Origin of the sequence: Streptomyces sp. GESEQ-35 (assembly GCF_017948485.1) — a bacterium.
Lineage (GTDB): Bacteria > Actinomycetota > Actinomycetes > Streptomycetales > Streptomycetaceae > Streptomyces.
The window spans coordinates 1-56,530 of record NZ_JAFFSX010000015.1 but is presented as its reverse complement, the minus strand read 5'-3'; the positions used below and the strand labels follow the sequence as shown (position 1 = coordinate 56,530).

Genomic DNA, 56,530 nt, shown 5'->3' with positions numbered 1-56,530 from the left:
TACAGGGATATGTGGGCAAGCGCGCCGAGACGGACCCGCTGGCCGAGCACAAGGCGCTGATGGAGGAGACCGAGTACGTCATCCAGGCCGACAAGTCCGGCTTCAAGTACGCCTGGGCCTCCGAGCACCACTTCCTGGAGGAGTACTCGCACCTCTCCGCCAACGATGTGTTCCTGGGGTACCTGGCCCACGCGACGGACCGCATCCACCTCGGCTCCGGGATCTTCAACCCGCTCGCCCAGGTCAACCACCCCGTGAAGGTCGCCGAGAAGGTCGCCATGCTCGACCATCTCTCCCAGAACCGCTTCGAGTTCGGCAGCGGCCGGGGCGCCGGATCGCACGAGATCCTCGGCTTCCTCCCCGGCATCACCGACATGAACTACACGAAGGAGATCTGGGAGGAGACGATCGCCGAGTTCCCGAAGATGTGGATGCAGGACGAGTACGCCGGCTTCCAGGGCAAGCACTGGCAGCTGCCGCCGCGGAAGATCCTGCCGAAGCCATACGGGAAGTCGCACCCCGCGATGTGGTACGCCGCCGGGTCGCCGCCGTCGTACGCCATGGCGGCGCGCAAGGGGCTCGGTGTGCTCGGGTTCAGCATCCAGAAGGTCTCCGACATGGAGTGGGTGCTGGAGCAGTACAAGACGGCGATCGTGGACGCGGAACCCGTCGGGGATTTCGTGAACGACAACGTGATGGTGACGACGACGGCGATCTGCGCGCCCACGCACGCCGAGGCGATCGACATCGCCGTCCATGGTGGGCTGCACTATCTGCCGTCCCTGGTGTTCCGGTACCACGACACGTTTCCCCGGCCCGAGGGGTTCCCGGTGTGGCCGGAGACGCTTCCCGAGTACACCGCGGAGTTCGTCGAGGTCCTCATCGAGGAGGAGCTGCTGATCTGCGGGGATCCGGACGAGGTGCTCACGCAGTGCAAGCGGTGGGAGCAGGCGGGGGCGGATCAGTTGTCGTTCGGGCTGCCGGTCGGGATGCCGAAGGAGAAGACGTTGCAGACGATTCGGCTGATCGGGGAGCACGTGGTTCCGAAGATCGATACGGATCCTGTTCATCGGACGTCCCGGTTCCGGGCTGCCGCGTAATCGCCGTTGCGGGGTGCGGGTGTGTGGGGGCTGGTCGCGCAGTTCCCCGCGCCCCTTTGGGGCGCGTCACCCTCGCCGGAGTTGAGAAGGAGGCTCCATGCTCGATCACGTCATCAAAGGCGCGACCGTCGTCGATGGGACGGGCGCCCCTGCTTACACCGCCGACGTCGGCATCCGGGACGGCCGTATCGCCGCCGTCGGGACGATCACCGAAGAAGCCCGTAGCCGCGAGGACGCCACCGGGCTCGTTCTCGCCCCCGGGTTCGTCGACCCCCACACCCACTACGACGCCCAGCTGTTCTGGGACCCGTATGCCACCCCGTCCCTGAACCACGGGGTGACCACGGTCGCGGCCGGGAACTGTGGGTTCACGCTGGCGCCGCTCCACCCCGACCGGCCCGAGGACGCCGACTACACGCGGCGGATGATGTCCAAGGTCGAGGGCATGTCCTTGGTCGCGCTGGAGGAGGGGGCGCCTTGGAGTTGGAGTTCCTTCGGGGACTACCTCGATGCTCTCGAAGGACGTACCGCCGTCAACGCCGGTTTCATGGTGGGGCATTGTGCGCTGCGGCGCTACGTGATGGGGCCGGATGCGGTGGGCGGGCAGCCGACGGATGACCAACTCGCCGCCATGCTCAGGCTGTTCCACGACGCGATGGACGCCGGCGCCTGGGGTTTCTCCACGACCCAGTCGTCCACGCACTCCGACGGGGACGGACAGCCCGTCGCCTCCCGGCATGCGCACCCCGCCGAACTGCTGGCCCTCTCCCAGGCGGTCGGTGAGCACGAGGGCACGCAGATCGAGGCGATCGTCGCCGGCTGCCTGGACCAGTTCAGCGACGCGGAGATCGATCTCTTCGTGGAGATGAGCGCGGCGGCGGGACGGCCGTTGAACTGGAACGTCCTGACCATCGACTCCGCCGTCCCCGAGCGGGTGCCGAGGCAGCTCGGCGCGAGTGAACGGGCGCGGAAGGCGGGCGGCCGGGTGGTGGCCCTCACCATGCCGATCCTCACGCCGATGAACATGTCCCTCGGTACTTTCTGCGCGCTGAACCTCATCCCCGGGTGGGGGCCGGTGCTGGGGCTGCCCGTGCCGGAACGGATCGCACGGCTCCGCGACCCCGACGTCCGGGCCGAGCTGCTCCGGCGGGCGACCAGCAAGGAGGCGGGCGTCTTCCGGCGGCTGACGAACTTCGGGCGGTACGTCATCGGCGACACGTACAGCGAGGCGAACCGCGGGCTCGGCGGGCGGGTCGTGGAGGACATCGCGGCGGAACGCGGCCAGGAACCCTTCCAGTGCCTGGTGGAGATCTGCGCGGCCGACGACCTGCGTACGGTCCTGTGGCCCATGCCGAGCGACAACGACCCGGCGTCCTGGGCGCTGCGCGCCGAAGCCTGGCAGCACGAGGACGTGATGCTCGGCGGGTCGGACGCGGGGGCGCATCTGGACCGCATGTGCGGAGCGCCGTACACGACCCGCTTCATCGGGGACTGTCTGCGCGGCCGGAAGCTGGTCGGCCTGGAGCAGGCGGTGAAGATGCTGACCGACGACCCGGCGCGGCTGTTCGGGCTGCGGGAGCGGGGCCGGGTGGCGGAGGGCTTCCATGCGGACCTGGTCCTCTTCGACCCGGAACGGATCGACGCCGGCACGGCCACCCTGGTGCACGACCTGCCTGGTGACAGTCCGCGGCTGGACTCCAAGGCGCTCGGCATCCGGGCCGTCTGGGTCAACGGCGTCGCCGCGATCCGCGACGACGTGGTGACGGGGGCGGTGCCGGGGAAGGTGCTGCGGTCCGGGCGGGACACGAGCACGGTGAGCACCAAGTGACCGATGGGCAGAGGCTGTTCATCGGCGGTCGCTGGGTCGAGCCGGACGGCGGTCACTATGAAGTGATCGACCCGGCGACCGAGGAAACCGTCGGGTGGGCCCCAGAGGCCTCGCGGGATCAGGTGCACGCGGCCGCCGCCGCGGCCCGCGAGGCCTTCGGCCCGTGGTCGCGTACGACGCCGGAGGAGCGGGCAGCGGTGCTCGGCCGCGCCGCGGACGTCATCCGCGGCCGCCTGGAGCCGTACGCCCGCCTCGCCCAGGCGGAGACCGGCGCGACGACCGGGACGGCGTACGGCATGCAGGTCGGCGTGGGCGCGGCCCGTTTCCGGCGGTACGCGAAGGTCGAGCCGGCCGAGTGGGCGATCCCGCCGCAGGTCATCGAGGCGGGCCCGATGGGGCGGGCGGGTGTGATGGGAGCCCTTGCCGTACGCCAGCCCGTCGGCGTCGTCACCTGCATCACCTCCTACAACAATCCCTGGGCCAACCCGGCCGGAAAGATCGCCCCCGCGCTGGCCATGGGCAACACGGTCGTCGTGAAACCGGCCCCGCAGGACCCGCTGTCGGTGTTCCGGATGGCGGAGGCGCTGGAGGCGGCGGGGGCACCGGCGGGCGTGCTGAACGTGGTCTGCGGCCGGTCGGTTGACGTGGGCGAGGCCGCGGTCTCGTCCCCCGACGTCGACATGGTGAGCTTCACCGGCTCCACCGCCGTGGGACAACGCATCGCCGAGGTGTGCGGGCGCGACATGAAGCGCCAGCTGATGGAGCTGGGCGGGAAGGGCGCGGCGGTCGTCTTCGACGACGCGGACGTCGGTTCGGCGGTGGCGGGGATCGGGACCACCTTCTCCTTCTACAGCGGGCAGATCTGCACGGCACCGACGCGGGTGCTGGCGCAGCGCGGGGTGTACGACCGGCTGGTCGAGCAACTCGCGGTGTACGCGGGCCGATTGAAGGTGGGCGACCCGAGGGAGCCGGGAACGGTGGTCGGTCCGGTGATCTCGGCGGAACACCGGGAGCGGGTGGAGTCGTACGTAGAGCTGGGCCGGAAGGAGGGCGCGACGGTACTGACCGGCGGCGAACGCCCGCCCCACGACCAGGGCTTCTACGTCTCCCCGGCCCTCCTGGCCGACTGCACCTCTTCGATGCGCGTGACCCGGGAGGAGATCTTCGGCCCGGTGGTGTGCGTCATCCCCTTCGAGGAGGAGGAAGAGGGCATCGCTCTGGCCAACGACAGCGACTACGGCCTGATCGACTATGTCTGGTCCGGGGACGTGGCCCGCGCCTTCCGGGTGGCGCGACAACTGCGCGCCGGCGGGGTGGGTGTGAACACCGTCGGGCGGAACATGGAGGCCCCGTTCGGGGGGTTCAAGAAGAGCGGTGTCGGCCGGGACGTCGGCTCGTACGCGCTGCACGCGTACAGCGAGGTGCAGGCGATCGTGTGGCCGGGGTGAAGCGGGACGGTTGACCGGTCGGTCGCTGGTGCCGGCCGCCACCGCTGGGTCACAGTCGGCCCATGGAATTAATGGTGCAGGTCAAGGACGGCGAGGTCTGGGCCGAGGACACGGGGGGTGACGGACTGCCGGTCGTGTTGCTGCACCCGGGAATCGGGGACGCACGGATCTGGGATCCGGTGCTGCCGTTCCTGGGGAAGGGCCCTCGCGTCATCCGCTACGACGCCCGCGGCTTCGGCAGATCACCGAAGCCGACCGCCTCCTACACGCAGGCCGAGGATCTGCGGGTGGTGCTGGACCACTTCGACGTACGGCGGGCTGTCCTGGTCGGTTCGAGCATGGGCGGCGCAACGGCGATCAGCGGGGCGCTGAACGAGCCGGCGCGGGTGGCGGGACTGGTGCTGCTGTGTCCGGGCGTGACGGGCTACCCGGACCTGGAGGTGCCCGAAGTGACGGCGAAGATCGCCGAGTTGGCGACGGCCGGGGACATGGACGGCCTGGTCGCCCTGGCCCTCGACATCTGGGGCAGGTCGGGCACCGCCCCCGACACCCGGGCCGAGGCGGCGCTCCGGGCGGCGATCCCGGCCTGGTTCACGACCTACGCCCACCAGGTGGACGACCCGCCGGCCTTCCCACGCCTCGCCGAACTCTCCGTCCCGTGCACACTGGCCGTGGGCGACGACGACCAGCCCGAGGTCATCCGGTGCAACGAGGCCATCTCCGCCGCGATCCCCGACTGCACCCTCGTACGCCTCCCGGACTGCGACCACTTCCCGACGCTGCGGGCGCCGGAGACGGTGGCGAGGTTGGTGGGGGAGGCGCGGGGAGCGGTGGGCACGGTCGTCGGCCATGACTGATGACTGGCGGAGGGACCGGATCGGCAGCGCGCTCCGGGGCGGGAATCGATCGGCGCGGAACCGGACCTCCTGGCACCCTGACGTGCCCGGGTCGCCGACGCGCAGGTCACCGTTCCGGCCCCTCCGCATCCAGATCCACCCGCACCGTGAGCAGCGCCGCCCCCACCACCCGTACCGCCGCACTGTTCATCCGGGGCAGACTCCGCAGCCGGGCCACCGCATCGTCGTCGGGCAGGAGATGAGCGGTCCCGTCGTGCCAGCGGCCGCGGATCCGGACCCGCACCCTGGGGTTCGCCTTGATGTTGCGGACGTACTGCGACCGCTCCCCGAACTCCGAGACCAGCCAGAAGGAGTCGCCGACGCGGCGGCCGCCGACGGGGGTGCGGCGGGGGAGGCCGGAGGTGCGGCCCGTGGTTTCCAGGAGGGTGTGGGTCGGCAGGCTGCGCGTCAGGCGGTTGAGGTGGCGTTGGACGGCCGTGACGGCCCGGTATTTGCGTTCGGAGTGACGGGGCATTGTTTCCGGATCTCCTGGTCGCGTCGGTGACGGGACTCCATCATGTCTGTCAGGAGAAGGGCGGCAGGGTGGAGGGTGGTGATGGGGCCGTGCGCGTCGTGACCTGGAATCTGTGGTGGCGGTTCGGGCCTTGGGAGGAGCGGCAGAAGGCGATTCTCAGCGTGTTGCGTGAACTGCGCCCCGATGTCGTCGGGTTGCAGGAGGTCTGGTCGGCAGGCCCGGAGAACCTTGCCGAGTGGCTGGCCGGGGAGCTCGGTATGCACTGGGCGTGGGGTCCCTCGCCCGCGCCCGAACGCTGGCAGCGCAGGATCGGGGACGCGACGGTCGGGATCGGCAACGCCGTGCTCAGCCGGTGGCCGGTCGCCGACCGCGCGGTACTGCCGCTGCCGGCCCCCACGGACGTGGCCGACGGCCGCCTGGCCCTGTACGCCCGCCTGGCCACACCTTCCTACGACATCCCCTTCTTCACCACCCACCTCACCTCCGTCACCCACGCCTCGGCCGTCCGCTGCCGCCAGGTCAGGGCGCTGGCCGAGTTCGCAGCGGAGCGTCGCGGCGGCACACCCTTCCCGCCCGTCGTCACCGGCGACTTCAATGCCTGGCCCGACTCCGACGAGATCCGCCTCTTCGGCGGCCACCGCACCGCCCCCGCCGTCCCCGGCCAGGTCTTCTACGACGCCTGGGAGTACGCCGACCCGGCTGCCCCCGCCTTCACCTGGGACTCGGCGAACCCTTACGCCGCCGCCGGCCTGGGCCCGAGTGCCCGCATCGACTACGTCCACGTGGGGCCTCCCGGTCCCGGCGGACTCGGCCATGTGCGCGGTGTGCGGCGCGCGGGCGACGGGCCCGTGGACGGTGTCTGGCCCTCCGACCATGCGGCGGTCGTGGCGGACCTCAACGCCGGGTGACGTGCGGGGTGTTCCCTTCCTGACGCTCGTGCCGGCGGAACCGTTTCGCCGGGCGCCGTGTCCTCCTTCGCGGAGGGTGGTTCCACGCCGCGGAACCACCTGTGAAGGGGGCTGGCCATGGGGCAGGTACGCGAGGGGGCACGGTTAGGGGCTTGGGCCGTCGTCGGGGTCATCGGCCTGGCGGTGCTGTACGCGATCGGGGCGTTCGCCTTCGGCGGCGCGGGGTGGATCACCGCCCCGTTCCGTGGTGAGGCGGAGAGGCGCGAGAACACCGTCGGCTCGGGCGAGTTCCGTCAGTCCACCTACGAGGAGTTCTTCGATCTGTGCGAGGCCGTGCAGAACGCCGAAGGGACGATCCAGGTGCTCCAGGAAGAGCGGAAGGCCGCTTCGGAGACTCGCACGACGCAGATCGACCAGTCGATCACCGCGCTGAAGGCCACGCGGATCGAGTCGGTCAACGACTACAACTCGAAGGCCGCCCAGGAGCACCGCGCGCCCTTCCGTGACAAGGATCTGCCGTACCGGCTGGATGCCACCGCCGAGCGCACGACGTGCACCAACTGATCCCCATCTCATCCCGGGAAGAGGGCAGCACCGCATGAAGAAGTTCGTACGCATGGCCCTGGCCACCGTCGTCGCACTCGTCGTGGGCCTTGCCCTGACGTCATGCACCGACTCCAGCCAGGACAAGGAGAACAAGACCAAGCAGGACAACTACGACCACCTCGTGGCCCAGCAGCCGGCCGGCCGCATGGAGTACTCGCCGACCCGCGAAGCGATCAACCAGTGGATCAAGACGTGGGGGAAGCGGGGCAAACTCTCGTACGTCTACATCCAGAACGCCAACGGCAAGTACGGGTACTTCATCATGAAGGGCCTGCCGGTGCCGCGCTGCAAGATGCTCACTCCGACGGAGAAGGTGGAGTCGACCAACAACGGCGTCGCGGTTCTCTCACAGCCCGGCATGGACGGCACGTACACGTCGGGCTCCACCTGCAACGCCTACTACGGTTTCGACGCCACGACGGGCGCGTACATGGAGTTCACGGTCGGCACGAACCAGTCGTTCTTCCTGTTCGACAAGCCCATGACGATGCCGGAGTACGCCAGCGCCAAGCAGTTGGGGCCGACCTCGGTGAAGGACGTCGACTAGGACAGGCCCTAGCAGCCTTGAGCGGGCGGGGGCCGGTGAGTGACAGCGGTGCGTCGTCGCGTCTGCAACCAGGTGTCGACGACGGCCGCCAGCTCATCGCGGTCGGTGAAGACATGTCCGTGCATACCGGTGGCCTCCGCGGCGCGGACGTTCTCCTCGCGGTCGTCGACGAAGAGGAAGTCGGCCGGGGCGGCCCGCATGGCGACGACGCAGTGCTGGAAGGCCGCTGGGGCAGGCTTCGCCGCGTTGATCTTCCCGGAGAAGGCGACGTGGTCCAGATCGTGCAGCCAGGGCTGCGCGGCGAGGAAGGCGTCCGCGTGGTCCGAGGGGATGTTGGACAGCAGGGCGACCTCGGCGACATCGCGGAGGGACCGGGCGTAGGCGACCATCCGGTTGTCGACGCGTGACCAACTGTCGATATCGGTGAGGCGCAGTTCCTCGATCGTGTCGGCGTCGACGGGCAGGGACAGCCATCGCAGTACGGCGGTCCAGTACTCGGGCGCGGACTGCCGGCCGGCGTCGTAGGGCGGGCGGCAGGCCCAGTAGGCCGTGGTGAAGGCGTCGGTGGGTGCGTGGCAGCGGGCGGCCATCCTGCCCAGGGCGCCCGGGCGTTGGTGGCGGGCGATGACCCCGAAGAGGTCGAACAGCACGATGCTGCGGTCGGTGGGCATGGTGAGGGTTCCTCCGGGTTCTGGCGGCCGAGGGGAAGCCTGTGCGGCACGGAGTGAGCCGCGCCGCACAGGCGGTCAGAGGGTGCCGTGTGCCATCTCGCGCGTGCGGTCGGATCCGGTGCGCAGGATCCTGGCGGCCACGGCGGTGATCGCGCACAGCACGGTCAGCAGTACGAAGGTGTGGTTCAAGGGGACGAGGTGGGTCAGCCAGCCGATGACAGCGGGGCCGGCGAGCATGCCGACGTAGCCGAGCCCGGCGACGCGCGAGACGTTGGCCCCCGCCGCGGAGGGGTCGGCGTGCCCGGCCGCGCTGAACAACTGCGGGACGCAGCCGGACAGCCCCAGACCGAACAGCGCCCAGCCCGCGAACGCGGTCCAGACCCATGGGGAGAAGGCCACGATCGTGATGCCGACGGCGGCCGTGGCCGCGCCGTGGCGCAGGACCGCCATCGCCCCGAACCGGGCCACGAGGCGGTCGGCGAGCAGCCGGCCGATGGTCATGGTCGCTGCGAAGGTGCCGTACGCGAAGGCGGCGGTGCTCGCGGACGCACCGAAGATGTCCTTCAGGTGCAGGGCGCTCCAGTCGTTGGCGGCTCCCTCGCACAGCATGACCATGAGGGCCAGGGCGGCGAGGACCCAGATACGTCCGCCGGCGCTGCGTCGCTTGGTGGTCGGCGCTTGCCCGGCCTCCTCTACGGAGTCGGCGTCGGCGTCGGCGGCGGGTTCCTTCGGCAGCAGGGCGCGGGCCGACACCAGGGCGATCACGATGCCCAGGGCTCCCACCGCTGCCATGCCCGCGGCCGGACTCAGATCGGCGTTCGCCGTGGCCGCTGCGACGAGCGCGGCAAGGACGCCGCCGACCGAGAACGTGGCGTGGAAGGCGGACATGACGGGACGGCCGTACGCCTTCTCCACGTGCACGGCGTGGGCGTTCATGCTCACGTCCAGGCAGCCGTTGCAGAAACCGAAGGCCAGCAGGGCGCCTGCCAGCGTCCACGGGTCCCGGGGAAGGCCGGGCAGCACCAGGGCCGCGCTGCACAGCACTCCGGCGGCGGGAACGACAACGCGCGCTCCGAGACGGTCGGTCATCCGCCCGGCCACCTGCATGCCGATGAAAGCCCCCAGCCCCAGCAGCACCAGCAGTCCCCCGAGCGTCGCGTGGCTGATGCCGACGCGCTCCTCGACAGCTGGGATGTGCACCACCCAGGTGCCCATCGTGGTGCCGCAGAGGACGAAGTAGACGTAGGTCGCCACGCGTGCGGCTCGAAGCGAATGATCCATGTCAGCCACGCTAACGAACATGATGAGCGTTTGAAAACTGTCGTTTCGCACACATTGCATGTTCGTTTGGTGGGGTGTTCAATCACGGTATGAGCAACGCAGACCGGCACGGGATGATCGCGCAGGCCGTCAGGGAGTCGGGAAGGAGCACGGTCCAGGAACTCGCCCAACTGACCGGCGCCTCCGAAATGACCATCCGGCGCGACCTCGACGCACTGGCCGCGCAAGGCGTACTCGAACGTGTCCGCGGTGGAGCGCGCACCCTGCTGCTCAGGGGTGAGGAGCCGCCCTTCGCGCTGCGTGCGCACGAGGCCGTCGAGGCCAAGCGCCGCATCGCTGCCGAGGTGTCCTCGCTCGTCGCCGACGGCGAGACCGTTCTCCTCGACAGCGGCACCACCTGCCTGGAGATCGCCCATCTGCTGCGCCGTCGGCCGGTCACGGTGATGCCCCTGTCCCTGCAAGCCATCCAGGTATTCGGCGAGGGCCCGGGCCGCGCCACGCTGATGGTGCCCGGCGGGCAGCCCCGGGCCGCCGAGGGTGCCCTCACCGGCCCGCTCACCCTCGCGTCCCTGGCGGCACTGCGCTTCGACACCGCGATCATGGGCTGCTGCGGTCTGAGCGCTGCCGAGGGCCTGACCGCCTACGACCTCGACGACGCGGCCGTGAAGAAGGCCGGCATCGCCTCCGCCCGCCGCATCGTCGTCGCAGCCGACGGCAGCAAACTCGGCCACACCGCCTACGCCCACGTCGGCCCGTCCACACTCCTGCACACCCTCGTCACCGACACCACGGCATCCCCCGACGAAGTCACCGCCCTCGAAGCCACCGGCACCGTCGTCAAGGCCGCCTGACAAGACCGTGCGTGGTCCGCAGGTGCTGGAATGAGGCGTCCCGTCTTGACAGCCCCTCCGTCCACCACGTCACCCTGATGAAGTGACCGCACCAGCAAGGCGGACCCTCCTCCTGGCCGCCGCAGCGGCTGGACTCGGGCTCGTCGGCTGCACCTCGGACGAGGGCGGCAAGCAGCCCGAGGCCTCGCCCGGCGCGCGTTCAAGGAGTCCCGCCCCGTCGCCGTCTCCCACCCCCACCCGGTCCCCGCTCCCCTCCGCCTCCCCCTGGCCCCTCGTCCGCACCGAGGTCGAGCCCCAGGCCAAGCGGTCCGCCGTGCGGCTGCTCGAAGCCCTCGGTACCTGGCCGGCGGGGCAGGACGGAACCGGGGCCGCCAGGCAGCGGGCGGAAGCCCAAGGGGTGTCCGCCGCGGCCGCGCCCGGCCTTGTCGCCCAGGCCCGCCCCCTCCTCGACGCCGGTACCGAGGCCACCGCCCGGATCATCGCCGCGCAGTACGGCGGGCTGCTGGCCACCCGGGCCAGTGTTCTCGTCGCCGTACGCCAGTGGGGCCGCGGGGCGGACGGAGGTGTCGAGGCGGGCGGGGCCACCGTCGACGTACGGCTGAATCGGTTGCCCGGAGGGTGGGTGGTCGGCGAGTTGTACCCCTCCCGTCCCGCGCCGCCGCTCGCCCGGCCGGGCACGCTCATCGAGCAGGTCGTCAGCCACGACCGCATCCATCTCCCGCCCGCCGCCGAAGCCGACGTACGGGCCGGGCAGCTACGGCCCAAGCCACTGCGGGCGTTGCTCGCGCTCGCGGAGACGTACGAGATCGATGTGAGCGTCGTGCACACCGGGCATCCGCGGAACGTCTTCGGGACGAACCGGCTCAGCGATCACACGCGGATGCGTGCCTTCGACGTGTGGGCGGTCGACGGACGGGCGGTGATCGATCCCGAGACTCCCGACTCGCTCGTCGACGGGTTCATGCGGGCCGCGGCGCGGGCCGGCGCGTACAACATCGGCGGGCCACGGCTGCTCGGGGGCGGGGGGTTCTTCTCCGATCGCGTCCATCGGGATCATCTGCACATCGCCTTCGACAGCGACACCTAGGCCGTTGCTCATCACTGCCGAAATTCCCTAGCGGGAACGCCTGCGCCGCCGCAGCGGTGCCGTTACCCACATCGTCAGTCCGAACAGGGAAAGGAACAACGCCCCTCCGATGACGGTAGGGACGGCCGCGATGAGGCCAAAGCCCAGCAGCAGCTCCGCCCACGTAGGTTCCTCTCCCATCGTGCTCCCACCCTGCGCCATGGACGTCACGACGCCAGGAGGGATCGATCGGTTCCACTACGCGCTCGCCCCCCACACATCCGCCAGGATCTCGCGCGCCTCCCCGCTCCCGGCCCCCAGGAAATACGGCACATGGTCGTCTCCGATCCGCACCGGCAGCAGCCTCGCCGCCATCGCCCGCGCGCCCCAGAACACCAACTCCAGCACCACGCCCTGCCGTACCTGGCGTGAGAAGTCCATGTCGAAGACGAAGTTGCCGAGGGAGTGCGCGACGAGCCGGTCCCGGTAGAGCTCCATGCCCTGGACCCAGTGCGGATGTGAGGCGATCACCGCGTCCGCGCCCGCGTCGACGAGCCGCCGGGCGACGGTGTGCTGTTCCTCCACCGGGCGGTGCGTGTACTGCTGCCCCCAGTGCGGGCAGACGACCACCACGTCCACCTGCCCCCGCACCTCCCGAACCGACGCCTCCAGCGCCGCCATGTCGGACGCGTTCAGCGGGCCCGTCCGCGGTGGCATCCGTACCTGCACCGCACCCGGCGTCGTCCGTCCCGCCGCCGGTGTCTCGCCGATCGCGTTGAAGGCGAGGATCCCGAAGCGCACGCCCCGCGCCCGTACGATCGCCGGTTCCCGCGCCGCCGCCAGGTTCTCGCCCGCTCCGGTCGTCGCGAAACCCGCCTCGCGCACCGCCCGTACGGTCCGGCGCAGCGCCTCCGGACCGAAGTCGCCGAGGTGGTTGTTGGCCAGTGTGAGGACGTCGAAGCCCGCCCCGCGCAGGGCCCCGAGCACGGCAGGGTCGGCGGCGAAGGAGTCGCCGCCCTGGGTGGGCGGCCCGGCGCGGGACAGGGTGCACTCCAGGTTCCCGACGGTCAGATCGGCCGCCGCCAGCCGACCCGCCGTCCGCCGGAACGGCAACCCGGGATCCCCGGCCCGCGCGATCCCCTCACCGACCCGCCTGCCGAGCATGATGTCGCCGGCCCAGAGAGTGGTGACGACCGTGTCCGGTCCCTTGTCCGAGGCGACGGTCACCGGATAGCTGCCGGGCTCCGTCACCGGGTCCCGGCCGTCGACCGGTAGCGCGGCCACGCCCGGGTCCAGCGCGTCCGCCCGTACGAGGGCGATGGCGTCCGGGTCGTCTCGTACGGCCATGACCGCGTCCCGGTCGGACCCCGATGCCCCGCGTACGACCCGTGCGCGCCCGCCTGTCCCGCCCAGCTGCTCCCAGGTCACCCGCCCGCCGTCCTGTACGTCCGTCAGCAGCCCCCGGTCGGCGGCCAGTCCGAGCGCCCGGGTGGGATGCACCGCGAGGACGAGTGGCAGCCGCGTCGGCATACGACTCGTACGGGCGGGGCTGGGACTGGGGCTCGGGCTCGGTGACGAACGGGAAGCGCACCCGGCCAGAACGGTCGCCGCGGCCGTCAGTGCCAGGGCCTCCCGCCGGGACCGGGCCCTGGCCGGGTCTCGGGAGGACATACCGCGATTCTTCGGTACCCGCGACGGCCCGTGAAGGGGGCGGTTCACGTCACATGGGAAGCTTGGAAACGGTGCCTGCTGCGCTTCAGGAAGGTTGCTCACACGGGGCGCTGCTGGTTCTCGATGTAGTGGCGTACGACGGTCAGTGGTGCTCCGCCGCAGCTTCCCGCGAAGTAGGAGCCGGACCAGAAGCGCCCGCCCCACAGAGTCGTCAGGCGCGCTCGCCGCGTCAAGCCCGCCACCGCGAGGTAGGCAGGAATCTCCCACCTTCAGGCGGGAGAGCACTTCAATGCCTGACCTCACGCTCGGTGTTCGTGTGCGGATGCCGACCGTGTTCCGGCGCCGGTCGTTGCGGACGGATCGCTACCGCCGCCCCAGAAAAATGGGATTACTGAACGCCGCCAACGCCCCCGGCAAAAGCCCGATCACCGTCTCGTGCCTCAGCTCCGCACGGACATACGTCGCATACGACGCCGTCGTCCGCCACTCCACACTCCCCACTCCCGACACCGGCAACGGCGCACTCGTGAACAGCACGCCCTGATCGGTGACGAGTCGGACCGTGCAGCGCGGAGCACCGGTGACGTCCACGCGGACGGTCACCGGGCTGTCGCGGTCGACCTCCAACCGCTCGCCGATGCCCGCGTGTTCACCCCGCCCGCCCGACGCGGTGAAGGCCAGCGACACGTGCTGGGACTCGGCGACGTACGACCGCCCCGCCCGGATGCCCGCCTGGATGGACTCCCGGCTCAGGTCGTCGGCCAGCACGACCGTCTGGGGGAGGCCCACGACGTCCGGGTCCCGATGGGCGTCACTGTTGCCCATGGCCGGGATCCAGTCCCGGCCCTCGGAGCGCACCGACGCCACGAGCATGCCGTCCCAGTCCGCCAGCGCGACCTCGTCGTCTGGCGTCCACGGCCCGTTCCACACCTCGACCGCGTCCGCCTCGCCGAACCCGAACTTCCAGTTGCAGCCGATGCAGGTGGCGTGCGGGTGGGCGGGGACGACGAGTCCGCCGGCGCGGCGGATCTGGCGGGCGAACCGGCCGAAACGGTTGTCGCGGGCGCGGTACCGCCAGTCGACGAAAGTGCCGGGGTCCGTGCCGAGCGCGACCAGGTGGCCGTTCCTGGTCGTGACCTCCTCGCCGAGCATGATCAGCAGGTCGTCCCCGGCCTCCTCGGCCCAATGGGCGTGTGCCGAATGCGTGTTGTGCTCGGAGGTGTTGATGAAGTCCAGCCCCGCGGCCCGCGCGAGCGCCGCGATCTCGGCGGGGGTGCGGCGGCCGTCGGAGTACCAGGAGTGGAGGTGGCAGTCGCCCCGGTACCAGGCGCGGCCCCGTCCCTTCGCGCGCGACGGCGGGTACGTCGGCTCGACGACGGCGCCCGGTGCGCCGTAGGTCAGCGTGATCGTGATCTCGTACGGCAGACCCTGCGGCGCCACCGTGTACGGGCCGAGCGCGATGTGCCAGGTGCCGGGGCGGACCGGCCCGGGGATGTATCCGGGCGTGGCGTCGTCCGCGCGGAGGAAGAACTCCGTGCGCGCCCCGCCCGACCAGCCCCGGAAGCCGCGGCCGCCCAGCTCCGTGCCGCGTTCGTCGAAGATGCCGATGTCAAGGGCGTTGCCTTGGGTGCCGGCCGGGACGGAGGGCTTGTCGTAGGTGTACGCGACCTTGATCTCCCGTACACCGGACGGGACTTCGAGCGGCAGATACACGAAGTCGGGCGATCCGGTCGGCAGGGTGCCGCGCACCGTCTTCGTCTCCTGGTTCCGGCCGCCCTCGGCCGAGGCGAAGCTCACGCTTCCCAACCTAGGGCCTGTCCGCCGGATCAGGCCGCAGACGCGGGGTCTGGCACGCACATCTGCCGCGTTGTCGTCACTCGCCATGGCTCCGCCATGACTCCCTCCTCCGCCTTGCAGCTGCACGCACCAGACCCCGCTCACCGGCGTTGAGCCGTCACCGCCACTTTCCTGCGACCTGATCCGCCGGACAGGCCCTGAGCGCGGTGGCCGCTCCCGTCACGAAGAGCGCGCGTCTGCCGATGCCCTGGTCGTCTTCGCACATGGGCGGAACTCTGGCCCTCTGACGTGAACTGCCGTACAAGGAAAGGGGATCCACAGGCATCCGGTGCGGGGACCGGGATAGATGCCGACTGGTCGGTATGGACATCCGAAGCTCGCCACGGTACAGATGGGCCATGCGCCTCTCCGTCACGATCTTTCTCACCGACGAGACGATCACCCCGACCCGGCTCGCCCGAGAGCTGGAGCAGCGGGGCTTCGCCGGGCTGTATCTGCCCGAGCACACGCACATCCCCGTCGAGCGCGTGACGCCGTACCCCGTGGGCGGGGATCTGCCGCCCGAGTACGGCCGTACGCTCGACCCCTTCGTCGCGCTGGGCCAGGCCGCCGCCGTGACGGACCGACTGGGCCTGGGCACCGGCATCACCCTCGTGGCCCAGCACGACCCGATCGACCTGGCGAAGCAGATCGCGACGCTCGACCATCTGTCGGGCGGCCGGTTCACGCTGGGGCTCGGCTTCGGCTGGAACGTGGAGGAGGCCGCCGACCACGGGGTGGAGTGGCGGACGCGTCGCGAGCTGGTCCGGGACCGGATGGCGCTGATGCGGGCGCTGTGGACGGAGGAACCGACCGCGTACGAGGGCGAGTTCGGGAGCGTGCGGCCCAGTTTCGCGTACCCCAAGCCCGCGCAGAAGCCGCGCGGCCCGGTCGTCGGCCCGCGCACGCTGGTCGGCGGGGCGGCCGGTCCGAAGCTGTTCACGCACATCTGCGAGTACGCCGACGGATGGCTGCCGATCGGCGGGCGGGGCCTGTCGGAGTCGATGCCGGTGCTGCGGGCCGCCTGGGCGGAGGCGGGCCGTGACCCGGCGGCGCTCCAGGTCGTGCCGTACGCCGTCTATCCGACCCCGGGCAAGCTGGCGCACTATGCCGACCTTGGCATCGAGGAGGTCGTGGTGCAGTTGCCTCCGGCGGGGGAGGCGGAGGTGTTGAAGGTGCTGGACGAGTACGCGGTGTACATGTGAGTGGGTTGTGTCGTCTCGTCTGCCGTGTCGGGGTTGTGGGCGGCTTCCGGTTCGTCGTGGTTGCTCGCGCCCACGCGGCGGAGCCGCATATCGATACAGCCCCGCGCCCCTTCGGGGCGCTGCCCCTGACGTCTCTGATCAGCCCGATCGTATGCTCGGTGGATGACGACCTCCGCGAGCTCCGGAACCGGCCCCACCGAGAACTCCATGCGTCGCGCCCTCAAACGCGCCCGGGACGGCGTCGCCCTCGACGTCGACGAGGCGGCGGTGCTGCTTCAGGCGCGCGGCGAGGCCCTCGACGACCTCGCCGCGTCCGCCGCCCGGGTGCGGGACGCGGGCCTCGATGCGGCGGGCCGTCCCGGCGTCATCACGTACTCGAAGAGCGTCTTCATCCCCCTCACCCGGCTGTGCCGGGACAAGTGCCACTACTGCACGTTCGTGACCGTGCCGGGCAAGCTGCGCCGGGCCGGACACGGGATGTTCATGTCGCCGGACGAGGTCCTGGACATCGCCCGCAAGGGTGCGGCCCTCGGCTGCAAGGAAGCGCTCATCACCCTCGGCGACAAGCCCGAGGAGCGGTGGCCCGAGGCCCGCGAATGGCTCGACGCCCACGGCTACGACGACACCATCGCGTACGTCCGCGCCATCTCCGTCCGGATCCTGGAGGAGACGGGGCTGCTGCCCCATCTCAACCCGGGGGTCATGTCGTGGACCGACTTCCAGCGGCTGAAGCCGGTGGCGCCGAGCATGGGCATGATGCTGGAGACGACGGCGGTGAGGCTCTGGTCCGAGCCGGGCGGGCCGCACCACGGATCGCCCGACAAGGAGCCCGCCGTACGGCTGCGGGTGCTGGAGGACGCGGGACGGTCGTCGGTCCCCTTCACATCCGGGATCCTGATCGGGATCGGGGAGACCTACGAGGAGCGTGCCGAGTCGCTGTTCGCGCTGCGCCGCGTCGCCCGGTCGTACCACGGCATCCAGGAACTGATCATCCAGAACTTCCGCGCCAAGCCGGACACCGCGATGCGGGGCATGCCGGACGCGGAACTGGACGAGCTGGTCGCGACGGTGGCGGTGGCCCGGCACATCATGGGCCCGTCGGCCTGTCTCCAGGCCCCGCCGAACCTGGTCGACTCCGAGTACGAGCGGCTGATCGGCGCCGGCATCGACGACTGGGGCGGGGTGTCGCCCCTGACCATCGACCACGTCAACCCGGAACGCCCCTGGCCGCAGATCGAGGAGCTCACCGAGCGCTCGCGTGCCGCCGGCTTCGAGCTGCGTGAACGGCTGTGCGTCTACCCGGAGTTCGTGCAGCGCGGCGAGCCCTGGCTGGACCCGCGGCTGCGTCCGCACGTCGGTGCGCTGGCCGACCCGGAGACCGGGCTGGCGCGCGAGGACGCGGTCGTCGAGGGGCATCCCTGGCAGGAGCCGGAGGAGGTGTTCGTCCCCTCCGGCCGTACGGATCTGCACACGTCCATCGACACCGAGGGCCGTACGTCCGACCGCCGCGACGACTTCGACGAGGTGTACGGCGACTGGGGCGCCCTGCGCGAGGCGGCGGCGCCGGGCATGGTGCCGTCCCGGATCGACACGGACGTACGCGCTGCTCTGGCGACGGCGGCCGACGACCCGACGAAGCTGACCGACGAGGAGGCGCTCGCGCTGCTGCACGCGGACGGTCCGGCGCTGGACGCGCTGTGTTCGGTGGCCGACGACGTACGCAAGTCGGTGGTCGGTGACGACGTCACCTACATCGTCACCCGGAACATCAACTTCACCAACGTCTGCTACACGGGCTGCCGTTTCTGCGCCTTCGCCCAGCGTCGCACGGACGCCGACGCCTACACGCTCTCCCTGGACCAGGTGGCCGACCGCGCCCAACAGGCGTGGGACGTGGGGGCGGTGGAGGTGTGCATGCAGGGCGGCATCCACCCGGACCTCCCCGGCACGGCGTACTTCGACATCGCGAAGGCGGTGAAGGCGCGGGTGCCGGGGATGCACGTGCACGCCTTCTCGCCGATGGAGGTCGTCAACGGCGCCACCCGCACCGGCATGTCCATCCGCGAGTGGCTGACGGCGGCGAAGGAGGCGGGCCTCGACTCTGTTCCCGGCACGGCTGCGGAGATCCTCGACGACGAGGTCCGCTGGATCCTGACCAAGGGCAAGCTGCCGACGGCGACCTGGATCGAGGTGATCTCGACGGCGCACGAGGTCGGCATCCGGTCCTCGTCGACGATGATGTACGGCCATGTGGATCAGCCGAGGCACTGGCTGGGCCACCTCCGGACGCTCGCCGGAATCCAGGAACGCACCGGTGGCTTCACGGAGTTCGTCACGCTCCCCTTCATCCACACGAACGCGCCGGTGTACCTGGCGGGTATCGCCAGGCCGGGTCCGTCGATGCGGGACAACAAGGCGGTGACGGCGATGGCCCGTCTGCTGCTGCACCCGCACATCCCCAACATCCAGACGAGCTGGGTGAAGCTGGGGACGGAGGGTGCGGCGGAGATGCTCCGCTCCGGCGCGAACGACCTGGGCGGCACGCTGATGGAGGAGACGATCTCGCGGATGGCGGGCTCGTCGTACGGCTCGTACAAGTCGGTGAAGGACCTGATCGCGGTGGCGGAGGCGGCGGGCCGCCCGGCGAAGCCGCGCACGACGCTGTACGGAGAGGTGCCGGAGGAGCGGCAGCGGGCGGCTGAGGCGTCGGACGGGCATCTGCCCGAGCTGCTGCCGGTGCTGGAGTAAGAGGCAGGAGCCCCGCAGTACGATGATCCGACCCTGTCGGTGAGCTGAGGAGATGCGTGCCGTGCCTGCTCCCAAGGTCTGGGTGGCCGCACTGACGGTGGGAGCGATCGCCGCCGTCACCGTCCTGGCAGTACAGGCCGATAAGGGTCCGCGTCCCACGGCGACGACGGCGCGGCCCAGCGCGTCGGCGAGCGCGTCGCCGAAGCCCTCGGCCTCCGCACCGGCCGCGGTACCGGACGGTTCCGGCACCGGCCGGCGCATCGTCTACTCCCTCGGGCAGCGGCGGGTGTGGCTGGTCGACGAGAGCGACGCGGCGCGCCGCACCTTCGGGGTATGGCCGGGGACGGTCGCCCCCGACCCCGGCACCTACTCCGTCGTCTCCCGCCGCGACGCGACGACCGGCTCGGACGGGGTGGCGATCGAGAACATCGTGTACTTCGCCACCGAGTCCGGCCTCAACATCGCCTTCTCCAACGCCGTGGACGGCTCCTCACCCCCGCCGGCCTCCGGCACCCAGACCGGCGGCATCCGGATGCGCAAGGCCGACGGGTCGGCGGTGTGGACGTTCGGCTCACAGGGGACGACGGTCGTCGTCGTCAGCTAGTCCCTCCAGTCACTCGGGGTCGTCTCTTCCGTCATGCGTCACTCCGACCACTGGGCAGCTGTACGACGAGCAGCACGACCCCGCTGAACAGGAACGCCCGCGTCGCCGCGTCGAGTCCGTTCCAGTCCCCGGACTGCCACATCGCGAACCACTCGCCGCCGATGGCGATGAAGCCGGCGCCGAAGAGCAGCATGACCATGAGCAGACCGTAGGTGGAGAAGCGGCGGGCGCGGGGGTCGTCGCCGCGGAACCAGAGCCAGGTGCCGTAGACGAGCACGAGCGCGGCGACCGTCTCCCAGACGATGATCGCGACGTACGCCGTGTTCTGAAGTCCCTTGCTGGTGACGGCTCTCCACATCAGGTCGTCGTCCTTGAACGTCGTATCCATCGCCAGGACGTGCTGCACGAACTGCTGGTTCGTCCCGAAGTCCGTGATGTTCCCGAAGGCGACGAGCGCTATGTAGAGCGCGACGGTCGCGGTGAGGACGGTGGCGGCGAGGTGGAGAGCGCTTCGTGGGGATGTTTTAGGCATGGTCGTCATCTTCCCGGGGCGGGGCGGATTACTTCCAGCCGACTGGGCCAGAATGGGGGCGGTCGGGCCGGAACGAGGGGACGGGCGGACACATGGCGCAGGCGGAGCCGTCGCTGCAGGAGCTGATCCGGCAGCACACGCAGGCCGGATTCGTGGGGCGGGAGGACGAACGGGCCGCGTTCCTGGGGAACTTCGACATCCCGATCCAGGACGCCCGGCATCGCTTCCGCTTCCATGTGCACGGTCCCGCCGGCGTCGGAAAGACCTTCCTGGTACGGGAGTTGAGGCATCTCGCGCGCGAACGCGGGGCGCTGGCGGCGTACGTCGACGAGGGCGTCGGAAGCGTGCCCGAGGCGCTCGATGTGATGTGCCGTCAGTTCGCGGACCAGGGACGGAGGTTGAAAGGGCTGGAGCGGCGGCTGGCCGCGTATCGCGACCGGCGGCGCGAGGCGGAGGCGGCCGCCCTCGCCGCACTCGCACCGGAACCGGAGACGCCTTCGGTCGGCAGCAGGGCCGCGGTGGAGGTGGGCCTCGGCGTCCTGGAGGCCACCCTGCCGGCCGCCGGTGCCCTTACGCGGGCCATCCCCGCGGAACAGCTCGCTCAGGGCGCGGACCGGCTGCGGGCCGGTCTCAGCGCCCGCTTCCGCAATCAGGACGACGTGGACCTGGTGCTGACACCGGAGAGGGTGCTCACTCCACTCCTGCTGCGCGAACTGCGCGAACTGCGCGACGTTGCCTCCGCCGCCCGGTGGATCGTCCTGTTCTTCGACACATACGAGCGGACGGGGCCGTATCTGGAGCCCTGGCTGCACGAGATGCTCGCGAGTGAGGACGAGGACGGCCGACTGCCCGCCACCCTCGTCGTGGTCACCGCCGGGCAGCGCCCCCTGGACACCGTCCGCCGGAGCATCCCGTACACCGTGTCGGAGCTGCCGCTCGAGCCGTTCACCGAGGCCGAGGCACGGCAACTGCTCGCCGGGCAGGGCGTCGTGGCCGAGCCGGTCGTGGCGGAGGTGCTGCGGCTCACCCACGGGCTGCCGGTGCTCGTGTCGACTCTTGCACGGACCGGTCCCGGCGAGCCGGACGAGGTGCGCGACCGGAGCGCCGACGCGGTGGAACGCTTCCTGAAATCGGAACCGGAGGACCGGGCCCGGGTCGCCCGGAGGTGTGCACTACCCCGCTGGCTCGACGCGGACGTGTTCCGGGTCCTGGTTGATCGCCCGCACGACGAACTGACCGCGTTGTACGAGTGGTTGACGGGCCTGCCGTTCGTCGGTGAGCGCGGGCAGAGGAGGCAGTACCACGATGTCGTCCGGGCGCAGATGCTGCGGCTGGAGCGACGCGATTCCAAGCGCGACTGGGCGGGGCGGCACCGACGGCTGGCCGAGGCATTCGCCGAGTGGCGCACCGACGTCGAAGCCGGTCGGGACACCGAGGAGTTGTGGGCGGACGAGGAGTGGTGGGAGCTGCGCCTGGAGGAGGCGTACCACCTGCTCTGCGCCCGGCCGGCCGTGGCGCTCGCCGAGGCGCTGCGCTTCTTCGTGGTGGCCTGCCGCGAGGACGAGGTCGTCGGCCGCCGCTGGGCGCGGATGATCGAGGAGGCGGGCGAGTCGACGGAGCACCAGGTGCTGCGGGAGCTGGGCCGGGAGCTGGGCGAGGCGCTCACGGACGACGAGACCGGGGTGGCCACGGCGATGGATCTGCTTCTGGCCCGTCCCGGACTGGACCCGGACGGCCGGGCGCTGGCCCACGCCCTGTGCGGCAGGGAGCTGCGGCACACCAAGGAGTACCCGCGAGCCCTGGAGGAGTACGACCGGGCGCTCGAGCTCGATCCGGGACTGGCCCTGGCCCACTACGGCCGTGGCCTCACCCACCAGCTGATGGGCGACTTCCCGGCGGCGCTGACCGCACTAGACCGGGCGGTCGAACTGGCCCCCGACAGCGGGTGGACCTTCGCCGGGCGGGCGGAGACCCTTTGGCTGGTGGGCCGATTCGAGGAAGCCGTCGCCGACTTCGGCCGGGTCGTCGCCCTCGATCCGACGGACTCCGGAGCCCTGGCCTGGCGGGCCGTGTGCCTGGACAGTCTCGGGCAGTACGACGCGGCGCTCGCCGACTTCAACCGGTCGCTGCGCATCGACCCGGACGACCTGTGGACACTGGTGCGCAGGGCTCGCTTGCTCCACTCCAGAGGCGAGGCGGCCGACGCGTTCGCCGAATTCGACCGGTTGGCCGCGCTCGCGCCCGACCGGGCCTGGATCGCGTCGGAACGGGGTGACAACTACCGGCTCGAAGGCCGTTACGAGGACGCCGTCGTCGAGCTGGGCAGGGCGGTCACCCTGGAGCCCGAGTACGCGTCGGCCCTGGCGAGCCGTGGAGCGGCCCTCCACGAGCTGGGCCGGGACGAGGAGGCGCTGGCTGACCTCGACCGTGCGATCGAGCTGCTGCCCGACTACGACTGGGCCTTGCTGATGCGGTCCCGGGCGAAGCAACGACTGGGCGACCGGGCAGGCATGTTCGAGGATCTTGAGCGGGCCGTCGAGGCAGATCCGGACGCCGAGTGGATCGGCATCGAATTGGGCGTGGCGTACCAGCTCGCGGACCGGGACGAGGAGGCACTCGCCCTGTTCTGCGGCCTACTGCAACGCAGCCCGGACGACGGGGAGGCAGTGGCTCGTGTCGGCGGGGCCCACCGCCGACTGGGGGACTACAAGGAGGCTCTCCGGCACCTCGACCGTGCCCTTGCGCTGAGCCCGGACTACGGGTGGGCCCACGCCTCCCGTGCACGGGTCGGCCTGGCGACCGGGCGGATCGACCAGGCGCTGGCCGACATGGACCGGTGCGTGGCCCTGGGGACGGAGGTGGGCTGGGCGCGCCGCACGGCCGTCGAGCTGCTGATGTTGTGCGACCGCTGGGAGGAGGCGTCGACTCGGCTGGCCGACGCGGACCGGCCGGCCACGCCCGACGACCTGGACGATCTGCGCGTCGAGATGCGGCGGAACGCCGGTCAGTGGGCGGAGGCCCGGCGGATCGCCGAGCGGCTGCGCGAGACGGAGCCGATTCCCGGCACCTTCCAACTGGCGTTGACCGTCAGCCGGAGCGAGGGCCTGCAAGCCGCGGAACCACTGTGGCGGGAGTTGACGCGGTTGGTGCAGGAGGACGCCGAACTGGAATCGTGGGAGCGTGTGCAGGGCCGGTGCTTCATCGGCTGCGCCCTCGCCGACTGGTCCGACGCCGACCGCGGCGTGGCGGAGATCCTGGCCACGCACCCCGACTGGAACGACCTGGCGAACCTCGCCGGCATCCTCACCGAAATACTGCACAGCCCCGACTCGGACCAGGCCCGCCTCGCTCCCCGCCTGGCAACGGTCGCCGAGGCCCGCGACGCGATCCAGGCACGCCATGCGCATCGACCCGCCCAAAACTGACCACTCCCGACCACTCCGCTCACATCCCACATACCGATCCGCCCCCTGAACCGACCGTTCCCGGTCGATTACAGTGCTGAGCTGTCGTATGTCCGGGCGGTGCCGTGGGGAGGTCTTGGTGGGTGCGACGACCGGGGCCGTCTGGGGACGTGCCGAGCAGCAGGACTTTCGGAGCCGGGTGCGGGGGACGCTGCTCGGTGCGGCGCTGGGTGATGCGCTGGGTGCGCCCGTCGACGGGCTCTCGACCGAGGAGATCCGGGAGGCGTACGGCGCCGAAGGGCTCGTCGATCTCGCCCATGGGTACGGGAGACGCGGGGCCGTCACTCATCTCACCCAGCTCAGCCTCTTCTCCGTCGACGGGCTGATACGCGCCCAGGTGCGCCGGGACACCGGCGCCTGGCATCCGCCGACCGATCTGCATCGGGCCTATCTGAGATGGGCCGCGACGCAGCGGGACTGGGGACCGGACGAGCGGCGCAAGGACGACGGGTGGCTGGCCCGGGAGGAGTGGCTGTACGCCCGGCGGGATCCGGCGCGCTCCCTGATCGTCGGGTTCGGGGACGACGCCATGGGCACTCTGGACGCTCCCAAGAATCCCGGAGAGACCGGGCCCGAGGCCGCCGCCCGTTCCGGGCCCTTCGGGCTGCTCGTGGGCTGGGAGCCGCAGCTGGTCGTGCAGCTCGCCGTGGAGTGTGCCGCGCAGACGCACGGCCATCCCGCCGCCTATCTGTCCGCCGGCGCGTACGCCGTGATCGTGCACTCCCTGGCCCGCGGCGAGGGCCTCGACGGCGCCGTGCAGCGGGCCCTCGCGCTGCTCTCCGCCCGTCCCGGACACCAGCCCGTCTCCGACTCCCTCCAGCACGCCCTGGGCGCCGTACGACAGGGCATGCCCTCGCCCTCGCGGGTGGAGGAGCTGGCGGGGGACGGGACGGCGGACGGGTTGCTGGCCGCGTCCGTGTACTGCGCGCTGGTCGGGGAGGACGTCCGGCACGGGCTCTGTCTCGCCGTGAACCAGGCCGGGCCCTCGGGGGCGGCCGGCGCGCTCACCGGCGGCCTGCTGGGCGCCCTGCACGGCGAAACGGCCCTCCCCCCGGCCTGGCTGGCCGAGCTGGAGGGCCGTCCCACGATCCTGGAACTGGCCGACGACTTCGCCATGGAGATGACCCAGGGCCCTGCGCTGCATGGCCCGGCCGGCTCGGCCCCGGGCTGGATCACGCGGTACCCGAGGGCCTGACCCCGCGCGCCGAGGTCCCGGCCGGGCTCAGTCCTTCGCCGTCGTACGCACCACGTCGTCCCCCGCCCCCGTCGGAGCCGGTACGGCGGCCGCCGCGTCGTCCCCGTCGGTGTTGATCTTCTCGATGACGGCGAGCCGCTCCGGGGTGTCCTCCGGTTTCACGAAGCCGATGAGGATGTACAGGAACAGTGACACCGCCAGCGGGATCGACACCTGGTACTGGAGCGGGACGCCGCCGTCGACGTTCCAGTGGATCGGGTAGTTGACCAGCCAGAAGGCGAACAGGCCGGCGGCCCAGCTGGTGAGCGCTGCCGTCGGTCCCGAGCGGCGGAACGGGCGCAGCAGGCCCAGCATCATCGGGATCGCGATCGGACCCATGAGACCGGCGACCCACTTGATCACGACGGTGATGATGTCCTTGAAGGCGGGGGAGTTGACCTGTGTCGCCACCGCCATCGACAGACCGAGGAAGACGACGGTGGTGACGCGTGCCGCGACCAGACCGGACCGATCGTTCCAGGCCCGCGCCTGCTTCGACACCACCGGTGCCACGTCCCGGGTGAAGACGGCCGCGATCGCGTTGGCGTCGGAGGAGCACATGGCCATCGTGTGCGAGAAGAAGCCGACGATCACCAGGCCCAACAGGCCGTGCGGGAGGAGCTGTTCGGTCATCAGGCCGTACGAGTCGGACCCGTCCGCCTTCTGCGACTCGACCAGCAGCGGCGACATCCACATGGGGAAGAACAGCACCACCGGCCACACCAGCCACAGCACCGCCGACAGCCGCGCCGACCGCTCGGCCTCGCGCGGGGTGGCCGTGGCCATGTAGCGCTGGGCCTGGTTGAGCATGCCGCCGTTGTACTCGAAGAGCTTGATGAAGAGGAAGGCGAGCAGGAAGACGGTTCCGTACGGTCCGACCAGCGGCTTGTCGTGGCCCTGGAGCGCCGGCTCGTCCCAGGCGCCGAAGAACCCGATGCCCTTGTCGTTGAGTTCCAGGACCACCGCGACGAACATCGCGACACCGGCGAGGAGTTGGATGACGAACTGGCCGAGCTCGGTCAGCGCGTCCGCCCACAGGCCGCCGATGGTGCAGTAGACGGCGGTGATGCAACCGGTGATGAGGATGCCCTGGTTCAGGGACACACCCGTGAACACCGACAGCAGCGTGGCGATCGCGGCCCACTTGGCGCCGACGTCCACGATCTTCAGCAGCATCCCGGACCAGGCCAGCGCCTGCTGGGTCCTGAGGTCGTAGCGGTTCTTCAGGTACTCGAGCGGGGACGCCACATGCAACCGCGACCGCAGCCGGTTGATGCGCGGAGCGAACAGCTTCGACCCGATGGCGATACCGAGGGCGATGGGGAAGGACCACGTCACGAAGGACGTGACGCCGTAGGTGTAGGCGATGCCCGCGTAGCCGGTGAACATCACCGCGCTGTAGCCCGACATGTGGTGCGAGATGCCGGAGAGCCACCAGGGCATCTTCCCGCCGGCCGTGAAGAAGTCGCTGACGTTGTCCACGCGCTTGTGCGACCAGACGCCGATGGCGACCATCACACCGAAGTAGCCGATGAGTACGGCCCAGTCGAGACTGTTCATGAGCCCCCTTCCAGGGTCCGCCATGTGAACGGCCCGCTCATCGTGAGTGCGTTTACGCGGGCACGACAAGCAAGCGTCAGGTCAAGGGACAGTAAAAATGTTCTCCTTGGTGACCTGCGTTCATGGACATGAACCCTGGTAATCGGCTCAGCGCATCAGCTCCCCCGCGTTGACCAGCAAAGACTGCCCTGTGATCGCCCGCGCCCGGTCCGACGCCAGGAAAACCGCCGCGTCCGCCACGTCCCCGTCCGTGGCCAGCTCCGGCAGCGCCATCCGATCCGTCAGCCGTTGCAGTACGTCCGCCTCCGGCACCTTCTCGGTATGCGCGGCGAACTGGACGTACGCCTGCACCGGTGGCCCCCACATCCACCCCGGAAGCACGGTGTTCACCCGGATCCGGGCCGGCCCGAGCTCCCGGGCCAGCGAGTACATCGCGCTCGTCAGCGCCCCCTTGGAGGCCGCGTACGCCGCCTGCCGCACCTGCGAGGGCGCCGCCACCGCCGACTGCGTCCCGATGAACACCACCGAGCCCCCGCGCTCCTTCAGCGCGGGCAGACAGGCGCGCGTCATCCGCAGCGACCCCAGCAGATTCACGTCGATCACCGACTGCCAGGTGGTGAAGTCCGCGTCCTCGACACCGCCGAAGTAGCCGTCCCAGGCGGCCACATGGACCACCGCGTCGATCCCGCCGAACCGCTCCCGCGCGAGCTCCGCCAGCGACTCGCACTGCGCCTCGTCGGTGATGTCGGCCGTCCGGTACGCCGTGTGCGCCCCGTCCGGATCGATCTCCGCGGCGCTCTTGGCGAGGTTCGCCTCCGTCCGCGCCCCCAGCACGGCATTGCCCCCGTCCCGTACGACGGCCGCCGCGACCTGATGCCCGAGCCCGGCCCCGACTCCCGACACCACGACCGTCTTGCCCGCGAGCAGTGCCATCCCGATCCCTCCCGCCTCTTCCGCTCTTTCTGACGGAGCGTCAGAGTATGGGCGACCGCTTGAAAGGGGAACCGCATGAGCGACGACACCCGCAGCGACACGTACGCCGAGCTGGCCGCCGTAGGCCCGTACGGTGTCCATCCGGGCCACGCCCTGATCACCATGGTCGAACCGCACCCGGGCCACGAGTACGCCTACAACCGCTGGTACGAGGACGACCACTACTACGCCGGTGCGATGGCCATGCCCTGGATGTACGCGGGCCGCCGCTGGGTGGCCACCCGGGATCTCCAACTCCTCCGCTACCCCGAGAAGTCGGCGATCGCCCAGCCGGTCACCGCCGGCTGCTACATCTCGACGTACTGGATCACCGACGGCCGCTACGACGACCACATGAAGTGGACCGTCGGCATCAACAAGCGCCTCAACCGCGACGGCCGCGTCTATCAGGACCGTACGCACGTCTTCACGGCGTTCCAGGACCACGAGGCCACGGTGTACCGGGACGGTGCCGCCGGGCCCCGGGACTTCCACGCCCTCGACCACCCCTACGCCGGACTGGTCGTCGAGGTCATCGACGCCGAATCGCCCGAGCAGCGGGCCGAGTTGCTGGAGTGGCTGCGGTCACGGCACCTGCCGAAGCGGGTGGCGGGCTCGCCGTGCGCCATGGTCGTCGTCTTCCGGCCGACTCCGCTGCCCGGCGACCGCATGACGTATGTGAAGCAGGTCGAGGGCGTCGACACCCGGCTGACGTTGCTGTGGTTTCTCGAGGCGGATCCGCGGGACTGCTGGGAGGAGTACTTCGCCGGGCTGGACGCGGCGGTCGGGGAGGCCGGGCTGGGGAGGGTGGAGCTGGTGGCGCCGTTCGTTCCGACCGTGCCGGGGACGGACAAGTACGTGGACCGGCTGAGGTAGCGGGAGGGGCAAAAGCCGAGCCCCCTCGGCAAGGACGGCGGGCTAGTCGAGAGGGCTCTTCCTGTGGTGCTTATGGAGTTGTGAGAGACGGTGCCGCATCAGCCGAGGTCGAAAGTCCCCCGGCCGACCTGAGCCACGAAGACGTTCCACGAGTTCGCCGGGAAGGCGAGCGTGGGGCCCTCGGGGACCTTGGAGTCCCGGACGGCCATGGCCGCGAGAACCGGTGACTTGATTTCGACGCATGCGCCGTTTCCCGTGGAGTACGAGGACTTGGTCCACGTGTCCGTGGCGCCCTGACGAATTGCCATGTTCGCTCCGCATTGCCAGTTGATGAGTTGCTGAGATTGCGCCAATCGGTGTTGCTTGATGGCGTGATCGACGCTACTCGCCAACATCGGCTGATGAAGCGACCATTCACTCGACCGGGTGGCATATTCCAGTGTCGCTTCCATCCTGGCCGGGCGACGGTGTACTGTGCGCCCACTTCTGCCCAGGGCGGGCCCTAGCGGGCGTATTCCTTCGCGATGTCCGCGATGAACTGCCGGGACTGATCCACGTTCAGAGCCTGGGCGCGCAGGTGCTCGTACATCACCGCGTACTTCTGTACGTCGTTCGCCTTCTCCAGGTACAGATCGCTGGTGACGCCCTCGATGTAGACGACGCTGGAGTCCGACGCGTCCGGGAACTCCAGGATCGCGTACTGACCGTTCAGGCCCGGATGCGCCCCCATCTCGAAGGGGATCACCTGCACGGTGACGTGCGGCAGCTGCGACTGCTCGACCAGGTACTCCAACTGCTCGCGCATCAGCGAACGGTTGCCGACCAGCCGGCGCAGCGCGGCCTCGTCCAGGACCGACCACAGGCGCAGCGGGTTGTCCGGGGCGGTGATTCGTTCCTGCCGGCGCAGCCGCACCTGCACACGCTTGTCGACATCGCCGGCCGCCGTCTCGGGCAGCGCACCCGCGATGAGCGCCTCCGCGTACGGCCGGGTCTGAAGCAGTCCGGGGACGACCTGCGGGTCGTACGCCCGAAGGCTCGCCGCGTCCGTCTCCAGGCCGATGTAGACGCTGTACGGGATGTCGCCGAAGGAATGCCACCAGCCCTGCTGGCGGGAGTCCTTGGCCATTTGCATCAGCGAGTCGACGATCCGGTGGTCCTCCACCTCGTAGACCCCGCACAGATCACGGACGTCGCGCTGGCTGATGCTGCGCCGGCCGTTCTCCAGCCGGCTGATCTTCGACTGTGAGACCAGCAGCCGCTCGGCGACCTCTTCGGCTGTCATGCCCTTGAGCTCGCGGAGCCTGCGCAGCTCCTGGCCCAGCCGGCGTCGCCTGACGGTGGGATTGACATTGGACGCCACGGGACGTGCACCTCCGGCTGCGTGCCTTGCTTGCCACTTTGCGTATCTGCTGTTGAGCAGACTGCCACCAAGGTGCTTCGTACCGCTGGGAAACGGTGGATATACGGCGGGTGCGCGCCAGTTCGGACGCGGTGGCGCCGGGTGGCGCGGCACGAAGGCGCCGTTACGCACACGACCGCGCGGGGCGGTGAGACCGCGTCGTCGTCCAGGACGTGCGGCCTCATTGCCCCGCGCGGTCCAGCGGCTCCCGTACCGGTCCGGGGGATGCGGTGCGGCGCTGATGTGCGTGGTGCGGTGGTGCTGCGGTTCGGGTGGTGCTGCTCGTGTCGTGGGACTGCGGCTCAGTGGGCCACGACACGCGTCATGGAACCGCGGTGCGGTTGCATCGGAACGCCGCGGGCGGGTTCCGGTGCGGGCCTGCCACCGGGGGCGGCCTGGCGGCCGGCCGGTGCCGGGCTACGGCGTGGCTGTGCCGCCACACCGTTCTGGACGTCCATCACGGCGTGCGCCACGAGGCCGCCCATCGGGTCGTGCCTGATCAGGTCCCGTAGCCGGGAGCGGGACGAGCGTCCCTCATTGCCCGGATACAGGTGCTTGCCGAGGCCGACCGCGTGCGCCAGTGCGGCGAGCGCCGCGGTCCGCGGGTCCGGCGGTACGCCGGTGCGGATCGCGGAGTCCAGCCGGCTTCTGATCTCCCGGCTGATCTCGGTCTGACTCGCCTGATAGCGAGTCGTCGGAAGCACTCCGCACATCTGGCCCGCCACGGCATGCACCATGCCGCACCGCTCCAGATGCGAGAGGTAGGTCTGGCGCAGCCCAAGACGCGGCCCGCCAATCCAGTGCACTGCCCGTACCGGAGCGCCACGCCTTCGCAGCAACTCCAACGCGCAGTCCAAAGTCGGATCTCCAGTCGGCCGTGGGGACACCACGGCGATACGATCCCCGTCTGGGGCTATCCGTCCGGCCAGCGCCAGCTCTACTAGCTGTGCTCCGGCCAGACCAAGGTCGAGCGACTGCGGCTGTGCAGTGGTACCCGTGGTCGGGTCCAGTGCCAGCAGCAGAAGCTCCTCCGGAAGTGTTCTGCGGCTCCTGCCCATCCATGCCTCCCCGCGTGGATGAATGACAGGGTGACCCCTCTCACATTGGTCTGTCGAGAGTGCGTGACCGGAATGTAGTGGAACCGGCAGGTATGTCGTTCTCGTCTACCGCAGGGGTTAAGCCCCCACACAGGACACTGGTACATGGTTCGGACAGGGGTAGGGATGCGGTGTCCGGGCGACGATTCACGGTTCGGTACGCGTACGGAGGGTTCCGTGCGGCGCATGGAGGAGGCATCGGTGGCGGGCGAGTCCCCCGACAGGTCGAAGCAGCGCGAGTCGTCGGCAGAACCGACGTCGGGGAGCGCGAGTCCGGTTCCCGAAGCCAGGAGCGGGGCCGCGGATCCGCGGCTCGCGGTGGCACGGGAAGCGGGCACCGCGGCTTCGACGTCGTCGTCCGAGGCGCGTGGCGGCGTGGACACGGCGACAAAGATCTTCTCGGTACGGGACCTTCCGAAGGATGTGCGGGAGGTCGAGGGCGAGGTCGAGGCAGGGGCCGGGGCCGGGGGCGGGGGCGACGAGAGCGAGGGCGGCGGCGCCGAGGGTGTCGCCGGTCCGGAGGGCTCTTCGGTCGGTCCGGAGGGCTCTTCCGCCAGTCCGGGGGACTCTTCTGCCGGTTCGGAGGATCCTTCCGCCGGTGACGCGGCGAACGCTGCGGGCGACGCCGGGGACGATGCCGCTGCCGGTGACGGCGGGGGTGCCGTGGGCGACGGCGGGGATGCCGTGGGCTACGGCGCGGACGATGCCGGGGGTGTCGCGGATGCCGCGGATGACGCCGGGGATGCTGCGGGCGATGGCGCGGATGCCGCGAGTGGTGCCGGGGACGCCGCGGACGACGGTGGGAACGACGCGGGTGCCGTGGCGGATGCTGCGGGCGACGCCGAGGACGACGCTGGGAACGCCACGGGTGCCGTGTCGGATGCCGGAGATGCTGCGGGCGACGGCGCGAACGCCGGGGGTGATGACCGGCTGCGGGCGGCTGTGGCGGCTTGGGTGGCCGGGGCGGACGGGGAGCCGTCAGAGACGGATGCGGAGGCCGAGGTCGCTGACGTGGTGGCGTCCGAGGAGGGCGACGCCGGGGACGTGGTGGCGTCCGAGAGCGGCGAGGACGCCGACGGGGGCGTGGTGACGTCCGAGGGCGCAGATGAGGGCGTGGAGGGCGGCGACGAGGCCGCTGGTGAGGCCGAGGCGGCTGCGGGAGGCGACGCCGCTGCGGAGGCCGACGCCGAGCCGGAGACCGAGGGCGACGCCGAGACGGGCGCCGACGCCGAACCGGAGACTGAGGGTGACGCCGAGGTCGACGCCGAGCCGGAGGTCGAGGGTGACGCCGAGGCGGGCGCCGGCAGCGATGGTGAGGCTGCGTCTGAGGGCGTGGCCGATTCCGATGCCGAGCCGCAGGACGAGACCGGTACCGACACCGACGAGGCCGACGCCGAGCCGGAGGCCGGCAGCGATGGTGAGGCTGTGTCTGCGGGTGTGGCCGATTCCGATGCCGAGCCGCAGGACGAGACCGGTACCGACACCGACGAGGTCGACGCCGACGCGGACACGGACGCCGACAAGCACCCCGTGGACCAGCCCACCGGTGTCTTCAGGGCCGTGCGGCCCTCCGCGCCCGCCGTGGATCAGCCGACCACGATGCTGAAGCTGGGCGACGCGGCCAAGCCGACGGCGCCCGAGGCCGAAGTCGAGCGCACCAGCAAGTTCGTCGCGCTCAAGCCGCTCGACGAGCCGCGTCCGGACGCGGCGAAGCCGGCGACGCCGGACGCCACCCGTTCCGTGCCGCAGGTCGGACCGGAACGGACGACGCAGCAGCCGTTGCCGCCGAAGCCGCCGCTGGATCTGCTGGCGGAGCTGACGAACACGCCGCCGCCCCCGCAGACGCCGCTGCGCACGGCTGCGCGGCGGGTCAAGATCTGGACGCCGCTGGTTTTGCTGCTGGCGGTCGTCTTTGCGGTCGTACAGGCTGTGCGTCCGCTGCCGACGCCCGAGCTCGCGCTCACCGCCGAGGACTCGTACACGTTCGACGGCAGCAAGGTCGACCTGCCGTGGCCGGGTGAGGGTCAGGGCTGGATGGACGTCAACGGCATTGGGACGATGGGGAACTTCGGCGAGCAGAAGCCGGTCGCCATCGGGTCGGTCGCGAAGGCCATGACGGCGTACGTCGTCCTCAAGGACCACCCGCTCAAGCCCGGCCAGGAAGGGCCGGGCATCACGGTCGACGCCCTCGCCGAGAAGGAGGGCGGCTATGACAAGGACGACGAGTCGACGCTCAACACCGTCAAGGCGGGCGACAAGCTCAGCCTGAAGCAGGCGCTGTCGGCCATCATGATCCCGTCGGCGAACAACATCGCCCGGCTGCTGGCCCGTTGGGACGCGGGCTCCGAGAAGGCGTTCATCGAGAAGATGAACGACGCCGCCAAGGAACTCGGGATGAAGAACACGACGTACACCGACGCCTCCGGGCTGAAGGAGTCCACCGTCTCCACCGCCGAGGACCAGGTGAAGCTCGGCAACGAACTGGTCGAGATCCAGGCGCTCGTCGACATCACCAAGCTGCCCTACTGGGACGACCCGTCGGGCCAGCGGTGGAACAACTACAACAAGCTCGTTCCTTACGACGGCGCCATCGGCATCAAGACCGGCACCACCACCGCGGCCGGCGGCAACCTGCTCTACGCCGGCACCAAGGAGATCGACGGCGAGACCGTCACCGTCGTCGGCGCCATCCTCGGCCAGCACACGGCGCCGATCATCGACACGGTCAACGCGGTCAGCAAGACCGCGATGCTCGCCGCCCAGGAGGCGATCACGTCGGCCAAGATCCTGAAGAAGGGCGACGTCGTCGGGTACGTGGACGACCAGCTCGGCGGGAAGACGCCGATCGTCGTCACCAAGGACGTCAGCGCGGTCGGCTGGGCCGGGCTGAAGGTGAAGCTGTCCTTCGCCTCCGACGAGGTACCGCACTCCGCGACGGCCGGCACCAAGGTCGGCACGCTCACCGTCGGCGACGGTTCGGGCGGCGCGGTGGAGGTGCCGGTGGCGCTTCAGACGGACCTCGCCGAGCCGGGCTTCACGGACAAGTTGACGCGCCTCATCTGATCCCGGGCGCCACGTTCTCCACCGTGGCCCGCCGTACGGCCCCACCCGGGAGCCGCGCGGCGGGCCACGTGTTAGCGTCGCGAATCGGGGCAGGTCACCGCTCAGGGGACGCGGCCGGGAATGCCGCAGGGACGCGGCAGGCAACGGCCGGGGAACGGGACGCGTCCTGAAGAGAACAGAAGACAGGACACGGGGAGTGCCTTCAGGTGGCCACCGCGGAGCCGAAACACGCAGACGACGCCGATCCGGACCCAGGACTCGGCCCGCGAATACGCGTGCCCGCACCGCAGACCGACAGTGCGGACGGCGGTACGGCAGCAGAGGTCAGGCGTGCTGTCCTGGCCTTCCGTGAACGGCTCCTGCGCCACCCCGTCCTGTCCGTCACCGCCCTCTCGGCCGCCCTCCACGTCGTCTGGTTCTTCACGTTCGCGAACAGTGGCGGCGACCTCGCGGCGCAGGACGCCTGGGCCGAGTTCGTCGGCCGGCACCCGGACTCGGCGTACAACCTCGCCTGGTACGGCGGTATGCACCCGGTGTCGTACAGCGTGGTGTCGCCGTATCTGATGTCCGTCCTCGGTGTCCGTACGACGATGATGATCGCGGGCACGGTCTCGGCCGGGCTGCTGACGATGATCCTTCTCCGCAGCCGCTCGGTACGGAACCCGCTGTGGGCGGCGCTCGCGGGCGTGTTCGCGTTCCTGTGCAATGCCGCGTCGGGGCGGGTGACGTTCGGTCTTGGCACGGTGTTCGCGCTGGGTGCGGTCGCGGTGGTGTTCTGCTGGCCGTACCGCTGGCGCTACAAACGCTGGGCGAAGGCGCTGTGCGCGGCCCCGCTGGCGGCGCTCGCCACGATGGCGTCGCCGGTGGCGGGCCTGTTCGTGGGGCTGGTGGCCGTCGCCCTCTTCCTTCAGAAGCGCCGGCCGGGCGCCTGGGCGCTGGGGCTCGCCCCTGCGGCCGTGGTCGCCGTGTCCGCCTGGATGTTCCCCTTCTCCGGCACCCAGCCGATGTCCTTCGGCTCGGCGTCGCTGCCGCTGCTGTCCTCGGTCCTCGTCCTCGTCGCCGTACCGCGCGATTGGAAGACGGTGCGGATCACGGCCGCCGTGTACGGCCTCTCGGTCCTGCTGGTGTGGCTGATCAGCTCGCAGATCGGCTCCAACATCACGCGGCTGCCGATGCTGTTCGCGGGAGTGGCGCTGGTGGCCGCGCTGCCGTTCACGGTGCCCCGCTCCCGCAAGTGGTACGCGCTCGTCGTGGCCGTCGTCGGCTTCAACGCGTGGATCGGCTTCAAGTCCGTCGACGACGTCGTGAACACGACCCCGACCGCCTCCTGGGCGCGCGAGCTGGCGCCGCTCGTCAACGAACTCCAGGAGGTCGGCGCCGAGAAGGGCCGCGTCGAGGTGGTCCCGGCCAGCTCCCACCGCGAGGCCTCCGCGCTCGCCCCGTACGTCAACCTGGCCCGCGGCTGGAACCGCCAGGCCGACATGGAACGCAACCCGCTCTTCTACGACGACACCCTCAACTCCGCCAACTACTACGAGTGGCTCAGGCGCTGGGCCGTCCACTTCGTCGTCCTGCCCAAGGGCAAGGCGGACGGCGACGGCGGGGAGCGCGAGCGGGATCTCGTCCAGCGCGGGATGCCGTATCTGAACCAGATCTGGGGCGACGCCAACTGGCAGCTGTTCCAGGTCACCGACCCGACGTCGCTCGCCGAGCCGAACGCCGTCGTCGAGCGCACCGAGCAGACCGAGCTGACGATGAAGGTCACCGTGCCCGGCCGCATCCTCGTCCGCATCCCGTACTCGCCGTGGCTGAGCATCATCGATGCCGAGGGCAAGAAGCTGAAGCCCCCGCAGGAGACGGACGCCTCCAAGGACCGCCCCGACGGCACCCCGAAGACGTACAACAACATCAACGGCTGCCTGACGGAGGCCGACGAGGACGCGGACGGCGACAAGTGGACCGTCCTGCTGGCACCGAAAGCGGGGACCTACCGGCTGGGTGCGCCGTACGTACTGCCACGGGGGACACCCTGCCCGGACGAGCTGAAGTAGGCCCGAGCCCTCACTTCACCGGGAACGCCACATCGCACACCGGATCCTCGGCCCCCGCCGCCTCCCAGTCGGCGAAGTACACCTCACGGCAGGGGCCCGCCTGCTCCAGACCCGCCGCCGCGATCCACTGCTCCACCGCCTCGAACGCGGCCAGGATCTGCGGATGGGCCACCTGGGCCTTGGTGATCCGGGTGTAGGCCAGCCGTTGCGCGGGCTCCACCTTGACCCGGGTCTCCCAGGCCCGCCCGTGCGCCTCGGCCCACGCCCGGGCCGCGGCCTCGTCGGCGACGGGGACGCAGGCCTCGGCGGGCCCGTCGCTCTCCATCGACACCTCGGCGTGGTAGGCGACGAACGGCGGCGCGGTGATGCCGCCGCACTCACGTGAGGCCGCCTCCAGGCGTCCCAGTGAGGCCCCGATCCACGCCGGCAGCTCGTCCGCCAGCGTGTGCCGGGTCTCGGTGATCACCACCTGCGCCGGCACGTCGACCGTCTCGACCTCAAATTTTCCGTACATCTCGGAGCTCCTCCCCGACAGTCGTCCACGGAGGTACTCGGCGAGCGTCCGCTGCCCCGCCACCCGCGCCTCGACGTCCGCCCAGTACCCGGCGAGCAGTCGCGCGGCCGCGTCACCGTCGGCCGCCTCGACGACCTCGGCGATCCGGGCGAGCGGCATGTCCAGCTGCCGCAGCAGGGCCACGAGCCGGGCGCGTTCGGCCTGGTCGGCACGGTAGTAGCGGTAGCCGCTGACCTCGTCGACGTGAGCCGGGGCCAGCAGCCCGAGCCGGTCGTACAGCCGCAGGGCCTTGGCCGAGAGCCGGGCCTTCGCGGCGAACGCTCCGATGGTCAGCAGATCCTTGTCCACCACGTCATCCTCCGTCACCGGGCGCCTTCCGCCCGGTGAGAAGGACGCTCATCCCTGCCCCAGGGGCAAGGTCAAGCCAGCTGTGCTTCCACCGCCGCCACGACCTCCGCCGACTCCGGCTCGGTCTGCGGCGAGAAGCGGGCGACGACCTCGCCGTCCCGGCCGATCAGGAACTTCTCGAAGTTCCAGCGGATGTCGCCGGTGTGCCCCTCGGCGTCGGCGAAGCCGGTCAGGCGGTCGTACAGCTGGTGCCGCCCGTCCCCGTTGACCTCGACCTTCTCGGTCATCGGGAAGGTCACGCCGTACGTCGCCGAGCAGAACTCGGCGATCTCCTCGGAGCTGCCGGGCTCCTGGCCCATGAACTGGTTGCACGGCACGCCGAGCACGGTGAAGCCGCGGTCGGCGTACTGCTCCTGGAGCTTCTCCAGGCCCGCGTACTGCGGGGTCAGCCCGCACTTGGAGGCCACGTTCACGACGAGGACGGCCTTGCCGGCGTACTGGGCGAGGTCGGCGGGGCCGCCGGTGAGGGCGTTGATGTCGATGTCGAGGGGGGAGAGGCCGTTGCTGTCTACATTCGTCATGAGGCGGATGCTAGCTCCACTGGACGGGCCGGATGGAAACTGCGGGTTGAGTGTGGCCGTTCGCGCCCACGCGGCGAGGCGCGTTCACCACACGCGAAACAAGAACTCCCGTGTCCGGAGCCGCCGGAGACTCCGCCCATGACCGGCTACAAGTCCCTGTTCCGCACAGCGGAGTTCACCCCGCTCTTTCTCACCTCCGCGGCAAGCGTCGCCGCCCAGACGATGGCCGGGCTGGCGCTCGGCACGCTCGTCTACCGGGCGACCGGGTCACCGCTGCTGTCGGCGGTGAGCATGTTCGGCCCATCGCTGGCGCAGATGCTGGGCGCGACGCTCCTGATGTCGGGCGCGGACCGGCTGCCGCCGAGGGCGACGCTGGTGGGGATCTCGGTCGCCTTCGCGGCGGCTACGGCGGTGCTGGCGGCGCCGGGACTGCCGATCTGGGCGGTCTTCGCCGTCGTTCTCGCGCAGGGGCTGGTCGCGTCGCTGGGCGGGGGAGTGCGGTGGGGGCTGGTGAACGAGGTGGTGGCCAAGGGCGGGTTCATGCTGGGGCGTTCGGTCTTCAACATGATGAGCGGGCTCGTGCAGATCACCGGATACGCCGTGGGCGGCGTGCTGTTGGCGGTGCTGTCCCCGGGCAGGGTCCTGCTGCTCGCGGCGGTGCTGCACGGCACGGCCGCGATCGGCCTGCGGCTCGGCCTGACGGCCCGCCCGCCGCGCGCGTCGGGCCGCCCCTCGGTGGCGGCGACCTGGCGCACGAACGGCCTGCTGTGGTCCTCCCGTCCACGCCGGTACGTCCTGCTCGCCCTCTGGATCCCCCAACGGCCTGGTGGTCGGCTGCGAGTCGCTGTACGTCTCCTACGCCCCCGCCGACGCGGGCACGCTGTTCGCCTGCGCGGCGCTGGGGATGTTCGTCGGGGACGTGACGGTCGGCCGGCTGCTGCCGCCCGGGGTGCGCGGGCGGCTCGGCGTACCGCTGCTGGTCCTGCTGGCGACGCCGTACGCCTTCTTCTTCCTGCACCCGCCACTCCCGCTCGCCGCGAGCCTGGTCCAGCAAGAGCACCTGATGTCCCTGACCCCGGACGAACTGGCGGGCCAGGCCCTGGGGTTGCACGGCTCCGGCATGCTCACGATGCAGGGCGTGAGCGCGGCACTGGCGGGCTCGGTCGCCCAACTGACCTCCCCCGCCACGGCGATGACGGTCATGGCGGCGGCGTCGCTAGGGGTGACGGGGGCGCTGAGCCACTTCGGCGAACTCCGGTGGCGCACAGCGGGCCCCGTAAGGGCCCGCCAGGGCCCGTAAGGGGCGCGGGGAACTGCGCGACCAGCCCCCACCGGCCCGCAGATGAATCACCGCCTTCCCAGCGGAGCGCTACGGCTTGCGTCCCACCCCGCAGTAGGCGTCGACGACGACCGGTTCACCGGACTCCGGACGCCACTCGGTCACCTGGACGACACCCGGGTCCACCAGTTCCAGGTCGTCGAAGAACCCGGCGATCTCCCCAATGCTACGGACGTAATAAGGCACCGCGCCGCTCGCGTTGTACGCCTCCGACGCGGCGATCATGCCCTCGCTGGTGGCGGTGGAGTCGCTGATCACCAGGTAGCTGCCCGACGGCAGGCCCGCCATGAACGCGCGCACCAGTGCGCGCGCCTGCTCATGGTCGGCGACATGACCGAGGGTGTTGAGGATCATCAGGGCGACCGGCCGGGAGAGGTCGAGCGTGCCCGCGGCGGCCTCCAGGACGGCCTTGGGGTCGTACAGGTCGGCGTCCAGATAGGAGGTCGTGCCCTCGGGGGTGCTGGTGAGCAGGGCGTTCGCGTGGGTCAGCACGATGGGGTCGTTGTCGACGTACACGATCCGGGCGTCCGGCGCCACGCGCTGGGCCACCTCGTGCGTGTTGTCGGCGGTCGGCAGTCCCGTACCCACGTCCAGGAACTGCCGTATGCCCTGCTCGACGGCGAGGTGGCGGACGGCACGCCCCAGGAAGAGCCGGCTCGTGACGGCCACGTCGACGAGACCGGGGAAGATCTCCTTGATGTGGTCCCCGATCTCCCGGTCGGCCGGGTAGTTGTCCTTGCCGCCGACGAAGTAGTTCCAGAACCTGGCCGAATGCGGCTTGGTCGTGTCGATCCGGGCGCGTATCTCAGCGGCGGCGGCGACGTCGGGGGTGGAGTCCGGCACGGGGAGCCTCCTGCACCTTGATGTGGATGGCGGGTGTGGGTGATCAGGTACCAACTTAAATCAACTCACTGTGCGAACAGGGCCGTTCGGAGAACCGCGCGCGCGACGCCTTGACGTGTCCCTGCCCTGGTGGGTTCATGGGAGCGCTCCCATGTTTCTGTTGATGCTCAGGTTTCCTGGCGCTCATTCACCTGGAGTCGCAGTGCGAAGAGTGATCACTGTTCTACTGGCGTTACTCATGGGCCTGTCGGCCCTCGGTACGGCCCCCGCCCAAGCCCAGTCGCCCGCCACCCGGGCCACCGGCATCCACATCGACAACGGCCGTCTGCTCGAAGGCAACGGCAACGACTTCGTCATGCGGGGCGTGAACCACGCCCACACCTGGTACCCCGGCGAGACACAGTCACTGGCCGACATCAAATCCTTCGGCGCCAACACCGTCCGGGTCGTCCTCTCCAACGGCCACCGCTGGACGCGGAACAGCGCCGAGGACGTGGCCGCGGTCGTCGCCGACTGCAAGGCCAACCGCCTGATCTGCGTCCTGGAAGTGCACGACACCACCGGCTACGGCGAGGAGGCCGCGGCCGCCACCCTCGACTCGGCGGCCGACTACTGGATCGGCCTGAAGGACGTCCTGGCCGGCCAGGAGAACTACGTCGTCATCAACATCGGCAACGAGCCCTGGGGCAACACGAACCCGGCAGGCTGGACCGAGCCGACCACCGCCGCCGTACAGAAGCTGCGCTCCGCCGGCTTCGAGCACACGATCATGGTGGACGCCCCCAACTGGGGCCAGGACTGGCAGGGCGTCATGCGCGCCAACGCCCGGACCGTGTACGACGCCGACCCCACCGGCAACCTGATCTTCTCGATCCACATGTACAGCGTCTACGACACGGCACCGGAGATCACCGACTACCTGAACGCGTTCGTGACCGCCGGACTGCCCATCCTGATCGGCGAGTTCGGAGGCCCCGCCGACCAGTATGGTGACCCCGACGAGGACACGATGATGGCCGCGGCCGAACAACTCGACCTCGGCTATCTGGCCTGGTCCTGGAGCGGCAACACCGACCCGATCCTCGACCTGGCGATCGGCTTCGACCCGAATCAGCTCAGCTCCTGGGGCCGGCGCGTCCTCAACGGCGCGAACGGCATCGTCCAGACGTCGAAGGAAGCCACCGTCTTCGGCGGCACCGGTGCCGACACCCAGGCCCCGACGGCCCCCGGCACGCCGACGGCGTCCGCGGTCACGTCGACGTCGGCGACCCTGACGTGGGCTGCCGCCACGGACAACGTCGGCGTGACCGCGTACGACGTGGTGCGCATCGAGGGGACCGCTGACCTGCCGGTCGCCGCCTCCACCACCAACACCGTCACCCTGACCGGCCTCACCGCCGACACGGTGTACACCTTCGCCGTCCACGCCCGCGACGCGGCCGGCAACCGCTCTTCACGCTCGGCGACGGTGCGCGTCACGACGGACGAGGGCGGGGGAGTGGGCTGCACGGTCGGCTACCGGGCGGTGAGCGAGTGGCCGGGCGGTTTCCAGGGGGAGATCGTGATCCGGAACACCGGAGCGGTGGCGCTCAGCGGCTGGACGCTCGCCTTCACCTTCCCCGACGGCCAGACCGTCACCCACATGTGGGGCGGGACCCCGGCCCAGGCTGGTGGTGCGGTGACGGTGACTCCCGTGAGCTATACGTCCACCATTCCGGCGGCGGGGGCGGTGACGGTGGGGTTCACCGGGGCGAAGGGGGCCACGAACACTGCTCCAACGTCCTTCAGCATCAACGGGGCGATCTGCGGGGGCGCCTGAACTAAGGGGTCTCGCGGCGGGTGCGGGCGTCGTGTGCGGCGATGACGGCCTGGAACTGCTCGGCTCCGTCGCGGATGCGACCCGTCGCCAGGTAGGCCTGGCCCAGGCGGGTGCGGATGTCCATCTCCAGCCAGTCGTAGCTGGGGTCGGTGAGAGGGTTCAGCAACTGGTGCTGAAGGAGGGCCTGGTGGTGCAGGGCAATGGCTGCGACCGGATCTCCGTCGCCCTGCTCCGCCGTGCCGAGCCGGGTCAGGCTGCGGGCGAGCAGGAAGATGTCGCCGACCTGCTCGACCAGGTGGATCGCCTCGCGGTACAGGCGCTTGGCGTCACCGTACTGGCCGAGACGGAGGTGGACGTCGGCGGCGCAGCTCAGCGGCCTGCCCAGCATGCGGGGTCTGCCGTCCGACCGGGCATGGGCGTGGGCGTCTGCAAAGCAGGCCAGCGCCTCCTCGTTCCGTCTCTCGAGGTAGTGGGACAGGCCGAGGACGACGAGTCCCATCGAGGCGATCCAGTCGTTACGCAGTCGTTTTGCCAGGTCCACCCCCGCGACGAGATGGGTGATCGCCCGGTCGCCTTCGCCCAAACTCAGGTTGAGAGCCCCCAGCCCGACGCGGGCCCGGGCCTCTTCCCACGGTTGGGTGCGGCGTCGGCTGAGGTCGAGACCCTCGGTGAAGTAGGTGCGCGCCTCCGTGTACCGGCGTTGGTATAGGGCGGTGTAGCCCGACGAGTTCCGCAGGGCGGTGGCCATCTGCTGGTCGGTGGCCTTGTCCACCTGCGCGAGTGCGATCTCCAGGGCCGTCTGGGACTCGTGGTAGCGGCCCTGCCGTACGAAATAGTCGACCAGCGCCTCGGCGATCCAGCAGGCGTAGTCGGCCTCGCCATGGGCCCCGGCGTGTCCGACGACATCAGTCAGTTCTCCACCGGCGGCATCCAGCCATGCCTCCGCGTCCTGCCAGTGTGTGAACGGCGCGTCGGTGGGTTGGGGTCCGGTCGGGAAACCGCGTGGGCCCCAGTCGCTGGCCATCCGGGCCGCGTCCAGGTAGAGACGGAGCGCGGCCCTGCGTGCGGCAGCGGCTTCGCCCGGCGCGGCCTCCGCGAGCCGCCGCGCATGCACCCGTACCAGGTCGTGCAGTCGGTAACGGCCCGGCCGCGGCTCCTGCACCAGACTCGCGTCGACCAGGCTCTCCAGAACCCGCTCCGTCTCGTACGACGGACAGTCGAGCATCGTCGCAGGCGTCAGCACGTCGAACTCGACGGTCGGCGCCAGCCCCAGCACGCGATAGCCCCGCTGCTGCTCGGGCGAGAGCTGGTCGTACGACACCTGGAAGGTGGCCTCGACGCTGCGGTCCCCCACACTCAGCTCCCCGAGCCGCCGCCGCTCGTCACCCGCCATACGGCCGACCAGGTGCTCCACCGTCCAGCCGGCGCGGTTCTGCAACCGCGACCCGGCGATGCGCAGTGCGAGCGGCAACCCGTCGCACAGTCCGACCAGTTGCTCCGTCGCCTCCCGCTCCCTGCTCGCGCGTTCCGCCCCGATGAGGTGGGTGAGGAGGGAGACGGCGTCTCCGTTCGCGAGGGGTTCCAGGGTGACTCGTCGGTCGGCGTCCAGGTCGGCCAGCCGTCGGCGGCCGGCCACCAGCACCCGGCTGTCCGCTCCGGCGGGCAGCAGCGGCCGTATCTGGTCGGCGTCCAGGGCATCGTCCAGGACGAGGAGGAGCCGTAGCGGGCTGGTGGCCGCGCGCCAGACGGCGGTGAGTTCGTCGAGGTCGCTCGGCAGCTCGCCCTGGGCGGCGCCGAGTGAGCGCAGCAGCCGTTGCAGGGCCTGCTCCGGCGTCTGCCGTCGCTGTGTACTGTGCGCGCGGAGGTCCACGAACAGGCAGCCGTCGGGGTACTGGGCGCTGAGCTCCCGGGCCGCCCGTACGACGAGCGCGGTCTTGCCGACGCCGGCCGTGCCGTCCACCGTCACGATCGACACGGATCCGGGCGCGGAGGGCGCGATCAGCTGGGCCAGTTCGGTCTCTCGTCCGGTCAAGTGCCCTGCGTCGCCCGGGAGTTCATTGACGGTACGGCGAGGGCGGGCGACCCGGCCGGTCAGGCGTACGTCGTCCCTGCGCAGCACCGCCTCGTGCACACGGCGGAGTTCCGGCCCGGGATCGACGCCGAGTTCCTCGCGCAGGCGCTCGCGCACTCCTTGATAGACGGTCAGCGCCTCCGCCTGGCGTTCGCTGCCGTACAGGGCGCGCATGCGCAGCGCCGTGAGCGACTCGTCGTACGGGCTGGAGAGGGCCAGGGCGGCGAGGTCGTCCAGTGCGTCGGTGAAACGGCCGAGCAGCACCAGGCAGTCGAGGCGCTCGACCTGCACCGTGCGCAGGCGCTGCGACAGCCGCTGTCGTTCGGCGTCCGCGAAGGGTCCGGGCAGTCCGGCCAGCGGCTCGCCGCGGAGCAGGGCGAGTGCCCCGGAAAACCGGTCCAGCGCGGTGGCCGGATCGCCGGCCGCCTTCGCACGCCGGGCGCGGTCGACCTGTTCGGCCAGTTCGGTCACGTCCAGCCGGACGGCGTCGGCCGGGAGCCGGTAGCCGCCCCGTTCCCCGCGGATCACGGAGTCCGCCGGGCCGGTGCCGTGCGCGTCGAGGGTCTGCCGTAACGCGTAGACATAGCTGGGCAGTACGCTGCGGCCGGTCTTCGGCGGATCGGCTCCCCAGACCCCGTCGAGCAGCTGCTCATGGCTCACCAGCAGGCCCGGACGCAGTGCCAGCGCGGCCAGCACCGCCTGGCGCCGGACGGGCCCCAGATCCAGCGGTGTGCCGTCACACCAGGCCCGTACGGGCCCGAGCACCGCGAGCCGAAGCCGTTGAGGAGATCCCCCGCCCACCCGAAGCCTCCGCCCCGCTCCGCGCATCATCAGAATTTCATCGGCATTGCACCGTCTGCCGCCACGGTTTGCAAGTGCCCATCGGGTCCCACGGAAAACCGCGGGGCGTTACCGGAGGGCGCGCCGTACCGGGCGGCGGCCGTTTGCGGGGGGAACGGCCGCCGCCCCTTGGAGAAAGGAACACGGACGTGGCGGTCGACGACGGGTCTCTCACGAGCTTGCTGCAACAGCGGAGGCTGTTCCTCACACCGGAGCGCAGGCGTGCGGGGGTAGTGGTGTACGTCTGTGTCGACGACGGGTTTCCCGGCGGATTCCCGGTCGGTCGCGTCATCCCGTGCGAGGCCGGGACCTGGTCCGCGTACGCCCGGGTCCGTTCCGGCCGCGTCTTCGCCGACGACCTGGTGTCGGCCGGGTTGCCGAGCCTGGAGGAGGCCGTACGGGCCGTGGTGGGTCACGCCCGGTACGGCGATGTGCTGCTCGCCATGGAAGACGTACCGGCCCGATAGCGCCGGCTCTACTCGTCCTCCCCGATGCGCACGACCGCCAGCGTGATGTTGTCGGGGCCGCCTGCCTCGATGGCGGCCTTCCACAGTTCGAAGGCCGCGCGTCCGTCGTCGTACTTGCGCATCACCGCGTCGATGACCTCCGTCGTCAGCGGGTCGGTCAGACCGTCCGTGCAGACGAGGAAGCGGTCGCCGGGCGACAGGGGTACGGACGTCACGTGGGGGCGGATCTCGCGGTAGACGGGGCTGCCGCCCAGGCACTGGGTGACGAGGGACGTGGTGCGCTGCCCCGGTTCGAGCGGCGGGCTGTCGTCGACGCTCACCTGACGCAGCCCGTCCCGGGAGGCCGCGAAGACGCGGCTGTCGCCCACGTTGAACACCAGCAGCGAGTCGGACCGGACGACGACGCCGGCCACCGTCGTGCCCATGGCCGAGAGCTCGCCGCCCTCGTCGCCGCCCGCCGCCTCGTACACGGCGCGATTGCAGGCGTTCAGGGCGGCGCGTACGGCGTCCTCGCTGTTCAGGGCGGGACCGACCGACGCGATCCGGCGGACCGCCAGGGCGCTCGCCACCTCACCGCCGGGATGCCCGCCGAGGCCGTCGGCGACGGCGACGACGAGGGGCATCCCGAGCGGGAAGGCCAGGGTCTGCGGACTCTCGGTCACCGTGGCGCACAGCGTCCACGGGCCGACGACGAGGCTGTCCTCGTTCCGGTCCCGCAACAGCCCGGGATGGCTCACCGCGCTCACGGCGACGTACGGCACAGGCACCACCGATCACCGTTGTCCGACGCTCACCGCTCCACGTACTCACTCTCCGCGTATTCCTTGAATTGCTCCAGATCGCTGCGGACGAGCCGCTCGATCACGTTCGCCTGGGCGAATCCCCTCGGCCCGCCGAAGGTCTCCCTGACGGTGTCGGGGTCGTACTCGAGCCGGGCCTGGACCCGGGTGTGGTTCCGGTCGATGGGCTGTAGCGAGAAGGAGCCCGTCAGCTCGGGGGCGCTCGTGGTGCGCCACTCCATCACGCGTTCGTCGCCGCGGTCGGAGACCTCGGCCGCGAACTGCCGGGTCTGCCCGCCGGCCTCGACGTCCAGCCGCGCCCGGCCTCCCGCCTCCGTATACGCGCCGTGTACGCCCGCCACGAAGTGCGGATAGTTCTCCAGCCGGTGCAGGCCGTCCCAGGCCGTGTCGATCGGGACACCGACATCGATGTGTTCTTCGAGGGTGCTCATGGCCACCTCCGGGTTCGGCTCATGACGCATGACCTTCCGCTTCCAGTGTGCGCCCTGAATCGTCGGCCGGCCGACCTGCGGGAGAGGGCCTGCACGAGATCCCTACCCTCCTGCCCAGGGCTCAGCGTGCGCCGTACGGAGCGCCCGACATGAGGGGACGCAGTGCGGCGTTTCCCCCCGTCGTCACCGGCCTGACCGAGGTGCCCCGCGCGGTGACGTTGGCGACCGCCACGACCCGCGTCCTGCGGCCCGACGCCACCGAACCGCAGCGCCTGGAGGACAGCCGGCTCGACGTCCTGGTCCACCTGTCGGGCAGAGGATCCGTCGCGGACACGGGGCGCTCAGCGCGTATCGCCTGCACCAGAAACAGGCCGGCGATCATTCACATGGAGGCGGGGGAGGTTGTGGCGGACGGGGTGGAGGTGGGCGCAGAGCTTCTCTTGCCGCCTTCTACTTCCGTCTTCTACCACCGCGGCGGCTTCCTGCTGCTCGACCGCACACCGGACGGCACGTTCGCCCAACTCGCCGAGGCCTGGTCCGGGCGGGTGCGCGCCGTGCCTGACGACCACGCGACGCCGACCGGGGTGCTGGTACGTCCGGACGGGGTGGTCGCTCGGGCCTCCGACACCGACACCGACACCGACACCGCCGACGTCGCCGGCCTCGAAGCAGCCCTGCACCGATGGGCCGGCGCGCCGTCGTCCTCACCTCAGCAGCAGCCGGCGGGCTGACCTGCCGTCCGGGTCGACCTGCCGTCCGGGTCGACCTTGGCCGACGTACTGCTGCGCAACGTGAGAGCAAACGGTGCGGGCATTTTCAGCGCGAATCAAGGCTAACCCGCCTGGTAGGCGGCACGGGCCGCGGTCACCGTCTCAAGGTTCGCGTCGGCCCAGTCCGCGATGTTGTAAAGGGCGGCGTTCAGGGTCCGCCCGGCCTCCGTCAGCTCGTACTCGACCTTCGGCGGGACGGACGGATACACCGTCCGGGTGATCAGCCCGTCGCGTTCGAGACCGCGCAGGCTCGCGCTCAGCATTCGCTGCGTGACCGGCTCGGCCGCCCGGCGCAGCTCGTTGAACCGGAGCGGACCATTGCCGAGCACCTGTAGCACGATCACCGGCCACCTCTGACCGACCAATGCCAGCATCGACCGGATCAGGTCACACCGCTCCGGCCTCTCAGGCAGGCCCGCGTTCACCATCGTAGGTTCCTTTCGCGATACCAGGTAACAGATAAGTGCGTTCTTGCCACCCATTGTTACCGGCGGCAGGCTGATCAGGTGGCTCCACTCCTACCCAATCAGTGAAAGAGGACCGCATGAGCTTCCCCTGGTCCGACCTGCCGCACGACGATCCGGCCTGGTTCAAGCCCGGCGCTCACTATGTGCCCTCCGGCCAGGGCCCGACCGTCTGGGCAGCCGGTGACATCTACACCATCAAGGCCACCGGTGCGCAGACGAACGGGGGACTCGGCCTGATCGAGGCGACCGTGCCGGCCGGCAGCGGGCCGCCGCCACACGCGCACCCGAACGAGGAAGAGACCTTCTACGTCCTGTCCGGCGAGCTCGAGTTCCTGGACGGCGACACCACCTTCATGGCGGTCGCCGGCGACTTCGTCCACATTCCCCGCGGCGTCCGGCACCGCTTCCAGAATGTCGGCAACCACGCCGCGAAGATGCTCTTCATCTACACCCCGCCCGGGATGGAGCAGATCATCGCCGACCAGGCCGTGCCCGCCAGGCCCGGTGAACCCGTCCCGGGTCCGAACGACGAGGAATGGCTCCGACGCCTCCCCAACATCGCCGAACTGGGTCAAGGGATCATGCTGCCTGACCCTGAATAGGGTCGGCCGGAGCTTGTATCGCCCACCGGAAACACTGTCGAGCGGACGCTCGGCGTCACGGGCGGGTAAGTGCCTCCGTGAGCCCTTCGAGATCCTGCACGGTGACCGTCAGCGCGGAGTGGCCCTTACGGCCGAGCGGCGACGGCACCTTTTCCCGGAAGTGGATACACACGCCGGCGTTCGCGTTCGTTCCGAACGTGAGCCCGTCGTCCTTCAGAGAGCCTCGGGCACCCGCCGCCGTCCACCAGCGGTAGTTCCGGGTGATGTGGGCGCCGTCGACATTCTCCAGCGTGGTCTCGAGCTTGACGAGGCCGAACGTCGCCCGCAGCAGACCGTCGTCGGTGAGGCTGACTCCGTCCTTCGCTGGACGGACACCGTAGACACCCCAGAAGACGACCAGCCGCTTGTCGAACGAGTATCGGTACCACGTGGTCATGGGTATCTGCATCCATTCACGGCGTAGGACGGCGTAGGACGGCGAAGGCCAAGGATTGGAAGCGTGCCCTATGTACATCATCGTGCCTCACACGCTGCACGCTCGTGCGCTCGATCGGCATCTCCGGAGCCGGCGCGGTGGCCGCCTCGGTCACCGCGCCCACGAGCGCGTTGTGGATCGCGGCCACCTTGTATGTCCTCCTTGTGGTCACCATGACGGCACTGGCGCTACGCGGTCGATTCCTCCAGCGCATGCTGCCGGGCCTTCTCCCCATGCCGACGTCAGCGACAGCACGCGGAAGCGGCGGCTCGACGGGTCCCCGACACTCGAAAGATTGGCTTCCGAAAGATGGGCACTTTCATGACCTGGAAATCGCCCGACCTGACCGGCCGGACCTACGCGGTCACCGGCGGCAACGCCGGAATCGGCTACTTCATCTCCGAACGGCTGACCGCCGCGGGCGCCGATGTCGTGATCCTCGCCAGAAACGCCGACCGTGCACGGGCCGCCGCCGACGCGATCCGTAGCCAAACCGGCAGAGCAGTCGCCGCTACCCTGCCGCTCGATCTCGCCGACCTGGACTCGGTCGCCACGGCCGCGGCTGAATTGTCCAAACGGGACCGTCTGAATGGGCTGATCCACAACGCGGGCATCACCGCGGGGAAGCAACGCCAGACCACGCGCCAGGGCTTCGAACTCGTCGTGGGCACCAACCACCTTGGACACTTCGCGCTCGCCGCACAGACCATGCCGATCCTCGCCGCCACGCCAGGCAGCCGAGTGGTCCTCGTCAGCAGCCTCACGACCAAGCTGGTCAAGTTCGACCCTGAAGACCTCCAGAGCGAGCGGTCCTACACGCAACAGAAAGCGTATGCCCAGTCCAAACACGCCGTCCTGCTGTTCGCCTTCGAGTTCGATCGCAGATTGCGGGCGTCCGGAGTGGACGTTCGCGCCATCGCGGCGCATCCCGGCCTCAGTGTGAACACGTTCAGCCCGGCTCGACCCGGGATCAACCGGGCGTCCGGGATCCGGTTGCCGTTGCCTGTCCAAGGAAAGGATCGTGGCGCGCGGCCGGCATTGCGCGCCGCCACCGACCCGGACGCGCTCAGCGGTCAGTACTACGGACCGAAGCACGGCAGTTTCGGCCGCCCCGTCGTGGTGTCACCACCACAAATCAGCAGGAATCCCGAACTGGCCGCGCGGCTGTGGACCCAGTCCGAGCAGTTGACCGGCGTCACCTTCGAAATCCCTGGAGGTGAAGGGTGAACGTGACAGCAATCGAACAGCTCACGAAGAGCCGCAACGTCAGCTTGACGACCTACCGCAGGGTCGCTGTCGTTGATCGATGACCTGGACCACAGGGTGGTGATCGCACCGGCGCGCTGTTACCGGGGTGGCGGCCGGACTTTCTTCGCCAGCCAACTCCCTGACCCGCGTGCGCACTTCGGAGCGTGCGGCCCGGGTCGCGGTACGCGCACCTCGTCTGACCAGGCAAGACGCTGACCTGCGCGTTCTCGGGACGGTCGTCGAGACTCCCCGTTGTTCCCGGCTCCGTGCCGCTCCATCGGGCACGCAAGGGGCACTGGCGCCCGCCTGCCGCGCTCTCCGGCGGGAGGTGGCCCCCGCGGAGGCGCTGTCGACGTTCAGGCCCCGCGTCAAACCGTGGTGGGGGCAGCCAGTGTCGGGTCCTGGCCGGAGCGGCGTAGCGACTGGGCGATGAATCCGGACGCCACCAGTTCGGTCACGAGTTCACTGAGAAACTGCGTGGTCTTCGGGCTCCGCTCCTTCGTTGTGCCCATGGCCTGTCGGATCGTCATGAACGCCGGCTCCAGCAGGCGCAGTTCGGGCCGCTGCGAAACGTGCGCGGTCAGCGGTTGGCGGATGCCGGCCGCCACGTCCAGGCCCTCGGCGTGGAAGACGTCGACACCCTCGTCGCCGCGCACCACGGTGGCGTGACGCAGGGTGCGGCTCAGGTAGAGGTCGTACGCGGACCCCTTTTTGACGCCGATGCGTACCCCGTCCCGGTCCACGTCGTCGCCAGACACGAACGCCGAGTTCACCGGTGCCGCGTACACCCCCTCGATGTGCACGTACGGCTTGCTGAATGCGACTTCCTTCTCGCGGTCCGGATCCACGGCCAGGAAGCACAGGTCGGCGTGGCCCTCGGCCATCGCGGCGTACGACTTGCGGGCCGCATCGAAGCAGATGAACTGCACCGGCAGAGCCAGACGTGCGGCAACCTCACGGGCAAGCTCGACAGTGACCCCGGACGGCTCGTCGGGGGTGCCCTGAGCGAGGACTGGGTTGCCGAGGTTGATGGACGCGCGCAGCACTCCGGTGGGGGCCAGGTCGTGCGCAAGCTCTACGTCTACTGGCGTCATGGCCCGAGCCTAGGCTGCACGACGCTCGCCACGGCACGGCCACCCTGCTCACGCCGGACCGGAGTCGGGCCCCGAGTCGAGGACCCCCAGCGCGAAGCCATGAGCCACATGGCCCGACTGCTCAGAAGGAGGCGCCCCGGTGGTCAGTAACCACCCGCGTCGATGGCAGAAGTAGATGTCAAAGGCCCCGGACCATGATCGGTCCGGGACCTTTTCGCTGGTGCCCCCGGCAGGATTCGAACCTGCGACACCCGCTTTGGGAGTTTTCTCGTGGCGGGGCTGTGACCTGCGGAGACGTCGAATGGTGAGCCGTTGGCTGCTGAGCCGGGCGTCTGGCTCGGCGCGGGGACCCGAGTGAGCTACTTGCCGAGGACGAGGGTGTTGTTGCACCCCAGGCGTGAGCCGAGGTTGGTGGTTTGCGGGCCAGGTGAGACCTTGCCGTTGGACCAGTTGCCGTACGCGGACTGGCCCTGTACGTCGGTGTTCTCTTCGGTCGTACTGCATGAGGTGCTCTGGGTGATGACGATCGTCTTGCTCACCTCGCCGCGGTGCTTGTGCCCTTTCCCTTTCCCGTGCCCGTGCCCGTGCCCTTTTTCGTGCCCTTTTTCGTGCCCGTTCCCGTGGGCGTAGGCGGTGCCGGCGCCGAGGAAGCCGACGGTGCCGAGGAGGACGGCTACGACAGCCGTCTTGAGAGTCTTGCGCATGTCTTCTCCGAGCGTTGAAGCGGACGCGTATGCGATCCACCACGTCATAAGATGGCGAGAGGTTAATAAGCAAATGTCTGATATTGGCTCGTCGGCACGCCGGATCGTCTGATCAACGAGCGCGGGCGTCGGTTCGGCGGCCGGCTCAAGTTCCCTGTGCCGTCAAGGCATTACGAGGCCGAACGCGGGCGTAGGCGCTCCGCGCCGAACCACCCGTGTGGCCGCGCCGCGAGCGCGAGGCGGCGTGGGCCATTCGGCGCTGAACCAGGGGCACCGACGAAACTCCCGGGTGGTGTCGGCGAGTTCGCCTCACGACGGCGCAGCTCGACGACGTCACGCGCCGTGTACGACGGGGAGCGATCTCCGGCAGCGTGGGGAGCGACGAACTGGGTCTGGCCCGTAGCGGCACGCGGGTGGCACGACCTCTGAAACGCCGAAGGGCCAGCTTGGGGGAAACCCCTCATGAGCAGCTGGCCCTTCTCGCACGGCGAGCCACTTGATCCGGCTCATGCCGCCCTGTATCGGGCTCCGTCCGCTCACGCATCGCTCACGCGCTGTCGGCTGCTGAGCAGCGCGTGGGTCAGATCTGGCCGAGGTCGATCTCCACCGGGAAGGGGGCCGCTGCCTTGAGGACGCCGGTGAACACGTCTCCGTCCCGGTAGGTCTTCGTCGCGGGGTCGAGAACGTAGGTGTACACGAGAGGAACGCCTGTCGCGGCCTGCTCGATCCGCCAGTAGAAGCCGATGCCTGCCTTGGCGTACTGGTCGACCTTCACGATCCGGTCGGTGGTCTCCGAGCCTGGCGACACCACCTCCGCGACCAGCAGCACGTGCTCTGGGCGGGTGGGGGTGATGTCGATGGTGTCTGCGCGGTACACGACGACGTCCGGGCGGCGATTGGTGAGCGGGACGTCCTGAAGCCGGACATCGAAGCCCGTATCGGCGTTCCACTCCGGGCCCGCGGCGGCATCCAGGGCGTTCGCCAGAATCCGGGCCGGCCGGTTGTGCCGCTTGGACGCACTCGGCCTCACGACGACCATCCCGTCCACGATCTCGATACCGGCGCACTGCTCCTGGGACCAGGACGCGTACTCCTCCGCCGTGATCTGCTCATGCATCCACGCCGGGGCCACCATCTCGGCCGTCATGAAGCACCTCCCGGACACTGTGCCGCGGGCCCGATCCCGCTCGATTCAGCGTATTGTCTGCCGTCCGTCCGGCACGCTGATCTCGCTCACGCCCCCTCCCCGTCGGCAGGTATCCGACCAGCGAGCCCACGACCACCCGGCGACGTGAACCATCTTGGAATCCTGGGCCGCAGGACGCACCGAACGCCGAACGACGATTGGATTCGACGGTTCTGGCGTGAACGGTTCTGGCGTGAACGGATCGGGCGTACGGTCCGTATGCATATCCGATCGGGGTGCGTATCCGGACGAATTGCTCGATCTTCATGGGTTAGCCCGATCTTCATGGGTTAGTACGCGCAGGCCGCGAGTGCAGCGGCCACGGGGGATGCGAGGAGAGCATGGCGATGGCGAGTAACACGGTGCGCAGAGGCACCGTGACTCCGGTGGATGCGGCGCGCTGGGCGATGTGGACTTTTGTCATCGTCAACGTGGTGACCGTCGAGGCGCTGTTCCTCAGCGCCGGTTCAGGCAAGAACGGGGTGCTTACGGTCGCCAAGTTCTTCGGACTGCACGCGGCCCTGCTGATGCTGTGCCAACTGCTGCTGGTGGCCCGGCTGCCCTGGCTGGACCGCCGCATCGGGATGGACCGGCTCACGGTGTGGCACCGCTGGGTCGGCTTCTTGCTGCTGTGGACCGTGCTCACCCACGCAACGCTGGTGGTGCTCGGCTACGCGACCCTCGACGACACGTCCATGGGGAAGACGTTCGTCGCACTGAGCGGGGTGGTGGCGTCCCTGCTGGGCATGTGGGCCGCGGCCGTCATCGTCGTGATCGCCGTGATCTCCACCCGGCCCCTGCGGCGGCGGCTGCGGTACGAGGTCTGGCACGGGCTGCACCTGCTGCTCTACGTGGCCCTGGGCCTGGCGTTCGTCCACCAGTTGGAGGAGACCACGACCTTCACGTCCTCCGCGTTCGCCGAGGCCTACTGGTGGATCCTGTGGCTGTTCTCCTTCGGCGCCCTGCTGACCGGACGCGTCGCCATGCCGCTCTGGCGCAACGCCTACCACCAGTTCCGCGTTGCGGCCGTCGTACCCGAGTCGGACAACGTGGTCTCCGTGTACGTCACCGGCCGGCACCTCGACAAACTCCCCGCCCGCGCGGGCCAGTTCTGCATCTGGCGGTTTCCCGGGCACAACCACTGGTGGCTGGCCAACCCCTTCTCCCTGTCGGCGGCGCCGGACGGACAAGGACTGCGCCTCACGGCGAAGGCGGTGGGCAGTGCCAGTGCCGGCCTGCGGAACGTCCCGGTCGGCAGCCGCGCCGTCGTCGAGGGACCGTACGGCGCGTTCACCTCGCTGCACCGGACCCGGCCCGGCACCCTGCTGATCGCCGGGGGTGTGGGGATCACGCCCGTGCGGGCCATGCTGGAAGAGGAGGCGCCCGGCGACGTCATCGTGCTGTACCGGGTGCGCAGCGAGGCCGACGCCGTGCTGCTGAACGAGGTGCGCCACCTGGTCGCGCTACGGGGCGGACGGCTGCACCTGCTCACCGGCAGAACCGGCGAGAGCGGCACCCCGCCCTTCGACCCGGGCAACCTGCACCGGCTGGTCCCCGACATCACCGAACGCGACGTGTACGTCTGCGGGCCGCCCGCCATGACCAGCACCGTACTCGCCGGCCTACGAGACCTGCGGGTCCCTGCGCGACAGGTGCACGCGGAGAAGTTCGGCCTGGCCTGAACCGGAAGGGGGTCCGACGTTCAGGTCTGCGCATACGGGCCTGCTACGGGCCGAGCAGTACTACCGCTCACGATGGCAGCGGATCGTTCTGTTGACGGTGTTCCGTAAGACGAGGATGCGTGAGGCGGCAGAAGTCGAGCGTGTGCATCAGGCCCAGAACGTCTGCGAGGCCGAGCACGGCCGGGCCGAGCACACCTACGATCGGCGCAAGGAGAGTTGATGAATCACAGCATGTGGAGGACGCGCCGGGCCCGGCAGCTTGCGGGTGAGGCGGTGGAGTACGACCAGGAGTACGTCGACGCGCGGCTGGCCGGCGATCTTGGGCAGGCGGTCTACGACCGTCGGATCGAACTCGGCCTGTCCCAGGCCGAACTGGCCGAGCGGGCCGGGATGACGGAGCCTCAGGTGTCCCGGATGGAGGGCGGCGACACCGTGCCTACTCTCCCGCTGCTGCGACGCCTGGCCAAGGCCCTGGACGGCACCCTGAACCTGGCCATCGACGAGGGCGACTCCCGCGTCACCTTCACTCCGCACGCCGCCTGAAACCGATCCCCGCCCGGTCCGTCGAGGACGTCGTCGACCTGATTCGGTACGCGTCGTAGATGCCGTGTGGATGAGATTGATCGGGCGAGCCTGCCGCACGCCGGGGACTCGGCCGAGATCGTGCCGGGCCTGTTGCATGGCTTGGGATCATCCAGTGGCGAGTTGAGCGATGCGGTGCTGGATGCAGCTGCGCATTCACTTCTTCGGTCGCAGGGAGGACCACAGCGAACCGGTGAGCGAGGTTGCGCCGCCAACCCGGCAGTGCACATCATCGGCTTCATCCCTGGTGGGAGCGCTTCCTTCTGAGGGCATGCCAGATCAGGAGAAGGAGCGACGGAATGAACCTCGACCGCCCAGCGCAGCCCTCCCAGGCGGCCACAGTTACGTCGTGTGACATGGGCAACGTGCCGAACGCGCTCGACCCTCCGCCGGTCGCCGACTGGGCGAGCTACGACGACGTGCCGTCGGCGCTCCAAGTACGGGATGCCGAGGAGTGAGGCGGTACTGAGCGGCGCGCCGGCAAGGTAGCCAGACGTGGGTCTGGCCCGCCCTGGCGCTGTGCCGCGCACACGAAGGCCCCTCCCGTCCGCTGGACCGAAGGGGTACCTGACCTGGTGTTTCTCTGTGCCCCCGGTAGGATTCGAACCTGCGACACCTGCTTTAGGAGTTCGATCGGGCGGCTCTCATACGGCCCTCGTAGTGCTACCGGTATGGCGGGTGCGATCGCTCAAGGTCGCCTGAGTCCAACGGCGTTGATGTCAGGTTGGATGGCCCGATGGAGCGCGTTGAGGCAGCGCTGTTCACTGATGGTGGAAACGACGCTGTGGTTCGCCTCCCCGGCCGGAGGTTCCCCGGGGTACTGATCCAGGGCGACTCCCTTCACATCCTCCGCAGCGACCTGGCCGACGCTCGGGATTCCGCTGGCCTTCTCCTAGCGGGCCTTGATGCCTTGCTGGCGCGCTACGCGGATGCGCTGCAAGAGCACGAGATTCCAAGGCCGTACTGAGCAGCGAAACCTACGACCTCTTCGTCCCGAAGCAACTTGGGATGCTCCCTGCCCTTGGCCTGCCGCGCCTGTCACCTGAGCTGATGGTCCGCTGGCGTCCACGGTTGTTCGCGGTTGTGCGTTGCGATTGTCAGGCAGTTAGGGCGTGCAGATCATTAACTCGTCTTTTTGACCTTGGTCTGGGTGGGGTCGGGAGCGAGGAACGTCGTGACGTCGGCTGGTGTGCGGAGGCGGGCAGTTGAGGTGTTGATGGGGTGGCCATGTGCTTCGAGGAGTGGGCGGACTTCCTGTTTCGCACGGCTGATGGTCATGGCAGTGACTCCGAGGAACTGGCCGAGGAGGTCCATGGTGGCAAGTTTGCGCAGGTGGAGCACGGTGGCCAGGATCCGGTCGGCTGGGGTGAGCTTGGCTTTGGCGCCTGTGCCGGGGGCCACGAGGCGCTCGTGGCCGCGGCGTGTGCGGAGCACTTGCTCGTGTTGGATCTCCAGCGCGGGAGTCAGCGCGTCGATGAGCTCGCTGAGCTGCTGACGGGTCATGCCGGTCAGTTCGGGGTCCTGCAGCGAATGCCGTGTGAGGCGAGGCGGTCTGTCCGCCGGGGCCTGGTCTGACGTGCTGTTGATCGTCTCCGCGTCCAGCGGATGCTGGGGGTGGAGGGTGTAGTTCCAGTCGCCGTGAAAGCGGTGCCGGGTGATCGGCAGGGCGGCGATCTCA

At 70.0% G+C, this 56,530-nt stretch carries 49 protein-coding genes, 1 tRNA gene and 3 pseudogenes (1 of these 53 cut by a window edge); 28 read left to right on the top strand and 25 right to left on the bottom strand.

From position 1 onward, the window contains the following. The 4 genes from KCH87_RS27090 to KCH87_RS27075 form a co-directional block, all read left to right on the top strand. Positions 1–1,100 carry the 3' portion of an LLM class flavin-dependent oxidoreductase gene (locus tag KCH87_RS27090; RefSeq protein WP_210588881.1) on the top strand. It extends 19 nt beyond the left edge of the window, so 1,100 of the gene's 1,119 nt are visible here — the last part of the coding sequence; its start codon lies off the left edge, out of view; it ends in the stop codon at positions 1,098–1,100. Between the two features lie 97 nt (positions 1,101–1,197). Further along, the gene (locus KCH87_RS27085; protein ID WP_210588880.1) at positions 1,198–2,928 is read left to right on the top strand and encodes an amidohydrolase family protein; all 1,731 of its coding nucleotides are present in this window, start codon (positions 1,198–1,200) and stop codon (positions 2,926–2,928) included. Then, positions 2,925–4,376: an aldehyde dehydrogenase family protein gene (locus KCH87_RS27080; RefSeq protein ID WP_210588879.1), complete on the top strand. Its 1,452-nt coding sequence runs from the start codon at positions 2,925–2,927 to the stop codon at positions 4,374–4,376. Before KCH87_RS27085 ends, KCH87_RS27080 begins: the two co-directional genes overlap by 4 nt. A 62-nt stretch (positions 4,377–4,438) precedes the next feature. After that, on the top strand, positions 4,439–5,233 hold the full coding sequence (locus tag KCH87_RS27075; protein WP_210588878.1) for an alpha/beta fold hydrolase: 795 nt from the start codon (positions 4,439–4,441) through the stop codon (positions 5,231–5,233). A gap of 106 nt (positions 5,234–5,339) precedes the next feature. On the opposite strand, the gene KCH87_RS27070 is transcribed toward KCH87_RS27075, so the two are convergent. Further along, on the bottom strand, positions 5,340–5,747 hold the full coding sequence (locus KCH87_RS27070) for a nitroreductase/quinone reductase family protein (RefSeq protein WP_210588877.1): 408 nt from the start codon (positions 5,745–5,747) through the stop codon (positions 5,340–5,342). A gap of 89 nt (positions 5,748–5,836) precedes the next feature. Between KCH87_RS27070 and KCH87_RS27065 the strand changes: the two genes are divergently transcribed. The 3 genes from KCH87_RS27065 to KCH87_RS27055 all read left to right on the top strand — a co-directional run bounded on the left by KCH87_RS27065 (position 5,837) and on the right by KCH87_RS27055 (position 7,808). Then, complete coding sequence (locus tag KCH87_RS27065) at positions 5,837–6,655, top strand: endonuclease/exonuclease/phosphatase family protein (RefSeq protein ID WP_210588876.1); 819 nt, start codon at positions 5,837–5,839, stop codon at positions 6,653–6,655. A gap of 117 nt (positions 6,656–6,772) precedes the next feature. Further along, positions 6,773–7,219, top strand: a complete 447-nt coding sequence (locus KCH87_RS27060; RefSeq protein ID WP_210588875.1) for a hypothetical protein — start codon at positions 6,773–6,775, stop codon at positions 7,217–7,219. Between the two features lie 34 nt (positions 7,220–7,253). Next, positions 7,254–7,808, top strand: a complete 555-nt coding sequence (locus tag KCH87_RS27055) for a hypothetical protein (protein WP_210588874.1) — start codon at positions 7,254–7,256, stop codon at positions 7,806–7,808. Positions 7,809–7,816: 8 nt separating this feature from the next. On the opposite strand, the gene KCH87_RS27050 is transcribed toward KCH87_RS27055, so the two are convergent. Both KCH87_RS27050 and KCH87_RS27045 read right to left on the bottom strand, forming a co-directional pair. Next, the gene (locus KCH87_RS27050) at positions 7,817–8,479 is read right to left on the bottom strand and encodes an HAD family phosphatase (protein ID WP_210588873.1); all 663 of its coding nucleotides are present in this window, start codon (positions 8,477–8,479) and stop codon (positions 7,817–7,819) included. 75 nt (positions 8,480–8,554) lie between these two features. Next, the gene (locus KCH87_RS27045) at positions 8,555–9,760 is read right to left on the bottom strand and encodes an MFS transporter (RefSeq protein ID WP_247196893.1); all 1,206 of its coding nucleotides are present in this window, start codon (positions 9,758–9,760) and stop codon (positions 8,555–8,557) included. A gap of 89 nt (positions 9,761–9,849) precedes the next feature. On the opposite strand from KCH87_RS27045, the gene KCH87_RS27040 reads away from it, so the two are divergent. Together KCH87_RS27040 and KCH87_RS27035 are read left to right on the top strand one after the other, a co-directional pair. Next, positions 9,850–10,611: a DeoR/GlpR family DNA-binding transcription regulator gene (locus tag KCH87_RS27040; protein ID WP_210588871.1), complete on the top strand. Its 762-nt coding sequence runs from the start codon at positions 9,850–9,852 to the stop codon at positions 10,609–10,611. An 82-nt stretch (positions 10,612–10,693) separates the two neighbouring features. After that, positions 10,694–11,698 carry a hypothetical protein gene (locus KCH87_RS27035; RefSeq protein WP_210588870.1) on the top strand — a complete coding sequence of 335 codons (1,005 nt, stop codon included), beginning with the start codon at positions 10,694–10,696 and terminating at the stop codon, positions 11,696–11,698. Between the two features lie 237 nt (positions 11,699–11,935). Here the strand turns inward: KCH87_RS27035 and KCH87_RS27030 are convergent, their stop codons facing one another. The 3 genes and pseudogenes from KCH87_RS27030 to KCH87_RS27020 all read right to left on the bottom strand — a co-directional run bounded on the left by KCH87_RS27030 (position 11,936) and on the right by KCH87_RS27020 (position 15,232). Next, positions 11,936–13,348, bottom strand: a complete 1,413-nt coding sequence (locus tag KCH87_RS27030; protein WP_210588869.1) for a CapA family protein — start codon at positions 13,346–13,348, stop codon at positions 11,936–11,938. Positions 13,349–13,446: 98 nt separating this feature from the next. Next, positions 13,447–13,551, bottom strand: a pseudogene (locus KCH87_RS27025) (transposase); the annotation flags it as partial. Positions 13,552–13,711: 160 nt separating this feature from the next. Continuing rightward, on the bottom strand, positions 13,712–15,232 hold the full coding sequence (locus tag KCH87_RS27020; RefSeq protein WP_210588868.1) for a CehA/McbA family metallohydrolase: 1,521 nt from the start codon (positions 15,230–15,232) through the stop codon (positions 13,712–13,714). A 311-nt stretch (positions 15,233–15,543) separates the two neighbouring features. On the opposite strand from KCH87_RS27020, the gene KCH87_RS27015 reads away from it, so the two are divergent. The 3 genes from KCH87_RS27015 to KCH87_RS27005 all read left to right on the top strand — a co-directional run bounded on the left by KCH87_RS27015 (position 15,544) and on the right by KCH87_RS27005 (position 19,741). Beyond that, positions 15,544–16,389, top strand: coding sequence for an LLM class F420-dependent oxidoreductase (locus tag KCH87_RS27015; protein ID WP_210588867.1), 846 nt, complete (start codon positions 15,544–15,546; stop codon positions 16,387–16,389). A 162-nt stretch (positions 16,390–16,551) separates the two neighbouring features. After that, positions 16,552–19,137 (top strand): bifunctional FO biosynthesis protein CofGH, encoded by a 2,586-nt coding sequence (locus KCH87_RS27010; RefSeq protein WP_210588866.1) that lies wholly within the window; start codon positions 16,552–16,554, stop codon positions 19,135–19,137. A 52-nt stretch (positions 19,138–19,189) separates the two neighbouring features. Continuing rightward, positions 19,190–19,741 carry a hypothetical protein gene (locus tag KCH87_RS27005; RefSeq protein ID WP_210588865.1) on the top strand — a complete coding sequence of 184 codons (552 nt, stop codon included), beginning with the start codon at positions 19,190–19,192 and terminating at the stop codon, positions 19,739–19,741. Between the two features lie 31 nt (positions 19,742–19,772). On the opposite strand, the gene KCH87_RS27000 is transcribed toward KCH87_RS27005, so the two are convergent. After that, positions 19,773–20,273, bottom strand: coding sequence for a DUF2165 domain-containing protein (locus tag KCH87_RS27000; RefSeq protein WP_210588864.1), 501 nt, complete (start codon positions 20,271–20,273; stop codon positions 19,773–19,775). Between the two features lie 92 nt (positions 20,274–20,365). Between KCH87_RS27000 and KCH87_RS26995 the strand changes: the two genes are divergently transcribed. Both KCH87_RS26995 and KCH87_RS26990 read left to right on the top strand, forming a co-directional pair. Then, positions 20,366–23,698: a tetratricopeptide repeat protein gene (locus tag KCH87_RS26995; protein ID WP_210588863.1), complete on the top strand. Its 3,333-nt coding sequence runs from the start codon at positions 20,366–20,368 to the stop codon at positions 23,696–23,698. Between the two features lie 118 nt (positions 23,699–23,816). Then, the gene (locus KCH87_RS26990; protein ID WP_210588862.1) at positions 23,817–24,932 is read left to right on the top strand and encodes an ADP-ribosylglycohydrolase family protein; all 1,116 of its coding nucleotides are present in this window, start codon (positions 23,817–23,819) and stop codon (positions 24,930–24,932) included. A gap of 27 nt (positions 24,933–24,959) precedes the next feature. Here KCH87_RS26990 and KCH87_RS26985 read toward each other — a convergent pair whose 3' ends face one another. Beyond that, complete coding sequence (locus tag KCH87_RS26985; protein ID WP_210588861.1) at positions 24,960–26,531, bottom strand: sodium:solute symporter family protein; 1,572 nt, start codon at positions 26,529–26,531, stop codon at positions 24,960–24,962. 147 nt (positions 26,532–26,678) lie between these two features. Beyond that, positions 26,679–27,464: an SDR family oxidoreductase gene (locus tag KCH87_RS26980; RefSeq protein WP_210588860.1), complete on the bottom strand. Its 786-nt coding sequence runs from the start codon at positions 27,462–27,464 to the stop codon at positions 26,679–26,681. Between the two features lie 75 nt (positions 27,465–27,539). Between KCH87_RS26980 and KCH87_RS26975 the strand changes: the two genes are divergently transcribed. Further along, positions 27,540–28,379, top strand: a complete 840-nt coding sequence (locus KCH87_RS26975) for a hypothetical protein (protein WP_210588859.1) — start codon at positions 27,540–27,542, stop codon at positions 28,377–28,379. 98 nt (positions 28,380–28,477) lie between these two features. Here KCH87_RS26975 and KCH87_RS26970 read toward each other — a convergent pair whose 3' ends face one another. The 3 genes from KCH87_RS26970 to KCH87_RS26960 form a co-directional block, all read right to left on the bottom strand. Then, on the bottom strand, positions 28,478–28,687 hold the full coding sequence (locus KCH87_RS26970) for a DUF397 domain-containing protein (protein WP_210588858.1): 210 nt from the start codon (positions 28,685–28,687) through the stop codon (positions 28,478–28,480). 194 nt (positions 28,688–28,881) lie between these two features. Next, entirely contained in the window at positions 28,882–29,739 is an 858-nt protein-coding gene (locus tag KCH87_RS26965; protein WP_210588857.1) for a helix-turn-helix transcriptional regulator, read from the bottom strand. Positions 29,740–30,080: 341 nt separating this feature from the next. Next, positions 30,081–30,836: a GPP34 family phosphoprotein gene (locus tag KCH87_RS26960; RefSeq protein WP_210588856.1), complete on the bottom strand. Its 756-nt coding sequence runs from the start codon at positions 30,834–30,836 to the stop codon at positions 30,081–30,083. A 225-nt stretch (positions 30,837–31,061) separates the two neighbouring features. Between KCH87_RS26960 and KCH87_RS26955 the strand changes: the two genes are divergently transcribed. Next, positions 31,062–33,938 (top strand): D-alanyl-D-alanine carboxypeptidase, encoded by a 2,877-nt coding sequence (locus KCH87_RS26955; protein WP_210589018.1) that lies wholly within the window; start codon positions 31,062–31,064, stop codon positions 33,936–33,938. Between the two features lie 206 nt (positions 33,939–34,144). Beyond that, a complete protein-coding gene (locus tag KCH87_RS26950; protein WP_210588855.1) occupies positions 34,145–35,989 on the top strand; it encodes an MFS transporter in 1,845 nt (614 codons plus the stop codon). Between the two features lie 10 nt (positions 35,990–35,999). On the opposite strand, the gene KCH87_RS26945 is transcribed toward KCH87_RS26950, so the two are convergent. Together KCH87_RS26945 and KCH87_RS26940 are read right to left on the bottom strand one after the other, a co-directional pair. Next, positions 36,000–36,869 carry a MerR family transcriptional regulator gene (locus tag KCH87_RS26945; RefSeq protein WP_210588854.1) on the bottom strand — a complete coding sequence of 290 codons (870 nt, stop codon included), beginning with the start codon at positions 36,867–36,869 and terminating at the stop codon, positions 36,000–36,002. 53 nt (positions 36,870–36,922) lie between these two features. Further along, positions 36,923–37,432, bottom strand: a complete 510-nt coding sequence (locus KCH87_RS26940) for a glutathione peroxidase (protein ID WP_210588853.1) — start codon at positions 37,430–37,432, stop codon at positions 36,923–36,925. Between the two features lie 138 nt (positions 37,433–37,570). Here KCH87_RS26940 and KCH87_RS26935 point away from each other — a divergent pair. Beyond that, a pseudogene (locus tag KCH87_RS26935) lies at positions 37,571–38,732 on the top strand (MFS transporter). 69 nt (positions 38,733–38,801) lie between these two features. Here the strand turns inward: KCH87_RS26935 and KCH87_RS26930 are convergent. After that, on the bottom strand, positions 38,802–39,614 hold the full coding sequence (locus tag KCH87_RS26930) for an SAM-dependent methyltransferase (RefSeq protein ID WP_210588852.1): 813 nt from the start codon (positions 39,612–39,614) through the stop codon (positions 38,802–38,804). A gap of 238 nt (positions 39,615–39,852) precedes the next feature. On the opposite strand from KCH87_RS26930, the gene KCH87_RS26925 reads away from it, so the two are divergent. Continuing rightward, a complete protein-coding gene (locus tag KCH87_RS26925; RefSeq protein ID WP_247196911.1) occupies positions 39,853–41,433 on the top strand; it encodes a cellulase family glycosylhydrolase in 1,581 nt (526 codons plus the stop codon). A gap of 1 nt (position 41,434) precedes the next feature. On the opposite strand, the gene KCH87_RS26920 is transcribed toward KCH87_RS26925, so the two are convergent. Beyond that, on the bottom strand, positions 41,435–44,305 hold the full coding sequence (locus tag KCH87_RS26920) for a BTAD domain-containing putative transcriptional regulator (RefSeq protein ID WP_308298927.1): 2,871 nt from the start codon (positions 44,303–44,305) through the stop codon (positions 41,435–41,437). A 188-nt stretch (positions 44,306–44,493) separates the two neighbouring features. On the opposite strand from KCH87_RS26920, the gene KCH87_RS26915 reads away from it, so the two are divergent. Beyond that, positions 44,494–44,811, top strand: a complete 318-nt coding sequence (locus KCH87_RS26915; RefSeq protein ID WP_210588850.1) for a hypothetical protein — start codon at positions 44,494–44,496, stop codon at positions 44,809–44,811. Between the two features lie 8 nt (positions 44,812–44,819). On the opposite strand, the gene KCH87_RS26910 is transcribed toward KCH87_RS26915, so the two are convergent. Both KCH87_RS26910 and KCH87_RS26905 read right to left on the bottom strand, forming a co-directional pair. Next, positions 44,820–45,572, bottom strand: a complete 753-nt coding sequence (locus tag KCH87_RS26910; protein WP_210589016.1) for a PP2C family serine/threonine-protein phosphatase — start codon at positions 45,570–45,572, stop codon at positions 44,820–44,822. A 29-nt stretch (positions 45,573–45,601) separates the two neighbouring features. Next, positions 45,602–46,042, bottom strand: a complete 441-nt coding sequence (locus tag KCH87_RS26905) for an SRPBCC family protein (RefSeq protein WP_210588849.1) — start codon at positions 46,040–46,042, stop codon at positions 45,602–45,604. A 149-nt stretch (positions 46,043–46,191) separates the two neighbouring features. Here KCH87_RS26905 and KCH87_RS50485 point away from each other — a divergent pair, with 149 nt between their 5' ends. Beyond that, entirely contained in the window at positions 46,192–46,773 is a 582-nt protein-coding gene (locus KCH87_RS50485) for a hypothetical protein (protein ID WP_308298926.1), read from the top strand. Between the two features lie 101 nt (positions 46,774–46,874). Here the strand turns inward: KCH87_RS50485 and KCH87_RS26895 are convergent, their stop codons facing one another. Further along, positions 46,875–47,240, bottom strand: coding sequence for a helix-turn-helix domain-containing protein (locus KCH87_RS26895; RefSeq protein ID WP_210588848.1), 366 nt, complete (start codon positions 47,238–47,240; stop codon positions 46,875–46,877). A gap of 116 nt (positions 47,241–47,356) precedes the next feature. On the opposite strand from KCH87_RS26895, the gene KCH87_RS26890 reads away from it, so the two are divergent. After that, positions 47,357–47,881, top strand: a complete 525-nt coding sequence (locus tag KCH87_RS26890; RefSeq protein ID WP_210588847.1) for a cupin domain-containing protein — start codon at positions 47,357–47,359, stop codon at positions 47,879–47,881. 55 nt (positions 47,882–47,936) lie between these two features. On the opposite strand, the gene KCH87_RS26885 is transcribed toward KCH87_RS26890, so the two are convergent. Next, complete coding sequence (locus KCH87_RS26885; protein WP_210588846.1) at positions 47,937–48,317, bottom strand: hypothetical protein; 381 nt, start codon at positions 48,315–48,317, stop codon at positions 47,937–47,939. A 360-nt stretch (positions 48,318–48,677) separates the two neighbouring features. Here KCH87_RS26885 and KCH87_RS26880 point away from each other — a divergent pair, with 360 nt between their 5' ends. Then, positions 48,678–49,583 (top strand): SDR family NAD(P)-dependent oxidoreductase, encoded by a 906-nt coding sequence (locus KCH87_RS26880; protein ID WP_210588845.1) that lies wholly within the window; start codon positions 48,678–48,680, stop codon positions 49,581–49,583. A 389-nt stretch (positions 49,584–49,972) separates the two neighbouring features. Here KCH87_RS26880 and KCH87_RS26875 read toward each other — a convergent pair whose 3' ends face one another. The 4 genes from KCH87_RS26875 to KCH87_RS26860 all read right to left on the bottom strand — a co-directional run bounded on the left by KCH87_RS26875 (position 49,973) and on the right by KCH87_RS26860 (position 52,549). Beyond that, the gene (locus KCH87_RS26875; protein ID WP_210588844.1) at positions 49,973–50,698 is read right to left on the bottom strand and encodes a transporter substrate-binding domain-containing protein; all 726 of its coding nucleotides are present in this window, start codon (positions 50,696–50,698) and stop codon (positions 49,973–49,975) included. A 218-nt stretch (positions 50,699–50,916) separates the two neighbouring features. Then, a tRNA-OTHER gene (locus KCH87_RS26870) sits at positions 50,917–50,994 on the bottom strand. Between the two features lie 63 nt (positions 50,995–51,057). Further along, the gene (locus KCH87_RS26865; protein ID WP_210588843.1) at positions 51,058–51,402 is read right to left on the bottom strand and encodes a hypothetical protein; all 345 of its coding nucleotides are present in this window, start codon (positions 51,400–51,402) and stop codon (positions 51,058–51,060) included. 580 nt (positions 51,403–51,982) lie between these two features. Next, positions 51,983–52,549 (bottom strand): Uma2 family endonuclease, encoded by a 567-nt coding sequence (locus tag KCH87_RS26860; protein WP_210588842.1) that lies wholly within the window; start codon positions 52,547–52,549, stop codon positions 51,983–51,985. 386 nt (positions 52,550–52,935) lie between these two features. On the opposite strand from KCH87_RS26860, the gene KCH87_RS26855 reads away from it, so the two are divergent. The 5 genes and pseudogenes from KCH87_RS26855 (at position 52,936) to KCH87_RS50795 (ending at position 55,819) form a co-directional block, all read left to right on the top strand. Continuing rightward, on the top strand, positions 52,936–54,270 hold the full coding sequence (locus KCH87_RS26855; RefSeq protein WP_210588841.1) for a ferric reductase-like transmembrane domain-containing protein: 1,335 nt from the start codon (positions 52,936–52,938) through the stop codon (positions 54,268–54,270). Positions 54,271–54,343: 73 nt separating this feature from the next. Then, positions 54,344–54,490: pseudogene (locus tag KCH87_RS49280) on the top strand (type II toxin-antitoxin system RelE/ParE family toxin); the annotation flags it as partial. Beyond that, positions 54,490–54,813, top strand: a complete 324-nt coding sequence (locus tag KCH87_RS26850; protein ID WP_210588840.1) for a helix-turn-helix domain-containing protein — start codon at positions 54,490–54,492, stop codon at positions 54,811–54,813. The pseudogene KCH87_RS49280 and the gene KCH87_RS26850, both read left to right, overlap by 1 nt. 338 nt (positions 54,814–55,151) lie before the next feature. Then, on the top strand, positions 55,152–55,310 hold the full coding sequence (locus KCH87_RS26845; RefSeq protein ID WP_210588839.1) for a hypothetical protein: 159 nt from the start codon (positions 55,152–55,154) through the stop codon (positions 55,308–55,310). A gap of 278 nt (positions 55,311–55,588) precedes the next feature. After that, the gene (locus tag KCH87_RS50795; RefSeq protein ID WP_374199039.1) at positions 55,589–55,819 is read left to right on the top strand and encodes a hypothetical protein; all 231 of its coding nucleotides are present in this window, start codon (positions 55,589–55,591) and stop codon (positions 55,817–55,819) included. 155 nt (positions 55,820–55,974) lie between these two features. Here the strand turns inward: KCH87_RS50795 and KCH87_RS26840 are convergent. Beyond that, on the bottom strand, positions 55,975–56,530 hold a 556-nt coding region (locus KCH87_RS26840; RefSeq protein WP_210588838.1), incomplete at its 5' end, for a transposase family protein.

Bases quoted from the DNA above. Each gene is read 5' to 3' on its own strand.
- KCH87_RS26975 (WP_210588859.1), top strand. From the start codon at position 27,540: ATGAGCGACGACACCCGCAGCGACACGTACGCCGAGCTGGCCGCCGTA.
- KCH87_RS26890 (WP_210588847.1), top strand. From the start codon at position 47,357: ATGAGCTTCCCCTGGTCCGACCTGCCGCACGACGATCCGGCCTGGTTC.
- KCH87_RS27050 (WP_210588873.1), bottom strand. From the start codon at position 8,479: ATGCCCACCGACCGCAGCATCGTGCTGTTCGACCTCTTCGGGGTCATC.
- KCH87_RS26940 (WP_210588853.1), bottom strand. From the start codon at position 37,432: ATGACGAATGTAGACAGCAACGGCCTCTCCCCCCTCGACATCGACATC.
- KCH87_RS27085 (WP_210588880.1), top strand. From the start codon at position 1,198: ATGCTCGATCACGTCATCAAAGGCGCGACCGTCGTCGATGGGACGGGC.
- KCH87_RS26875 (WP_210588844.1), bottom strand. From the start codon at position 50,698: ATGACGCCAGTAGACGTAGAGCTTGCGCACGACCTGGCCCCCACCGGA.
- KCH87_RS26985 (WP_210588861.1), bottom strand. From the start codon at position 26,531: ATGAACAGTCTCGACTGGGCCGTACTCATCGGCTACTTCGGTGTGATG.
- KCH87_RS27030 (WP_210588869.1), bottom strand. From the start codon at position 13,348: ATGTCCTCCCGAGACCCGGCCAGGGCCCGGTCCCGGCGGGAGGCCCTG.
- KCH87_RS26880 (WP_210588845.1), top strand. From the start codon at position 48,678: ATGACCTGGAAATCGCCCGACCTGACCGGCCGGACCTACGCGGTCACC.
- KCH87_RS26845 (WP_210588839.1), top strand. From the start codon at position 55,152: ATGAACCTCGACCGCCCAGCGCAGCCCTCCCAGGCGGCCACAGTTACG.
- KCH87_RS26955 (WP_210589018.1), top strand. From the start codon at position 31,062: ATGGAGGAGGCATCGGTGGCGGGCGAGTCCCCCGACAGGTCGAAGCAG.
- KCH87_RS50485 (WP_308298926.1), top strand. From the start codon at position 46,192: ATGAGGGGACGCAGTGCGGCGTTTCCCCCCGTCGTCACCGGCCTGACC.
- KCH87_RS26855 (WP_210588841.1), top strand. From the start codon at position 52,936: ATGGCGAGTAACACGGTGCGCAGAGGCACCGTGACTCCGGTGGATGCG.
- KCH87_RS26885 (WP_210588846.1), bottom strand. From the start codon at position 48,317: ATGACCACGTGGTACCGATACTCGTTCGACAAGCGGCTGGTCGTCTTC.
- KCH87_RS26995 (WP_210588863.1), top strand. From the start codon at position 20,366: ATGGCGCAGGCGGAGCCGTCGCTGCAGGAGCTGATCCGGCAGCACACG.
- KCH87_RS27070 (WP_210588877.1), bottom strand. From the start codon at position 5,747: ATGCCCCGTCACTCCGAACGCAAATACCGGGCCGTCACGGCCGTCCAA.
- KCH87_RS27045 (WP_247196893.1), bottom strand. From the start codon at position 9,760: ATGGATCATTCGCTTCGAGCCGCACGCGTGGCGACCTACGTCTACTTC.
- KCH87_RS26905 (WP_210588849.1), bottom strand. From the start codon at position 46,042: ATGAGCACCCTCGAAGAACACATCGATGTCGGTGTCCCGATCGACACG.
- KCH87_RS26925 (WP_247196911.1), top strand. From the start codon at position 39,853: ATGGGCCTGTCGGCCCTCGGTACGGCCCCCGCCCAAGCCCAGTCGCCC.
- KCH87_RS26860 (WP_210588842.1), bottom strand. From the start codon at position 52,549: ATGACGGCCGAGATGGTGGCCCCGGCGTGGATGCATGAGCAGATCACG.
- KCH87_RS27010 (WP_210588866.1), top strand. From the start codon at position 16,552: ATGACGACCTCCGCGAGCTCCGGAACCGGCCCCACCGAGAACTCCATG.
- KCH87_RS27055 (WP_210588874.1), top strand. From the start codon at position 7,254: ATGAAGAAGTTCGTACGCATGGCCCTGGCCACCGTCGTCGCACTCGTC.
- KCH87_RS26970 (WP_210588858.1), bottom strand. From the start codon at position 28,687: ATGGCAATTCGTCAGGGCGCCACGGACACGTGGACCAAGTCCTCGTAC.
- KCH87_RS27015 (WP_210588867.1), top strand. From the start codon at position 15,544: ATGCGCCTCTCCGTCACGATCTTTCTCACCGACGAGACGATCACCCCG.
- KCH87_RS26980 (WP_210588860.1), bottom strand. From the start codon at position 27,464: ATGGCACTGCTCGCGGGCAAGACGGTCGTGGTGTCGGGAGTCGGGGCC.
- KCH87_RS26895 (WP_210588848.1), bottom strand. From the start codon at position 47,240: ATGGTGAACGCGGGCCTGCCTGAGAGGCCGGAGCGGTGTGACCTGATC.
- KCH87_RS26850 (WP_210588840.1), top strand. From the start codon at position 54,490: ATGAATCACAGCATGTGGAGGACGCGCCGGGCCCGGCAGCTTGCGGGT.
- KCH87_RS26865 (WP_210588843.1), bottom strand. From the start codon at position 51,402: ATGCGCAAGACTCTCAAGACGGCTGTCGTAGCCGTCCTCCTCGGCACC.
- KCH87_RS27040 (WP_210588871.1), top strand. From the start codon at position 9,850: ATGAGCAACGCAGACCGGCACGGGATGATCGCGCAGGCCGTCAGGGAG.
- KCH87_RS27005 (WP_210588865.1), top strand. From the start codon at position 19,190: ATGCGTGCCGTGCCTGCTCCCAAGGTCTGGGTGGCCGCACTGACGGTG.
- KCH87_RS27020 (WP_210588868.1), bottom strand. From the start codon at position 15,232: ATGGCGAGTGACGACAACGCGGCAGATGTGCGTGCCAGACCCCGCGTC.
- KCH87_RS27000 (WP_210588864.1), bottom strand. From the start codon at position 20,273: ATGCCTAAAACATCCCCACGAAGCGCTCTCCACCTCGCCGCCACCGTC.
- KCH87_RS27060 (WP_210588875.1), top strand. From the start codon at position 6,773: ATGGGGCAGGTACGCGAGGGGGCACGGTTAGGGGCTTGGGCCGTCGTC.
- KCH87_RS27075 (WP_210588878.1), top strand. From the start codon at position 4,439: ATGGAATTAATGGTGCAGGTCAAGGACGGCGAGGTCTGGGCCGAGGAC.
- KCH87_RS26960 (WP_210588856.1), bottom strand. From the start codon at position 30,836: ATGGGCAGGAGCCGCAGAACACTTCCGGAGGAGCTTCTGCTGCTGGCA.
- KCH87_RS50795 (WP_374199039.1), top strand. From the start codon at position 55,589: ATGGAGCGCGTTGAGGCAGCGCTGTTCACTGATGGTGGAAACGACGCT.